Genomic DNA, 44340 nt, shown 5'->3' with positions numbered 1-44340 from the left:
AAATGGCTCTGGACTTACAACAACGAAAGACCAAACATGGGCATCGGCGGGATGACCCCGATACAGAAACTGACAGCAGCTTAAATTCTACTGATACGCCCCTCTAAAAATGGGGGGATTACCCCTGTTGTTAAAGTTATATGGCAAAACGATTCAAAATCGCAGCAGAAACTGCACGCGGACTGTGTACGAATTGTGTACGAAATGCAAATTACACGATTTAGTGTAGTTAGCTATCTTCGATACTATATTTTGTGGAAATTTGGAGGCGAGTACCGGAATCGAACCGGTGTACACGGATTTGCAATCCGCTGCGTCACCACTCCGCCAACTCGCCGCCGATGGTGTGTCGCGGGAATTATCGCAGTTTCTGATGGGCCGCAAGAGAGAACCTGCGCTTTTCATGCTGCGGTGCGTTGCCCCTTGGAATTTATTGTGGCAAACCCATATCAACGAAATCTGAACGAATGAGTTTAGTATGCCCGACTATACCTCCCTCCGTACGGCCATGGTGGATACGCAGGTCCGCCCATCCGATGTTACGAAATTCCCGATTATCGAGGCGATGCTGACTGTCCCGCGCGAGGCCTTTGTGCCGGCAGCGCAGCGCGATGCGGCCTATCGCGGTGAAAACCTGCCGCTCGAAAACGGGCGCGTTGTGCTGGAGCCGCGCACCCTGGCAAAAATGCTCGATGCTCTGAACGTCAGCAAGGATGAGCTGGTGCTCGATATCGGGGCGGCGCTGGGCTATTCCTCGGCGGTGGTCGCGCGCATGGCAGAGGCTGTGGTTGCGGTGGAAAGCGACGAAGATCTGGCCGAAGACGCGCAGGCGGCGCTGGCCGACCACAATATCGACAATGTGGTTGTGCACACGGGGCCTCTTGCAGAGGGCGCGGCGAGCCATGGGCCCTATGATGTGATCATTGTGCAAGGTGGCGTCGAAAATCTGCCTGAAGCGATCGCACAACAGTTGAAAGATGGCGGCCGGATTGCTTGTGTGTTCATGACGGGCGCGCTTGGCGACGTGCAGATCGGTCATAAGACGGGCAGCCGGATTCATTGGCGCTCAGAATTCAATGCCGGGGCACCGGTGCTACAAGGCTTCGAAAAAGAGGTCGCATTCGAACTCTAACGACGCGCCGTCATGGCGCGCATACATCGGGTAGTGAGGTCAAGGGTTATGGGTTTCAAACGGGTTTTGGTATCGGCGGTCCTGACCGCATCAATGAGCGTCGGCATGACAACGGCTGGTCTGGCCGAGTCACTGGCGGATGCGATGGCGAAAGCCTACGGCCATTCAGGGCTGCTGCAGCAGAACCGCGCTTTGCTGCGCGCGGCGGATGAAGATGTCGCGCAGGCTGTGGCGGCGCTGCGCCCGATTGTGAATTGGTCGGCGGATATCACGCGCAGCTTTTCTGATGGGTCGGTCAATTCGGCGACCACAGATGCAAGCGTCGGTGTTTCGCTTAACTGGTTGCTCTATGATTTTGGCCGCTCCGCTGCGGGGATCGAAGCGCAGAAACAATCTGTGCTGGCCACCCGCCAGTCTTTGGTGTCGGTAGAGCAACAGATCCTTCTTAATGCGGTGCAGGCCTATATGAGCGTGCGCCGTGACTCCCAGATTGTTGCGCTGCGGCAGAACAATCTGCGTCTGATCACCCGTGAGTTGCGCGCTGCGCGAGATCGTTTTGAAGTGGGCGAGGTGACGCGCACTGATGTGGCCCTGGCCGAGGCGCGCCTGGCTGGCGCACGGGCCGAGCTGGCTGTCGCGCAGGGCAATCTGATGGCATCGCGCGAATTTTACGCAGCCGTCGTGGGCCGGCAGCCCGGCACTTTGTCGGCACCCGCGCGCTTGCCCAGTACCGCGCGGACGTTGGATCAGGCCAAGGCGGTCGCGGTGCGCAGCCACCCAGATATGCGGGCGGCGCAATACCAGGTGGCCGCTGCTGAATTTGGCGTGCGCCAGGCGTCAGCTGCGATGAAGCCGCAGGTCAACATGTCTGCCGGGCTGAGCGCGACCGAACGGTTCAATTCATCCTACGAGGTGACTGGGGGCCGGATTGGCGTTGGGGCCAGCGGTCCGATTTATCAAGGTGGGCGGCTAAGCTCGCTTGCGCGGCAGGCGATGGCACGTCGCGACGCGGCCCGCGGGGCGCTGCACGCCACGCAATATCGCCTGCAACAGAATGTGGGCAGCGCCTGGGCGCAGCTTGCGGCGGCACGCGCCCAAAGCGAAGCGAGCGCACGGCAGATTCGCGCCGCCCGCATCGCCTTTGATGGGGTCCGCGAAGAGGCCAGCCTTGGCGCGCGCACCACATTGGATGTGCTGAATGCCGAGCAAGAGCTATTGAATGCGCAATCCAACCAAATTTCCGCGCGCACCTCAGAGTTTACGGCGGCTTATACCTTGCTGGCTGCGATGGGGCTTTTGACGGTGGATCACCTTAATCTGGCGGTCGAAAAATATGACCCGGAAGCCTATTACAAGGCCGTCGAATCCGCGCCTGCGCTAAAAAGCAAACAGGGTCAGCAACTTGACAAGGTGCTGCGCCGTCTCGGGAAAGAGTGATCTGCACGAGAAATGTTGTGCGAAGCCTGCTCTGCCGCTAGAGTTGTCGGCGAGAGAGAGTGGTAATTCATATGTCAAATCCGGTTAAAAACACGGAAATCGAAGATGTGTTGTCCTCGATTCGGCGATTGGTATCCGAAAACGGCGCTGGTCAGCGGGGCAGATCTGCAACAGAGACAGCCGCCGCAGAGAAACACGCGGCAGAGGTGACACGCAACGCGCGCAGCACGCAAGAGCAGGCAGAAGATCGTCTGGTCCTGACCGAAGCGCTGCGGGTGCCCGAGGCCCCCAGTGACCCAACAGGGGATGTCGCGGAGGCCGCACGCGCGCCGGAGGTCACATTGCCCGACAACCCGTTTGGGCGCGAAATGCGTGAGGATCTGGACAAGATCCGCAGTGATTTGCCTAGTTTTTTGCAGCGCCGTGCTGCCCAGCCTGAACCTGTCCAGCCTGAACCTGTCCAGTCTGAACCTGCGGAAACGACCGCAGCGGAATCGGTCGAAGAGGGGGGCACGGCAGAATCGCTTGGGCAGCTGCGCTTTGAAAGTGCCCGAGATGATGCTGCCATCGTGTTGAAAGACCCGGATGCCGAAGCCGCGCAAATGCCCGAAACGGCAGAAGAGCTTCCGTCGGCCTATGTCGCAGCGCAGAGCGCCGTGGACACTGAAGAGGCACCCGAGATAAATGAAGATGCCCGCCCTTGGGAAGCGGAGGGCGAATTGCTGTCTGAGTGGCATTCTGTGCGTATGGACACCCCTGACGTGCTGGAGCCGGATGAGCCCGGTGATGGGGACTATGCTGGCACTGTGGTTGAGGCGCTGCCGTGGGAGGACCACGTAGAGCCTGAGGTTGTCGACGCGCCCGCAGAGGAAGTCGCCGCTGAGGCGCAGGCGGCACCTGCCGATGACGATGACACCGCGCAAAGCGGGCCGTCACTTGAGGACAGCGCCGCTGAGGAGATCGGCCTAGCCGCTGCCCAAGAGGCGGTGCGCGACGCGGTGATTGAGGGCATTTCTGAGCAGCAGGAAGCCGAGGATGATGGCGAGCCCTATGAGGCGGTGCTGGACGAAGAGATGCTACGTGATCTGGTCGGGGAAATTGTCCGGCAAGAGCTGATGGGCCCGCTGGGGGAACGTATCACGCGCAATGTTCGCAAGCTGGTCCGCCGAGAGATCAATCGCGCTTTGTCCGCGCGAAATCTGAGCGGTGATTACTAATTCAATGCGCTTGCGGTGCGCCATGGCTGCACCGTGAACACGCCCGCACACCTATTGCTTGGCTGGGCGGCATTTGGCCGTCGCGGTGCCCCTCGGCATGAATGGGCTGCGCTGGCTGGGGCGCTTGCGCCTGATCTATCGCTTTATCTTCTCGCGGGCGGGTCCATTTTCGTCTTGGGTATTCCGCCGTCCGTGGTCTTTCGCGATCTCTACTACTCGGATCTTTGGCAAGGTATTTTTGCCGTTGATAACTCCTTTGTGGTCTGGGGGCTGCTGCTGCTGGTGGCCGTTTGGCGGCAGGCGCGGTGGGGCGTGGCCTTTGCCGGGGCAGGGCTGTTGCATCTGGCGCTGGACTTTCCGCTGCACCATGATGACGGGCGGGCGCATTTCTGGCCTTTGAGCGATTGGATTTTCGCCAGCCCGGTCAGCTATTGGGACCGGGCGCATCACGCTGCCATTGTGGGCCCGATCGAAGCGATGCTCTGCCTGCTCTGCGCCATTCTTTTATGGCGCGTCGGGCCCTCTGTCTGGCGCAAGCTTGGCATTGCCGCCTTGATGGTGATGGAGGGAGTCGCCGTGATGCCCGGGTTCTTTATCGACATTTGATCGTCGCCGCGCGGCACGCGCAAAAAAACACGCGCCCGATAGGGCGCGCGTTTTTGCAGGGCAGCAGTTTTTTGTCGCTTTAAGCGGCTTGGCTTTCTTGTGCAGCATGACGGCGCTCGCTTTCTTCGCGAGACAGGGCCACAGACGTACGCACGCCTTTGCCCACAAATTCCATCAGGCCAGAAACCACGCGCTCATTGGGGTCAATCCCCGCGCAGGACAGCACTTCGCGACCATCGCGCGAACGGGCCCAGCGAGCGATCTGCTCAGGACCATTGCCGTATTTCTTGTCATCGGCAATGGCGTCATCAAGCGCGGCAAGAACGACCGCGGCAAACAGTTTGCGCGCGCGGTTGCCCTGTTCGTTATTAAAAGCCGTGCCATCAACGAAATCTCTCATCTCGTCGTCCTTGTCTTATTGCTCTTGTGTTTTTGGCGTGAGGTGCCTTATGACCGATCTTTTACGATTCGGGTACCCTAAATTTGCATAGCTTTTATGCAGCTTGTGCATAACTGAAGCGTCTTTAGGCTGTCTTGTCACCCGTCATCGGGCGAGATATAGGTGCTTTCGAACTCCGATCAACCTTTTTTTCATGGTTTTGTCACATGCCCAAAATTAACGGTAACGAAATTCGCCCTGGCAACACGCTGGAGCACAACGGCGGCCTCTGGGCAGCTGTCAAAGTGGATCACGTGAAGCCTGGCAAGGGTGGTGCCTTTGCCCAGGTCGAGCTGCGCAACCTGCGCAATGGGTCCAAACTCAATGAACGCTTCCGCTCTGCCGACAAGGTTGAGCGCGTGCGCCTTGAGCAGAAAGACCAGCAGTTCCTCTATGAAACTGACGGCATGCTGGTTTTCATGGATACCGAAACCTACGAGCAAATCGAATTGCCATCCGAGCTGCTGGGGGATCGCCGTCCGTTCCTGCAAGACGGTATGACCATCCAGGTCGAGTTCTATGACAACGAAGCGCTGAACGCGGCGCTGCCACAGAAAGTCACCTGCCAGGTGGTGGAGACCGAGCCAGTGGTCAAAGGCCAGACAGCGGCGAATTCTTTCAAACCGGCCATTCTGGACAATGGCGTCAAGGTGATGGTGCCCCCGTTCATCGCGCAGGACGAGATGATCGTCGTGGACACGATTTCCATGGAATATTCCGAGCGCGCCTAAACCGCGCTGCGCAACAGAAAAGGCCGCGTCCGGTGATCCGGCGCGGCCTTTGTCGTGCGGGCCTCAGATTTCCTGGGTCAGGACTTCGGTATAGGTCACGGTGGCAGCGCCGGCGTGCATGGTGGGCATGGCGCGATCAAAGCGCAAATAAGCCAGCGCAAGCTCACCGGCGCAGCTGTGCAACGTGCCCACAACCTTGCCATTGGCGGTGATATCCGTGCCGGGCACAGCCTCGCCTGAGATCGCGACCTGCGCCAGACCTTTGCGCAGCTCGGTCTTGTGTTTCATGCGTGCGGTGACTTCCTGCCCGACATAACAGCCCTTGCGAAAATCCACGCCATTCAGGCGCTCAAACCCCATTTCCAGAATATAGCTGTCCGGCGTCAACTCGACGCCGGTTTGCGGGATTTGCGCCGCGACATAAAGCTCGTTCCAGTCGATCGGGTCATGTGCCTGCGGCTCTGCGCGATAGGCCCGCCAGCCGAGCGCGGGATTGCGCGGATCGGTATGGCCATCCTTGGGGGTGGGGCCAAGTCCGCGGTGGACGTGCAGCGCACTCTTTTCGATGCTGACATCGGCGCGCAATTTATACATGCTCAGCCGGGTTGCCAGCATATCGACCAGGGTGGCGTCGACGTCCAACAGCACCTTGTCGCCCTGCCGCGCGACGAAGAAATCCGCCATATATTTGCCTTGCGGGGTCAACAGGGCGGCATAAAGAATGCCGGCGTCCAATTTCTTGATGTCGTTGGTGATCAGCCCCTGAAGAAAGCTTTCTGCCTCCGGGCCGCTGATCTCTAAGATGGCGCGTTCGGTGGTCATGGTAAATTCCTGTATTTTTCCGCTCTCTTAATATAGATAGGCGCAAGCCGTGCAACAGGGGGCCTCTGGATGAGAGCACCGGTTTCTGTCGTAATACCGACGTTGAACTCAGAACTGACACTGGCGCCCACTCTTTTGGCGCTTATGGAAGGCTTGTCTGCGGGCCTCATCCGCGAAGTGGTGATCAGCGATGGCGGATCAAGTGACGCCACCCAGCGGATCGCAGAAGACGCCGGAGCAGTGTTCGTCACTGGCGCGCCCAGTCGCGGTGGGCAACTGCGGCGCGGGGCCAAGGCTGCAGAAGGCGACTGGCTGCTGTTCCTGCACAGCGACACCCTCCTGTCGCCCGGCTGGGCGGATGAAGTTGAAGCGCATTTACCAAGCGGGCAGGCGGCCTATGGGCGACTGGCCTTTGCGGGCGGCGGGCTGCGCGGGCGGATCGTCGCGGGGTGGGCCAACCTGCGCTCGCGGCTCTTTGACCTGCCTTATGGCGATCAGGGCCTGCTTGTCCCCACGTCGCTGTATGCGCAGCTCGGTGGCTATGCTGATATTCCCCTGATGGAAGATGTCGCTCTGGCGCGAAAGCTGCGGGGGCGTTTGCGCCCGCTCAACGTTGTCGCGCTGACAAGCGCAGAACGCTACCAGAAGTCCGGCTGGATGCGGCGGGGCAGCCGGAACCTTTGGGTTCTGGCGCGCTACTTTGCTGGTGTCTCCCCCGAAGAGCTGGCCGACAGCTACCGGCGCTAAGCCGGGCGCTTAGATACGCGGCAGGCGGCCCATCATCTTGGCCCAGATGCTCTTGCGCGGGCGGGTTTGTTTGACCTTGGGCACATTGCGACGCTTGGCGACCTCTTCGGCGGTCGGGCCGCTGGTGGTGAATTGCAGATTATAGAGATCCGCATAAGTCCCGTTCTGGGCCAGCAACTCCTCATGTCCGCCTTCTTCAATCACACGGCCCTTGTCCATGACGATAATCTTGTCGGCGTCGCGTACGGTAGACAGGCGGTGGGCGATGACCAGCGTGGTGTGCCGCTCTGACAGTTTATCAAGCGCCTGCTGCACCATGACCTCCGATTGGGCATCAAGCGCGCTGGTGGCTTCATCCAGCAAGAGGAACGGCGTGTTGCGCAGCAGCGCGCGCGCAATGACCACGCGCTGGCGCTGCCCGCCGGACAGGCCGCTGCCGCGCGGGCCGACGCGCGTATCCAGCCCATCGGGCATCTTCTTGACGAAATCACTGACATAGGCGGCATCCAGCACGCCCATCAGCTGTTTTTCTGTGATGCGCGGGCGGCCCAGCAGAATGTTTTCCCGCAGGCTTTCGTCAAACAGCATGGCGTCTTGGGACACCACCGAAAACTGATCGCGCAACTCTTCCAACTTGAGGTCCGCAATGTTGGTGTCCCCAATCAGCACGCGGCCCGATTGCGGATCCACCAGCCGTGTCAGAACATTAAAGAGCGTTGATTTCCCCGCGCCCGAGGCCCCGACGATCGCCGTGGTTTCGCCCGCCTTAGCGGTGAAGCTTGCCCCGTTCAGCACTTTGGTTTCGCCATAGGACAGATGCACATCGTCAAAGATGATATCGCTATGACCCACGGGCAGCGCCTTGGGCTGCGCGGGGGAGTGCAACTTTGGTTCGGTTTCCAGCAATTCCTTAAGCCGCTCAATGCTGGCCGCGGCCACCTGCCATTGTCCGCTGACCGCGCCCAGTCGGCGCAAGGGCTCAAACGCAAATCCAAGCGCGGTGAAAAACGTCATGAATTGCCCGACGGTTTTGTCGCCCGCGATAATCTCGCTGCCGCCAAACACCAGCACGCCGAGAAAGCCGACGCCCGCCATCATGTCGATCAACCCGGGAATGGCCGCAACCCCGGCGGCAGAGCGGACCTCGGTCTTGACCAGATCATCGGTCAGCTCGCGATACTGGCGGGATTGATAGTCCTCAAGGCGGTTCAGTTTGACAGCGATAATGCCGTGAAAAACCTCGTCCAGCCGGGTGGCGAGCCGCGCGCCCAGATCGCGCGCTTCGCGGGCACGGCGACGCACGAATTTTTGCACGATCAGCGAGGGCAGTACCAAAAACGGGATGCCAATGAAAGCCACAAGCGTCCACTTCCAATCGACGCTGACCGCCACAGACATCAGCACGATCAAGGCAATCACATCGCGCCCTGCGCCGGTGATCACCGTGCTCCAGACCGTGTTGATCTGGTTGACGTCATTCTGCACCCGCTGGATCAGATAGCCGGGCGGGTGTTCCTGATGAAAGGCATTGTCCAGCAACATCAGGCGGTCCAATAGCTGGGTGCGCAAGCGTGCCGCCACCTTCTGCGCGATCTGCGTCAGCAAGATTTTCTGCCCCATGGAGGCAATGGCGCGGGCAATGAAGATCCCCAGAATGGCCAGGCCGACCCACCAAAGCGCGCTGGTTTTGCCCTCAATGAACACCAGATCGAACATCGGTTGCATCATCCAGCTGAGCGCGCCCATCATGGAGCCTTCAACGGCCATGAAAACCACCGAGAGCGCCAGCAAGGCCACATGTTTGGACAGAAACTTGCGCCAGAGCCAGCCAATCAACTGGCGGGCGGTGTCCGTCTGGGTCAAACGCGCGGTGTCTTTGGAAGAATTCGTCACGTGGGGGATTTCCTGTCGTTGAAAGCCCGCAGGCGCTGCCTCATCCTAGGCGGCACCGCGGCAATCTTCAAACCTGTTATTACCAAAGTCTCGCATCTAATGCGCGTCGTCGCCGGGGGCAAGGCCCCGCCTAGGCGGCCACCGCCGCGAGCGCCTTGGGCAAGGCGTCTTGCAGGATGCGCAGATCTTCGGCGCGCCCGCAACTGATGCGGATACATTGGTTGTGCGGTGCGACAAAAGGCATCCGCGCAAAAACGCCTTGCTCTGCCAGCGCTGCCAGCAGCGCCTTAGCGAAATCCGCATCGCGATGACAATCAAGCGTCACGAAATTGGTGGCCGAGGGCAGGGCTGTCAGCCCGTTTTCAGCCCCGATGCGGGTAATTTCGGCGCGCGCTGCGCTGATATCGGCGCGCAATTTGCGCAGCCAGTCCTGATCGGCCAAAGCCGCCAAGGCCGCGGCTTGGCTCGCGCGGTTGACCCCGAAATGGTTGCGGATCTTGTCAAAATTCTGGATCAGCTCGGGCGCGCCCATGGCATATCCGATCCTTGCGCCTGCCAGCCCGTAGCCCTTGGAAAAGGTGCGCATGCGAATGACCTTGGGGTGCGCCACCGGATAGGCTGCCGCAGTGCCCTCCGGCGCAAGCTCCACATAGGCTTCATCCAGCACCAGCAGGCAGCCATCCGGCACGCTGTCGAGCAGCGCGGTGATCTCCGCACCCTTGCGCCAGCTGCCCATCGGATTGTCGGGATTGGCAAAATAGATCAGCTTGGCATCAACCTCTTTGGCGCGGGCAATCAGCGCAGGCAGGTCTTCGTGCATGCCCGCGTAGGGGACAGTTTCAATCTGCCCGCCAAAGCCCGCCACATGATAGTTGAACGTCGGGTAGGCCCCGGCCGAGGTGACAACACGGTCGCCCGGTTCAATCAGCATCCGCGCCAGATACCCCAGCAGGCCATCAATGCCTTCGCCGACCACGATATTTTCAGGCAAGACATCGTGAAACGCCGCCAGCGCATGCCGCAGATCGTGGTTTTCCGGATCGCCATACATCCATTGACCGGCGCTTGCGCTGCGCAGCGCGTCCAGCGCTTTGGGGCTGGCTCCAAAACCGTTTTCATTGGCCCCAAGGCGCGCCGTGAATTTGCGCCCGGTCGCCCGTTCCTGGGTTTCAGGGCCAACAAAGGGCACGGTGGCGGGCAGGGCATTTACGAGTGCGGTGTAACGTGGTCCGGTCATGGCGCAGAGTCTGACCTAATCGCATGGCAGGCGCAATATAGGAAAACGCCCGCCAAAGGCGGGCGTTCTGGGTGTCAGGCGATTTCGGCGATGCGGGCGAGAGCGGCCTTTAGCTTGCCCTCTTCCTCTTCGCGCGCCACCAGATTGGCCTTGGCCTCGGCGACGACCTCATCGGGGGCAGAGGCCACAAATTTGGGGTTGTTCAGGCGCCCACGCAGACCGCCCAGTTCTTTGGCGAGCTTGCCCAGCGATTTTTCCAGTCGCGCTTTTTCCGCCGCAGCGTCAATGATCCCGGCAAGCGGCAGACCAAAGGTCGCCCCATCCACCGCCACCGTGGCGCAGCCTTTGGGGAATTCAGCGACAGTCTCAAGGCTTTCCAGCCGCGCGAGTTTGAAAATCAGCGCTTCATTGGCAGCAAATGCAGCGGCGTTTTCATCGGTGATCTGCGAGACGACCATCGGGATTTTGGCCCCGGCCGGCACATTCATTTGCGCGCGAGTTGAGCGGGTCGCTTCGATGGTTTGGATCACCCAGTTCATTTCCCGGTCGGCTGCATCATTCACCAGATCCGCGCCATATTGCGGCCAGTCTTCATGCATCAAGAAGCCGTCGCGCTTGGCGGTCTGGCCCCAGAGCTCTTCGGTGATGAAGGGCATGATCGGGTGCAAGAGGATCATGCATTGATCCAACACCCAGCCCATTGTGGCGCGGGTTTCGGATTTGATCGCCTCATCCTCGCTGCTGAGGAGCGGCTTGGCAAACTCCACATACCAGTCGCAAACCTTGCCCCAGACAAAGGCGTAAAGCGCATTGGCCGCATCATTAAAGCGGAAGCTTTCCAGCGCCGCATCCACCGTCTCGCGGGTCTTGCCCACTTCGCCGATGATCCATTGGTTTACCGTGGCTGAGGCCTCGGGGATGCCGCGCGCGGGTGCGCCGCCGACATACACCTCGTTCATCTCGGCAAAGCGGACGGCGTTCCAGATTTTGGTGCCGAAGTTGCGATAGCCTTCGATGCGCTTCATGTCGAGTTTCAGCACCCCGCCAAGCGCTGCCATCGCAGCAGAGCTAAAGCGCAGCGCATCGGCCCCGTATTCGTCAATGATCTCAAGCGGGTCGATGACATTGCCTGTGGACTTGGACATCTTCTTGCCCTTGGCGTCGCGCACAAGCCCATGCAGGTAAACTGTGTCAAACGGCACCTGATCCACGACCGCCAGCTGCATCATCATCATCCGCGCCACCCAGAAAAACAGGATGTCTTGGCCGGTGATCAGCGTGGACGTCGGGAAATACTTTTGCATTTCCGGGGTGTCCGCAGGCCAGCCGAGCGTGCCGATGGGCCAGAGACCGGAAGAGAACCAAGTGTCCAGAACGTCTGGGTCGCGGGTGAGTTCTACGCCTTCACCAGCTTGCGCCTGTGCTTCGGCTTCGGTTGCTGCACAGAATTGATTGCCGTCGGCATCAAACCAAACGGGAATCTGGTGGCCCCACCACAGCTGACGTGAGATGCACCATGGCTCGATGTTTTCCAGCCAGTGGTAATAGGTCTTTTCGCCGCTTTCCGGCAGGATCTTGACCTCACCGGATTTCACGGCCTCCAGCGCCGGGCCGACGATCTTGGACGTGTCGACAAACCATTGGTCGGTCAGCATCGGCTCGATCACCACTTTGGAGCGGTCGCCAAACGGCTGCATGATCGGTTTGTTTTCCACCATCGGCACCGAAATGGTGATCTCGTTGCCATCCTCATCGGTGCTGGTGTCGGTGATCATCACCGCCAGACCTTCGTCGGTGATTTGTTTGACCACCAATTTACGGGCTTCAAAACGATCAAGGCCGCGCAGATCATCGGGGATCAGGTTAATGGCATCGACTTCGTTTTCGGTGAACGCCGCCCCCTTGGCATGGGCCTGCGCCTTGCGCGCGTCTTCCGCATAAGGCGCACCATCCGCGCGCATTGCGCCGCGCGTGTCCATCAGGCGATACATCGGGATGCCGCCGCGCTTGGCGACTTGGTAGTCGTTGAAATCATGCGCGCCGGTGATTTTTACGGCCCCGGAGCCAAAGTCTTTGTCCGGGTAATCATCAGTGATGATCGGGATCAGGCGGCGATGTTCTTTCGGGCCAACCGGAATTTCCACCAGCTTGCCGACGATGGGCGCATAGCGTTCATCGGACGGGTGCACCGCAACCGCGCCGTCGCCCAGCATGGTTTCTGGGCGGGTTGTCGCGATCGAAATGTAATCGCGCTCCTCGCGCAGGGTGACGTTACCCTCTTCATCTTTTTCCAAATACTCATATGTCTCGCCGCCGGCGAGCGGGTACTTAAAGTGCCACATGTGACCCGGGGTTTCGATATTCTCAACCTCAAGGTCGGAAATTGCCGTTTCAAAATGCGGGTCCCAGTTCACAAGACGTTTGCCGCGATAGATCAGACCCTTGTTGTACATCTCAACAAAGACCTTGATGACCGCATCATGGAAATTGCCGCCCGCCTCATCGGCAGGGGCACCGGGGGCCCCGGACATGGTGAATGCGGCGCGCTCATAATCTGCCGAGGCCCCAAGGCGTTTCAGCTGATTGATGATGGTGCCACCGCTTTGCGCTTTCCAGTCCCAGACTTTCTCAAGGAACTTTTCGCGGCCCAGCTCGCGGCGCGAAGGCTGCTGGGTTTCGGCCAGCTTGCGCTCGACCACCATCTGTGTGGCGATACCCGCGTGGTCGGTGCCCGGCTGCCAGAGCGTGTCAAACCCCTGCATGCGTTTCCAGCGGATCAGGATATCCTGCAGTGTATTGTTAAAAGCATGGCCAATGTGCAGCACGCCGGTGACATTGGGTGGCGGGATCATGATGCAATAGGCGCTGGCACCCGGCTTTGCGTTTGCGCCGGCTTTAAAGCAGCCCGCTTTTTCCCAAGCCTCCAGCAGGCGGCTTTCGGCCTCTGCTGCGTTAAATGTCTTTTCCATCGCCATGTGCGTCATTCCTGCGTGCGGGTCATGTCAAGTTTCAGCGAGGTTTAGCGAAAGGCGGGCTGAAGGGAAAGGTGGTCTTGTGCTATACTTGGCAAGATATCCGCGCAAGATATCCGCTATGACCGAGGAAACGATGCCCAAGCTTATCCGCCTTTATATCACCCACAGTTTGATCGGGTTTCTGTTATCTGCCGTATTTGTCGGGCTGTTGCTGGTCTTTGATGTCGCCGGTCTGCGCGGTTTGATCCTGCGCAGCGCTGCGGGGTGGCTCGCCCTGCTGATGCTTTGGGTCTTTAACGGGATTATCTTTGCGGGCGTACAGACCAGCATTCGCGTTATGCTGATGGCAGAGCGCAGCGCATCGCCGCCGGGCGGAAAGCGCCAGCGCACTCAGAGCAGCGGCAAGGGCGCAGTCGGCGTCGCCGTGCCCGCCAAGGGACGGGCGTCAGATCAGCGGCACCAGCGGCACGCCGCAGCCAGATAAAAGCGCGCTGCCAAGCAGGACAAGGTGATATAGCTTAAGTGTCATGACATGCCCCAATTGCAACCTTTTGGTGCATTAGGGCGCAACGTTGCAGCGCGGGCAAGGAAAATGTGGCGGGCCCGCAATCGCAGCCGTGGGGTTATCTCATTCCCGAGGACCTGTATATACAGGTGGGCGCCAGGTAAATGGACCAGGATCCAGACAGAGCCAGCTCCCTCGGAATTGCTTAAGGCCACCGGAATGCAACCGTATCACGAGAAGGGCAGCACCCGCCACAGACCCTATGTAGGGTGCGGCGCGGGGCAGGGCAAGAGGATGTAGGACTGCGCCAGAGTCGGGCAGCGGCGCGTATCAGCCGCGCGCTGGCGGCCAGCAGCGGGTTTTTGAGCCTCGCGATGCTTAATTCTTGGTCGAAGCGACTGAAATCGCTCAATATATTGGCAGGTTTCTGGGTTTGCGCCGCCGTTTTCACAGGCCACCCACTTTCCGCCTTACGCTTGGTTCCGCGCTGTACCAGCTTGCTCGCACGACGACGCGAGGGCAAAATTGGAACTTCGATTTTTTGAAATTTACCGCAATCCCGACTATTTGTGGCTTCTGGCCGAGGGGGCCGGTGCCAGCGCTTTGATCACGACTGCGTCAGGTTTGTTGGGCTTTGTCATGGCGCTTGTTCTGGCGGGTGTTCGGTTCGGCAAAGTGCCGGTTCTGGCGCAGATCTCTGCCTGCTATGTTGAATTCATCCGCAACACGCCCCTGATCGTGCAGCTGTTTTTCGTGGCATTCGGTCTGCCGATGCTGCTGGGATATCAATGGCCTTTCTGGGCGCATGCGGTCTTGGCGCTGACATTGAATTTCTCGGCCTATTTCTCGGAAATTCTTCGCGCGGGCTTCACCACGGTTGCCGTCGGGCAGCGTGAGGCCGCCAAGGCATTGGGCCTGCCGGGATGGTTGGCCTTTGTGAAGATTGTGCTGCCACAAGCGGTGGCGCGCATGTTCCCCTCGATCAATAGCCAGTTCATCTTTTTGTTTTTGACCACCGGCGTGATTTCAGAGATCGGCGTGCGGGATCTGACGCAGGCGGGCATGTTCATTGACAGCCGGACCTTCCGTTCATTCGAGGTGTTTTTCACCCTGACCGTGATCTACGTGCTGCTGTCTCTCAGCTTTAAGTTCGCGCTGACCCAAATGCAGCATCGTCTGTTCAAGTGGCAGGTGGCGCGATGAAGGATTTGTTTGTTGCCCTCTTGGGCAAACCCGAAGGCATCGTGCTGTTCCAACTGCTGGAAGCGACGCAATTCACCATTTATCTTTCGCTGATTGCCTTTTTAGGCGGCGGTCTTCTGGGGGCGGGCATCACGCTGCTGCGGATCATGCCCGGCCGTTTGGGCAAACGTTTGGCGCTGGGCTATATTTGGATTTTCCAATCCGTGCCGCTGTTGATGCTGCTGTTTCTCGCAGGGCTTGGCGCGCCCAAGCTTTTGGATGTGCACGTCAACCCCTGGACGGCGGCTTGCGTGTCGCTGACGCTTTACGCCAGCGCCTATCTGTCTGATGTTTGGCGCGGGGCGATCGAAAGCGTGCCGCAAGGCCAATGGGAGGGCGGTCACGCGCTGGGCCTGAGCTTTTTCAAAGCGCTGCGCCTGGTGATCTTGCCGCAGGCAGTGCGTGTCGCCCTTGCCCCCACCGTCGGCTTTATGGTGCAGATCATCAAAGGCACATCGCTGGCCTATATCATTGGGTTTCACGACCTCATGGCCATCGGCAAACGCTGGGCCAACGCCCCGTTGGATGGCACCGAACCCTTCATCATCTTCCCACTGATGGCGCTGATCTATTTCTGCCTCTGCTACCCCCTGTCGCTGACGGCGCGACGGCTGGAGGCCAAGCTGGGCAAAGTCGGCAGCCGCAGTGCCGAAGCCGCATAACACAACACAAAACCGACCCAATAAGGAGTGACATTATGAAAATTCTCAAAGGCCTGATCGCCGCCGCTACCGTGGCCCTTGCCAGCCCGGCTGTCGCCGATCTTTCGGACATCCTGTCTGCGGGCACCATCAAGGTGGGCGTTCCGGAAAACTTCCCGCCCTTTGGTTCCCTGGGGCTTGAAGGCGAATACGAAGGCTATGACATCGATGTGGCCAAGCTGATCGCCAAGGATCTGGGTGTTGAACTGGAGCTGGTGCCCGTCACCTCAAAACAACGGATCCCGTTCCTTGAAACCGACAAAGTCGATCTGGTGATCAGCTCGATGGGGGCGAACCCAGAGCGCGCGAAATCAATCTGGTTCTCTGCGGCCTACGCGCCCTTCTATTCAGGGGCCTTTGCCTCTTCTGAGGTGATGGTGAAAGAATTCGCGGATCTGGCCGCCTATAAAATCGGCCTGACCAGCGGAACGCTCGAAGACCTTGAGGTCACAAAGCGCGCGCCCGAAGGCACCGACATCATCCGCTTTGGCGATAATGCGGCGACTCTGGCGGCCTTTACCTCTGGTCAAGTGGACGTTCTTGTGACCGGCAATACGGTTGCTGCGAAACTGGGTGCGGATCAGCCAGACCTGGATCTGCAAAGCAAGCTGATCATCAAAGAATCCCCGGCCTTCATCGGCGTCAAAAAGGGTGACTTTGATCTGCTGCAGTGGGTGAACGTCTTTATCCTGCACAAGAAACTGGGTGGCGACCTGAACGAGATTTCCGAAACATGGCTCGGTCAACCGCTGCCGCCAATGCCGACCTTCTGATTGGATCAGGCTCAGTGACATGACTTGCAAAGGGGCCTCCGGGCCCCTTTCGCGTTGCGGGGCTTGCCTTTTGTTCATGTATTGTTCACCATATGCCTTATGGATATCGACCTTCAACCCGGACAGTTATTGGCGCGCGGCGTGTGTCGGCATTTGCGCAGTTATGGATTCGCCTCGATCGAAGAATTTGTGCCCGAGCGCGGTAAGCGCGTGGATGTGATCGCGCTGGGGCCAAAGGGTGAAATCTGGATTGTCGAATGCAAATCCAGCCGCGAGGATTTTCAGACCGACAGCAAATGGGAAGGCTATTTGGAATGGTGTGATCGGTATTTCTGGGCGGTGGATACCAACTTCCCGACCGATCTTTTGCCCGAGGGCACGGGGCTGATCATCGCAGACCCTTATGATGCGGAAATTATCCGCATGGCGCCGGAGGATAAGCTGGCCGCCGCGCGCCGCAAAAAGATCACACACAAGTTTGCCATGGATGCGGCGCGGCGGTTGCATCGCTTTCGCGATCCCAAGCTGGTGCCGTTGCCGGATGAGATGTGATTACTTCTTCATCTGCGCCGCGGTCTGAGCCGCCGCGCGAATTTCTTCGGCAATTTCTTCGGCTTCTTCCGGGGAGAAATCCATTGGAACTTCAAAGCCGCCAGCTTCGATGAAAATGCGCACAAAGCCTTGATCGGTTGGACCGATCTGCATATTCGCTTCCATATCACGTTCTGTATTGATGCCCATGTTTTCACTCCTTGCTTGATCCCCGCCTAGCGGTATAAGCTGGATTTAGCAAGACGTTGGCGGGACGCCCGGTCGCGGATATTATCCGCAAAAATCGTGATTTTCCCGCTTGCATTTGCCCACGCGGATCAGTAAACCGCCCCAGCGTGCCGCCTTAGCTCAGTAGGTTAGAGCGCCTGATTGTGGATCAGGAGGTCCCCCGTTCGAGCCGGGGAGGTGGTACCACTCTCTCCCCCTTTGATCGTGCGAATGATGCCTGCAAATGGCCCGGCTCTATGCCTGTTTCTCGCGCGATTTAATCGGTTGAAATTGTGATGGTTTGCTTCAGCTGGCCGGTCAACGCATCAAAGATCAGGATCTGCTGACCGTCGGTCACAACCGCATACCAGCCGTCGCCTTTGGTAAAGGCAGTGGCGCTTTGGCCATCTGGCAGGGTGATGCTTTCTGGAACATCCGGGCCTTGGCCGTAGAAACGGGTGACAAGCAGCCCAACCACAAGTAAAAGCCCGCCAATCATCACCACCGTCAGAACTGTGATCAGACGGCGCAGAAAACGCAGATTTACGGGTTCGTCCAGTTCAGGAGTGTCATCCATGGCCACAACTCACGTTACCTTTGAGATCGCGGAGAACCCGCCTGCGCGTCTTGATAAGGCTTTGGCACGTGATGTGCCAGCAGAAGCCGCACTGTCCCGGACGCGACTGGCCAAACTATTGGAAACGGGTGCCATCACGGTGGACGGTGTCGCGGTGACGGACCCAAAGGCCAAAGTTGCGGCCGGGGCGATGATTGCCGTGACGGTTCCCGTGGCTGACGAAAGCCATATCGGTCCCGAGGATATCCCGCTTGAGGTGGTGTTTGAGGATGATGATCTGATTGTCATCAACAAACCGGCTGGCATGGTGGTGCATCCGGCCCCCGGCACGCCAAACGGCACCTTGGTGAATGCGCTGCTGCATCATTGCGGTGATACGCTGTCCGGGGTGGGGGGCAGCAAGCGGCCCGGCATTGTGCACCGCATCGACAAAGAAACCTCTGGGCTTCTGGTGGTGGCCAAGACGGATCGCGCGCATCAGGGGCTGGCGACACAATTCGAAAAGCACACGGTTGAGCGCTATTACAACGCCGTGGTCTACGGCGTGCCAGATGCGCATGATCCGCGTTTGCGCGGGGTGCGCGGCGTTAGTTTTGAGGCCGGCAACATCATGCGGATCACCACGCAATTGGCGCGCCACAAGACAGACCGCCAGCGTCAGGCAGTGTTGTTTGAAGGCGGTCGGCATGCGGTGACGCGGGCACGTATTGTTGAAAGCTTTGGCACGCCCGAGGTTGCGGCGCTGGTGGAATGCTGGCTGGAAACGGGGCGGACGCACCAGATTCGTGTGCATATGACACACGCGGGCCACAGCCTGATTGGCGATCCGACCTATGGCGGTCGGCGCAAATTGTCTGAAAAGGCGCTAAGTCCGGCGGCGGTCGCCGCCGCGCGCGGATTTGCGCGTCAGGCCCTGCATGCGGCGGTGCTCGGCTTTGTGCATCCGGTCAGCGGTGAAAACCTGCGCTTCCAAGCGCCCATTCCCGAGGATATGGCCGCCTTGATCGCGGCACTGCGCGGCAAATCCACGGCCTCCTGACCGGATCTGGCGGCAGTAACTGTGTATTTATGCGTAGGTTATATGCGCATTTGCATGTTTATTTCAGTTTCGCACAGATGTGTTTTTTGACATATTTCGCAAACACCTGTGAGGACACGCCCGTGTGACTGGATATTTGGGCTGCCTCGCGCCAACTTAATAGACAAGATTTCTGAGCACGCGCGCTTGAAAGCCTGTTATCGCTCACCTATCTGAATGTTAATCCTTTATACATTGAAGGGACAGGACATGAGCAACTATAAAAACTTACCGGCGCCAACGCCCGAAGGCGGGCTGAATCGCTATATGCAAGAAATTCGCAAGTTCCCGCTGCTGGAACCCGAAGAAGAATACATGCTGGGCAAGGCCTGGGCCGAAAAGGGCGACACCGAAGCCGCCCATAAAATGGTCACAAGCCACCTGCGCTTGGCGGCCAAGATCGCGATGGGCTATCGCGGCTATGGCCTGCCACAGGCCGAGGTGATTTCCGAGGCCAATGTTGGCCTGATGCAGGCGGTGAAACGGTTTGATCCGGAAAAGGGGTTCCGTCTGGCCACCTATGCCATGTGGTGGATCCGCGCTTCTATTCAGGAATACATCCTGCGCAGCTGGTCGCTCGTAAAGTTGGGCACAACCTCGGCGCAGAAAAAACTGTTCTTCAATCTGCGCAAGGCCAAGGCCCGTATTGGCGCGCTGGAAGAGGGCGATCTGCACCCGGACAACGTGGCCCGGATCGCGCATGACCTCGGTGTGACAGAGGATGAAGTCATCAGCATGAACCGCAGGCTGTCTGGCGGCGATGCCTCGCTGAATGCCACTGTCGGCTCTGAAGGCGAAGGCACGATGCAATGGCAGGACTGGCTGGAAGACGAAAGCGCCGATCAGGCGGGTGACTACGAAGCCCGCGATGAGCTGGAAGCGCGCCGCGAGTTGCTGGCAGAAGCGATGGATGTGCTGAATGAGCGCGAAAAAGATATTCTGGTGCAGCGCCGGTTGCAGGACACAGTGGTGACGCTGGAAGAGTTGAGCGGCCAGTATGACGTCAGCCGCGAACGCATTCGCCAGATCGAAGTGCGCGCCTTTGAGAAACTGCAAATGCGCATGCGCGCTTTGGCGAGTGAAAAAGGCATGATGCCGACTGAGGACTGACTGAGGTCCCCTATATGGTTGCTCAAGGCCGCGCATTGCGCGGCCTTTCTTATTAGAGATGCCACCGATTGGCCTTGCGCGGGCGCAAAGCGCCGCTAGGCTTGCTGTGAATGGAGGGCGCGTATGGCATTGAATTGGGGGATCTTGGGGGCATCCAAGTTTGCGCGGGACCATATGGCACCGGCGTTGTTGACGGCCGAAAATACGGCGCTTATGGCGCTGGCCACAGGGTCAGCTGACAAAGCCGCGCCCTTTGTGGCCATGGCCCCCGGGCTGAAGGTGCACGCCACATATGAGGCGCTGCTGGCCGATCCGAATATCGATGCCGTCTATATTCCGCTGCCCAATCACATGCATGTTGAATGGGCGCATAAGGCCATTGCCGCCGGCAAACACGTGCTTTGCGAAAAACCGATGACGCTCCGGGCCGAGGAGTTTGACGGGCTGATCGCGGCCCGCGACACGTCGGGCCTGTTGGTGGCCGAAGCCTATATGATTGCGCATCACCCGCAATGGGCAGACGTGCGCGTGCTGTTGTCTGATGGCGCGATTGGGCAGCTCCTGCATGTCACGGGCGCGTTCACTTACAACAACGCCGACAAGCCGGGGAACATTCGCAATCAAGCCGCCGCCGGGGGCGGTGGGTTGCGCGATATCGGGGTGTACACCATGGGCTCTGTTCGGCTCGCAACCGGGCAGGAGCCGCAGCACATTTCGGCCCGGATGCGCCAAGAGGACGGCTATGATACCTTTACCGAGGTTCGCGCCGAGTTCGCGGGCTTTACCTATAGCGCCTATGTGTCCACCCGGATGTCCCTGCATCAAGAAATGGTGTTTCACGGCAGCACCGGGATGATCCGCTTGACCGCGCCCTTCAATCCGGGCGTTTTTCGCGAAGGGCAGGTGATCCTGCAGCGCGCCGGGCATGACGAACAGATCCGCCGCTACAATGATATCAACCAATACAAACTGCAGGCCGAGGCCTTTGCCCGTAGCGCCAAATCCGGCGCGCCCTATGCCTGCCCGCTGGAATTTTCGCGCGGCACGCAGGTGATGATGGACGCGGTTTTCACCTGCGCTACATCGCTGAAATAAGGTCGCAAGTGATTTTACCAAGGCCCGAGGGATGGCGGAAATGCCCAGAGCGATACGTGATAAAAAACACCTGATATTGGGTCTGGCGCTCGCGGTTTTGTCCGGCTGCGGCGCGGCGCGACCCGATTTGGATGTCGCCCCAGCCGTGCCAAGCGCGCAGGTGCAACCGATCTATGTGGCAACGGGCTACAAGCTGCTGGACAGCGGCCAGAACTTTGGCCGGGTGCGGTCAGGCGTCTTAAACTATGCGCGGGTCGATGTCTCTGTACCGCCGACGCATGTGCCTGGCAATATTGAATGGCCGCGCGGTGTGCCGGATGCGGCCACGGATTTCGTCGTGACAGAGGCGGCACCCTATGATGGCCTTGGCGCGTTTGCCCGCGACATTCGCGCCGACGCGGCGGGGGAAGAAACTTTTTTCTTCGTGCATGGCTATAACAACACCCTGCCCGAAGCCATGTATCGTCTGGCGCAAATCCAGACCGATTTTGAAAACGACATGCCCGGCGTGCTGTTCAGCTGGCCCTCCGCCGGGGACCCGCGTGGCTATGTCTATGACCGGGATAGTGTGCTGTTCGCGCGTGATGACATGGAGCGGACGCTAGAGGCGCTGACCACGCAGCGCGGTGACAAGGTGTTTATCGTGGCCCATTCCATGGGGGCGCATCTGACCATGGAAGTGCTGCGGCAGGCTGCGCTTCAGGGCAATCAACGTCTGTTATCGCGGATCAGCGGCGTTATTTTGATGTCGCCAGACATTGACCCGGATATTTTTCGTCGCCAGGCCGAAGCCATTGGCCGCCTGCCGCAACCTTTCTTGATTTTTGTGACGCAGGAGGATCGGGCGCTGAACTTGCTGGGATGGCTCACCGGACGCAAGCAGCGGCTTGGGGTGATCAACAGCCCGGACAGCGTGGCAGGGCTTGAGGTTTCGGTTGTGGATTTCACCGGGCTTGGCGATGGCGAGGGTCTGAATCACTTTGTCCCTGTCACATCACCCGAAGCCTTGCAGGCGCTGCGCGGGCTGACTGCGCGATCGGGCCGCACCGGCGGCCCGCGCTATAGCAATTTTCTGGTTTTGAAACCGCCGGCTTAGTCTTCCATCTGCTCCAGCTCGTCGATCATGTCAGAGATCATCGACAGGCCTTTGTCCCAGAACTTCGGATCAGAGGCATCCAGACCAAAGGGGGCCAGCAGCTCTTTGTGATGTTTGGAGCCGCCCGCCTTCAGCATGTCAAAATACTTGTCTTCAAAGCCTTCGCCGCCTTCGGCATAGACCGCGTAAAGCGCGTTCACCAGACCGTCGCCAAACGCATAGGCATAGACATAAAACGGCGAGTGGACGAAATGCGGAATATACGCCCAGAAGACGTCGTAATCATCCATGAACTCAAATGATGGCCCGAGGCTCTCGGCCTGCACCGACATCCAGAGGGCGTTGATGCCCTCGGGCGTCAGCTCGCCATCGCGGCGCGCCTCGTGCAGCTTGCATTCAAAATCATAGAACGCGATCTGGCGCACAACGGTGTTGATCATATCCTCAACCTTCCCGGCCAGCATCACCTTGCGCTGCGCTTTGGAGGTCGCGTTGTCCAGCATGCGCCGGAAGGTCAGCATCTCGCCAAAGACCGAGGCGGTTTCCGCCAGCGTCAGCGGGGTCGAGGACAGCATCTCACCCTGTTCGGCAGCCAGAACCTGATGCACGCCATGCCCAAGTTCATGCGCCAAAGTCATTACATCGCGTGGTTTGCCAAGGTAATTCAGCATCACATAGGGGTGCACGTCCGTAACGGTCGGATGCGCAAAGGCACCGGGCGCTTTGCCCGGTTTCACGGCGGCATCAATCCAGCCCTTGCTAAAGAACGGCGCGGCAATTTCGGCCATGCGCGGATCAAACGCTTCGTAGGCATCCATCACGGTTTTCTGCGCCAGGTCCCATTCAATGACGCGCGTATCTTCCATCGGCAGGGGGGCGTTGCGATCCCAGACCTGCATCTTGTCCAGACCCAACCACTTGCGCTTAAGCTCGTAGTAGCGATGGCTGAGCTTGGGATAGGCGGCGACAACCGCATTGCGCAGCGCCTCGACCACTTCGGGTTCAACATGGTTAGACAGGTGCCGGCCATGCTGGGCGCTTGGCATCTTGCGCCAGCGGTCCAGCACCTCTTTTTCTTTGGCTTGGGTGTTGTGCACCCGTGCGAAGGTTTTGATATTCGCCTTAAGCACCCGCGCCACTTCGAGTGCCGCAGCTTCGCGTTTGCCGCGATCCTGTTCGGTCAGGTAATTCAGCGTCGCCTCGATGTTGAGCTTTTCGCCCTCCATCTCAAATTCCAGCCCGGCGATGGTTTCGTCAAACAGACGCTCCCAGGCGTCGCCAACCACCCCAAGATCGTGCAGGAATTTTTCCAGCTCATCGGACAGCTGGTGGGGTTTCATTGCGCGAATGCGGTCAAACACCGGCTTGTAACGTGCCAACTCGGCGTTTTCGGCAAACATCGCCGTCAGTTTGTCATCCTCAATGCGGTTCAGCTCCAGCGAGAAGAACACCAGCGGCGTAGAGAAATCGGTCAGCGCTTCTTGCATGTTGGACATGAATTGCGCGCGTTCGGCATCGACCGTCATCTGGTAATAGCGCAGGCCGGCATAAGACATGATGCGGCCGGAAATCTGACTGATCTTTTCATTGCGCTGTACACAGGTCAGCAACTCGGCGGCAGTCAAGCTTTCCAATTTGCCTTCGTAATCCGCCGCAAAAGCTGCGCATTCCTGCTCAAGCCACTCCAGATCGCGCTCCAGTTCCGGCGCGTCGGGGCTGGCATAAAGGTCACTCAGGTCCCATTCTGGCAGGTCGCCAAGCCCATCCGCCCCATGAGAAGAATTTGCGTCGCGTACGGGGAAGGGCAGATTGAACATGGGGGGCCTCATCAAACTTTGAATTGCGTTGACTAGAGATATGCAGGTGCGGCCACTGGGTTCAAGGGGGCGCAGACGCTTTCGCGGCGCAGGGCGCGGAAATCAGACCGCGCGGTCAAAGCATTCCAGAATAGCGCGCATGGCCGATCCGCGTTTTTCCGGGCCTTCCATCAGGATTTCGTGCTGGCCATCCTGTGCCCAGACGAGGCTGCCATTGGGCCAGTTGGCCATTCGGGTTTCGATGGCGCTCTTGCTGACGATTTGTTCGTCCGTGCCCAAAATGGTCACGGTGGGGACCGTTGGGGAAGGACGTTTGGCCAGCGCCCTGCATTCCGCCAGCGCGGTTTGCAGCCACAGCAGGCTGGGTCCGCCGAGGGTCAATTCCGGATGGGCACGGGCTTGATCACGCAGCCGGTCATACATGGCGCGATCGCAGGTCAACTGGTTGTCTTCAAACGGCTGATCCAGCACATAGGTGTCGTTTTTCGTGCCCGGCGCGAGGTGATGCGCCAGCCCAATGCGCCGCGCGCCAGTGCCGATCACATGGGCGATGGGTTTCAGGATCGCTGCAATACCGATATCCCACATCGGGCCGGTGAAGGCCGCGGCACTGACTGGCAAATCTTCCATCAGCGCCCGAAGGCCGATGCAGCCGCCCATGGAATGCGCCAGCAAAAGATAGGGCTGCGGCAGGCTTAATTCTTCGGCGGCCCCCAGTAGGGCGGCGACATCCGCCTGATAATCCGGGAAGGAAAGTACATGCCCCGCCATCGGATTGTCGCACAGCCGGTCTGACAGGCCTTGGCCGCGCCAGTCAATTGACGCGGTCGCATAGCCAGCGGCCGCAAGCTCCCCGGCGGTGATGGCGTATTTTTCGATATATTCCGTACGCCCCGGAAACAGCAGCACGGTCCCCTTTGGGGCACCCTCCGCTGCCCAATGCGCCACCCGCAACCGCAGCCCGTCGGATGTGGAGGTCCGATAGGCCTTGGCCACAGGCTCCCCTGCGGGTGTCGCGTGGTAGGGTGCAGGGCTGAGCAGCATTAGGCCAGCACTTGTCCCAGTTTCATCGCCATGCCCATATCGCCATCCACCTTCAGTTTGCCGCCCATAAAGGCCGCGGTGGCATTGGTGTCGCCTTCAAGGATCGACTGGAAGGTATCTGCATCCGCCGTCAGCGTCACATCGGCGTCGTCATCACCGGCGCGCACGCCGTTTTCGTCAATGATCAAAGCGCCTTCGTCCTCGATGACAAATTTCGCGGTGCCGTCAAACCCCTGGTCGCCCAATTTGGCGCTCAGCGCCTCTACTGCGGCGGAGACAATATCGCTCATTTGGTAAACTTCCTTTGAACTGTGCGCGTCGGGCTAGTAAATCCCGATGCGCAGGTTACATTCAAGACTGATATGGGCCTGTTTTTGAATAAACTCAAACCTGTCCTTGCGGCAGCTAGCCTGATTGTGATGGGCAGCGGTGCTATGGCACCGGCGGATGAGGCGCGTGTTGCGGATTTGCTCAGCGAATTGCAAAGCGCCCCGGCAAGCCGTGCGGCGCAGATCGCGGATGAGCTGCAGTTGGAATGGGCAAAAAGCGGCTCTGCCAGCGCCGATTTTCTGCTGTCCCGTGGTCGCAAAGCGCTTGAGGCGCAGGACCCGGAAGCGGCCATTGACCACTTCAGCGCGCTTGTAGATCACGCGCCCGGCTTTGCCACCGGCTATGTGGAACGGGCGCGCGCCTATCTTGAGACCGGGCTCTTTGGTCCCGCGTTGCAGGATCTTGAAGCCGCGCTGGGCCTGAACCCGCAACATTTTGAGGCGCTGAGTGGTGTGGCGCTGATCCTTGAGATGATCGACCGGCCAGAGGCTGCCTATGACGCCTACCTGATGGTGCGCTCTATACATCCCCATCATCCCGCCGTAACAGAGGCGCTGGAACGACTCGAGCCGGTTGTGAAAGGCCGCAGGCTCTAAGGCAAAAGGCGCGCGTATGTCTCATCTGGGCCGGATCACAGCGATTTTGGGGCCGACCAATACCGGCAAAACCCATCTCGCGATCGAGCGGATGCTGGGCCATCGCACAGGGGTGATTGGCCTGCCGCTGCGACTTTTGGCGCGCGAGGTCTATGACAAGATCGTGGCTGCGCGCGGCCCATCTGTGGTGGCGCTCGTCACGGGCGAAGAACGGATTGTCCCGCCGCGCGCCCAATATTGGGTATGCACCGTCGAAGCCATGCCAGAGGGCATGGGCTGCGATTTTCTGGCGGTGGATGAAATCCAGCTTTGCGCCGACCCTGAGCGCGGCCATGTCTTTACCGACCGTTTGCTGCGCGCGCGGGGCCTGCATGAAACCATGTTCATGGGGGCCGATACCATGCGCGGCACCATTGCTGCCCTGGTGCCCGGGGTGCAGTTTGAACGGCGCGAGCGGATGTCGACGCTCAGCTATTCGGGCAGTCGCAAAATCAGCCGGATGCAGCCCCGGTCTGCCATCGTCGGCTTTTCGGTGGACAATGTTTATGCCATCGCCGAACTGCTGCGCCGCCAAAAGGGCGGGGCGGCTGTGGTGATGGGGGCGCTCAGCCCGCGCACCCGCAACGCGCAGGTTGATCTTTATCAGAACGGTGATGTTGACTTTCTGGTGGCGACTGATGCCATTGGTATGGGGCTGAATCTTGATATTGACCACGTCGCCTTTGCCAGCACCAGCAAATTTGACGGCCGCCGCATGCGCGATTTGATGCCCAATGAACTGGCGCAGATTGCGGGGCGCGCCGGGCGCGGGATGAGCCATGGCACCTTTGGTGTCACCGGGGAAGCCCGCCCGCTTGACGAAGATGTCGCCGAAGCGATCATGGACCACCGCTTTGCGCCGCTGAAAAAGATCAACTGGCGCAATCCCAATCTTAGCTTTGGCTCTGTTGCCGCGCTGATTCACACGCTGGAAGAGCCGCCACAAGATGAACGGTTGCTCAAGGCGCGAGAGGCCGATGACCTGTTGGCGCTGAAATCCCTGTCCCGCGATGCCGAGATCATGGCCCGCGCCAGTGACCCGAAATCCGTGCGTCTTTTGTGGGATGTCTGCCGCATTCCGGACTTTCGCGGCATCAGCCACAGTGAACATACCAGCCTGCTGGAAGGCATTTTCAACCACCTACATGAACGGGGCCGGGTGCCCAATGACTGGTTCGCGCGGCAGGTCAAGCGAATCGACCGCAGCGACGGAAACATTGATACCCTGTCAAAAAGACTGTCATATATCCGTACCTGGACCTATGTGGCGCAGCGAAATGGTTGGATTGACGAGGAAAACCATTGGCGCGAGGAGACTCGCGCTGTAGAAGATCGCCTGTCAGACGCGCTTCATGCGAAATTGACAGAAAAATTTGTGGATCGCCGTACCAGTGTATTGTTGCGGCGGCTCAAACAGAAGGAGGCCCTTTTGGCCGAAGTGAATGATAAGGGTGAAGTGACCATCGAAGGTGAATTCGTTGGTCGTTTGGATGGGTTCCGTTTTCAAGCCGACAAAAGCGCTGATGGCGCTGAGGCGAAGACGCTGCGTCAGGCAAGCCTTGCCGCGCTGGCACCGCAATTTCATCTGCGTGCGGACCGGTTCTATAACGCACCCGATACCGAAATTGATTTTACCGAACAGGGCGGCCTGATGTGGGGCGAACATGCGGTTGGCAAATTGGTGGCCGGCGCAGATCCGTTTAAGCCTACAGTCAGCGTTTTTGTCGATGACGAAGCTGGCCCGGAAGTGGCGCAAAAAGTAGAGCGCCGCTTGCAGCATTTCATCGACCGCAAGATTGCCGCGCTGTTTGAACCGCTGCTGAACCTGTCGCGTGACGAAGAACTGACAGGGCTTGCGCGTGGCTTTGCCTTCCGCATGGTTGAGGCGCTGGGCGTGATTCCGCGCGGTGATGTCGCCGCCGAGGTAAAAGACCTTGATCAGGACGCCCGTGGTGCGCTGCGCAAACATGGCATCCGCTTTGGTCAGTTTACCATTTTCATGCCGCTCCTGCTGAAGCCTGCGCCGACGCGCCTGCGTCTGGTGCTTTGGGCGCTGTACAATAAACTGGACGTCTTTCCCGAGGCACCGCCTGCCGGTCTGGTCACAGTGCCTGCTGTCGAAAAAGCCCCGGGGTATTATGCGATGGCGGGCTACCGCGCCGCCGGTGAACGCGCCATTCGCATCGACATGCTGGAACGTCTCGCGGACATGCTGCGCACTGAAGATAGCCGCGGCGGCTTTGAGGCCAACCCAGACATGCTGTCGATCACCGGGATGACGCTGGAGCAATTCGCGGACCTGATGCAGGGCCTTGGCTACAAAGCCGAGAAGGGCGAGCGCGAAAAGGTCAAAGTGGCCCCAGCGGAAACCGCAGACGCGGCCGCAAGCGCTTCTGAGGCGTCAACGGATGACAGCGAGGCGGCACCAGCCGACACTGAAGCTGCCGCAACTGACACTGGCGCGACAGAGCCTGAGGCCGCTGCGCCAGCAGAGGCTGCAGAGAGCGCCGCAGATGAGACCGCGCCAGAAGCAGATGAGACCGCGCCGGAAGTGGAAGTTTTCTATACCTTCACATGGGGTGGCCGCGCCAATCGCCAGAACAATCGCCGCGCCCCGCAAGGTGGCCGCCGCGATGGCGCACCGGGTCAGGGCAAGCCGGGTGGCAAACCACGCGGCAAACCTGGGGCCAAAGGCAAGGGCAAGCCGCGTCAGGACGGCGCGAAAAAGTTCTCTGCCCGGCCGCCGAAGAAGGAAAAGGCGATTGATCCGGACAACCCATTTGCCGCAGCGCTCATGGGTCTGAAAACCAAGTAATCGCAGCGCGGTTCCGGTCTGAAGAAATCGAAAGGGCGTGCGTCATAAGCTGCACGCCCTTTGTCTTTTCCCGCTAATATGATTGCAGCGATGACTGATAGCACCAGCAAATTGCGCATCGACAAATGGCTTTGGTATGCGCGCTTTTTCAAAACCCGCAGCCTTGCGGCTAAGGTTGTGAGTGGTGGCCATGTGCGCGTGAACGGCCAAAAGATTGCCAAATCCAGCTTTTCGATAAGTCCAGGTGATGTGCTGACCTTCCCACAGGCCAAGCAAATCCGGGTTGTGCGCATCGAAATGCTTGGCACGCGCCGTGGCCCGGCCCCGGAAGCGCAACAAATGTACTTTGATATGACCGAAGTGCGCGAAAACGTTCCGCGTGCCCCGCGCTTTGAAGGAAAAGGGCGCCCCAGCAAGAAAGATCGCCGCAATCTCGACCTTATGAAAAACAGCCCGCTTGAAGATTAGCGCGCAACGCTTTAGCTAGACCCTCAACAATTCTGTAGATCGAGACGTCCCATGACCTATGTCGTCACTGACAACTGCATTGCCTGCAAATACACCGACTGTGTCGAAGTATGCCCCGTAGATTGTTTCTATGAGGGGGAGAACACGCTGGTGATCCACCCGGACGAATGCATCGACTGTGGTGTTTGCGAACCGGAATGCCCGGCAGATGCCATCCGCCCGGATACCGAGCCGGATATGGAGCAATGGGTTGAATTCAATCGCAAATACGCTGAGATTTGGCCGGTCATCATCTCAAAGAAAGATCCGATGCCGGAAGCCGAAAAGCGCGATGGCGAAGAGGGCAAGCTTGAGAAGTATTTCTCCGAAGCGCCCGGCGAAGGCGGCTGATTCGGCGATTCGTTTGCGCCCGACGGTCATGTTGCAGCGCAGAAATAGCATAACTCTCTGATATTCCGGGGCTTTTCACTGAAATGCCTCCGGTGCGCTTCTATATGGGGCGTTTTTATGCTATAGTTACATGACAATAGAATATGACCACATGTGCCATCCCGATGCTGACGGCTGATGCCCGATCCGAAGGATGGTTTTTTGCGCCAAACGGTTTGTGCTTTGATCACCGGATCACCCGCCTGTGTTTGGTTGCGCTCTGTTAGGAAGGACTGCATGAGCAAATCTAAGAAGAACGAATTCCGTCCGAACGAATATGTTGTTTACCCGGCTCATGGTGTGGGCCAGATCGTGAATATCGAACAGCAAGAAATCGCAGGGATTGAGCTGGAACTTTTCGTGATCTCTTTTGAGAAAGACAAAATGACCCTGCGGGTGCCGACGCATAAAGCCACAGAAATTGGCATGCGCAGCCTCAGTTCTCCTGATGTGATCAATCAGGCGATGAAAACCCTGAAAGGCAAGGCCAAGGTCAAACGTGCCATGTGGTCCCGCCGCGCGCAGGAATACGAACAAAAGATCAATTCTGGCGACCTGATCGCCATCGCCGAAGTGGTGCGCGATTTGCACCGCACCGATGATCAGCGCGAGCAAAGCTATTCTGAGCGTCAGCTCTATGAAGCAGCGCTTGAGCGTCTGACTCGCGAAGTGGCCGCCGTGGCGGGCGGGGATGAAATCCTTGCTGCCAAACAGGTGGATGAGGTGCTGACCGCGCGCGCCGCATAAGGTCGCAAAGCAGATTAATAGGGGCCGCACCTGGCGACGGGCGCGGCCTTTTTTGTGGCTTTCTGATCCCTATTCCAAGCTTTCCATGATGCAGACAATCTGCGCCTCCGCGCATTCCGCCACATATTGGTGCGCGACATCAGCCGGGTAGCGGTAATAATCGCCGGTGTTCAAAGTGGCGGGTTTATCAACTGGCCCAACCGTCACCGTGCCGGATATCACGATCACATGTTCCACGGTGCCCGCCGGATGTGGGTTGGCGCGGCGGTCTTCGCCACGCAGCACCTTGGCGCGATAAATATCGCGTCGCCGCGCGGCGGGGCATTTGTCCAGCAGCGTTGTTGAAAAATCGGCATGGTCTGATGAAACGCCGACGCCTTCGGTGGCGCGGATCAATTTGACCTCGGGCTCCGGCATTTCAAACAGATGGCTGAAAGGCACGCCAAGCGCAGCGGCAATCGACCACAGCGTTTCCACACTCGGATTACCTTTGCCCGCCTCCAGCTGCGATAGCGTGGATTTGGCCAGCCCGGCCTGCTGCGCCAGTGCCGTGAGGCTGATGTCGGCCCGCTGGCGTTCGCGTTGAATGGCGCGGGCGATCAGTTCGGAAGGGGTCATGGTCGGCCTTTTGTTCGTTTTGTCGAACGTAGTTCGAATTGACAGTCGGCGCAACGTCGTTCATTTTGACGAACAGTGTTCATTATGAATGAGGGTACCGGTGTGAGCGAGGACTTGGAGTGGCGCAGGCAGGCCAGAGATGGGGTGCGAGATGCAGTGCCGATTGTTGTGGCGATCTTCCCCTATTCCGCCGTGTTTGGTGCCGTAGCGATTGAGCGTGGGCTGAGCCTGGCAGAGCTGCTGGTGACATCCGCCAGCATCTATGCGGTGGCCAGCCAATATGTGATGCTGGACCTATGGGGCAAGGACGTGCCGGTTTGGGCCATTCTTTTGGCTGTCTTTGCGGTGAATTTTCGTCACGTGCTCTATTCCGCCAGCAGCAGCGCCTGGCTTGCCGGGTTTTCCCGCACCCAGCGCGCGCTCGCGTTTTTCTTTTTGATTGATCCGCAATACGCCAGTTGCGCCAAACGCGCGGCCCAGAGGCAGATCCGGCCCGCATATTATTTCTCTTATGCGGTGCTGGTCTATTCCAGCTGGATGCTGGCCAATTTTCTGGGCGGACTCTTTGGCAATTTGATCGAGGATCAGGCGCGCTTTGGTCTGGATATGATCTTGCCGATGTTCTTTGCCAGTCTGGTTTTCGGCTTTCGCGGCAAGTCGCGGTTTGCATTGGTGCTGGCGACAAGTGTCAGCTGCGCCCTGCTGGCATATCTGACCGTCGGGACCCCGTGGCATATTTTGCTGGGCGGCGGCGCGGGCATGTTGGTTGCAGCGATGACCAGCCGCGCCCCTGGCACCGGACAGGGGGCCCAGCATGGATAACGTTTATGTCCTGATCCTGCTCTGCGGCGGTGTCACCTATCTGACCCGCTCGGGCGGATATCTCATCATGGCGATGTTTGGCACCGTACATCACCGCGTCCAAGCGGCGCTGGATGTGGTGCCGATTGCCGTTTTGTCCGCGCTTGTGTCGCCCTGGATGGTCTCCGGGTCGGTGGTTGACGCTGTGGTAATTGCCTTGGTGTGCCTGCTCAGCCTGCGCTTGCCGCTTTTGCCCAGTGTCATTCTTGGCACAATTGCCGTCGCATTCATGCGGCAGCTCTTGGGATAGCCGGGTCTCTATGTGGCGGCAATCAGCATGAGGATCAGCGCGACCTGTTGCGCCGCCCCAAGCACATCGCCGGTCTGCCCGTCGATCTTGCGTTGCGCCAGGAAACCCACTGCGCTGGCTGCCAAAATAGCTAGCAAAGCCCAGCCCAAGCCGCCCCAGCCGCAGAGCAAAAACGCCAAGAGCGATGGCCAGACAACCGCCAGCGCCGCGCTGCTGAGGGGCGGGCGACCTTGCGCATGGCTGAGGCCGCTGTTTCGCGCATGGGGAAGCGCGTGCATTAACGCGGGCAGGACCGCGCGGGACAGCGCTTCGATCGCAAGTAGCGTCCAGATCCAGCCGCCACTTTGCACAAGTTCCGTCACCGCAAGCCAGCGCAGGCCGACGCCGAGGATCAAGGCCAAAACGCCGTAGCTGCCGATCTGGCTGTCTTTCATGATCTCAAGCCGCCGATCGCGGTCCCAGCCGCCCCAAAACCCATCGGCGCAATCTGCGAGCCCATCTTCGTGCAGCGCGCCCGTCACAAGCAGCCCAGCACCGATATAGGCGGCGGCAGCCATCGCGGGCGCAAGCCCCAGCCAAAGGGCGACGCAGGCGGCGAGACCGGCGAGCGCCGCAACTGCAAGCCCCGCACAGGGATAAGCCCAGCTCGCGCATGCGCTGCGGTGAAACTTTGCTTTGAGGGGCAGCCGCGTCAATAGCGCCAATGCGGTTGCCACATCAGCGAACTGCACAAGCGACGTTTCGTCCTTTTCGGCCATAGAACGGTTTCCAGACTTGTTCCCAAAGTTGCATCAGGTAAACACGCTGCGACGTCAAGAAACAACAGGAGCCCGCCATGAGCCAAGAGTTTTCCAACCTCGCAGAGTTTCGGGCGTGTCTGGCGGCGGCTCCTACACCGGATGCGGCGGCAATCAGCGCTGCCGAAGAGCGCAATGGCCAGCTGACCAAACCCCCGGGCGCGCTGGGGCGGCTTGAGGATCTGGCCATCTGGTATGCGGGCTGGCGCGGGACCGCGCGCCCCCAAATTACCGCACCGCAGGTCATCGTCTTTGCCGGAAACCACGGGGTGACGGCGCAGGGGGTCTCGGCCTTTCCTGCGGAAGTGACCGCGCAAATGGTGCTGAATTTTGAGCACGGCGGCGCAGCCATCAACCAGCTGTGCAAGGCGGCCGGGGCCAAGCTGGCCGTGCATGCGCTTGATCTTGATAGACCGACGGCCGATTTCACCGAAGGCCCGGCGATGGACGAGGCCGATGTGATCGCTGCGCTTAAGGCAGGCTGGGACGCGGTGGATGCGTCCAGCGACCTGCTGGTGGTCGGCGAAATGGGCATCGGCAATACCACGGCGGGCGCAGCCATTCTGAATGCGCTTTTTGACGGCGCGGCCGAAGATTGGGTCGGGCGCGGCACTGGCGTGGATGATGCCGGACTTGCCAATAAGGCGCGCGTTGTGCGCGAGGGGCTAGCGGCCAATACGGCACGCGAAGGGCTCGAGGTGCTGCGGTGTTTGGGTGGGCGTGAATTGGCGGCGATGGCCGGGGCAATTGCGCGCGCCCGGCAGCTGCGTATTCCGGTCATTCTGGATGGCTTCATCGCCACCGCCGCTGCCGCGACGCTGGCCGCTGAAGAGACCGGCGCGCTTGATCATGTTGTGGCGGGCCATGTTTCTGCCGAAGCGGCACATGTGAATGTGCTGAAAAAACTGGGCAAGGAACCACTGCTTGCGATGAACATGCGCCTTGGCGAAGCCTCGGGCGGCGCGTTGGCCATCAATATCCTGAAAAGCGCAGTGGCCTGCCATTCGGGCATGGCCACATTTGCCGAAGCAGGCGTAGCGGACGGCTAACCGCGGTGCCCTAGCCGCCGCTATTCTGCGGCGGTTTTCTTTTCAAGCGCTGCCATCAGGGATGTCTCAAGGTCCTGCTCAAGTTCCTTGGCGCGGTCGATATAGGCTTTGTTTTGCGCGGATGGGATGTCAGGATCCCAAAGTTCCGCCAGTTCCCGCACCGCTTGCCGGTCGTGCTGAAAGAAAGTCTGCTCGCTGATCGCGGCCTCATATTCACTCAGCCCCATGTTTTCGAGCACATATCGCCCCGCGCGTAGAGAGCTGTCAAACATCTCGCGGACAATGTCATTTGCCCCGGCTTTGTAGAGCTGAAAGACATGCACCCGGTCACGCGCCCGCGCGATGATATGCAGATCGGGCCGCTCGCGGCGTGCATGTTTGATCAGCTTGATGGTCGAATTCGGATCGTCCAGCGCCACAACGAGAATTTTGGCTTCCATCAGCCCGGCCGCATGCAGCAGGTCAGGGCGCGTTGGGTCGCCGAAAAAGCCCTTAATGCCAAATTGGCGCATCAGCTCAATTGCTTTCAGGTCATGGTCCAGCACCACGGTTTTGAATCCGTGCGCCCGCACCAGTCGGTTGACGATCTGCCCAAATCGGCCAATGCCCGCAATGATAATCGGACCGGTTTCGTCAATCTCATCCGCGTCTTGTTTGTTTTCGCTATCTTTGCTGCGCCGCGCCAGCACCTCATAGAGGATGAACAAAAGCGGCGTGATCAACATCGACAGGGCGACCACAAGCAGCAGCGCTTCGCCAAAATCGCCGGGCAGGACATTCTGCTGGGTGGCAAAGGAAATCAGCACAAATCCGAATTCACCCGCCTGCGCCAGCCCAAGCGAAAAGAGCCAGAGGTTGCGGCCCCGCAGGCCAAACACCCGGCCGAGACCAAAAAGGATGACGCCTTTGATGCCAATGACCGCCAGCGTCAGTGCAAGCACGTTCAAAGGATCGTTGAAAAGCGTGCCGAAATCGATCTGCGCCCCAACGGTGATAAAGAAAAGACCAAGCAGCAGGCCTTTGAAGGGTTGGATATCGCTTTCAAGCTCGTGCCGAAATTCCGAGTTGGCCAGCACGACGCCTGCCAGAAAGGTCCCCAGCGCTGGGGACAGGCCCACAAGGCTCATCAGGAAGCCGATTCCGATGACGATCAGCAGCGCTGCAGCTGTATACATCTCGCGCAGGTTCGCGTGATGAATAAAGCGAAAGAGTGGGCGGATCAGGTAAATTCCGGCGAGAATGACCGCCACCACCGCGCCGATTGTGACCAGCGTCACGCCCCAGCCGGGCAACCCTTCGACGAGCGACATACTGCCATGGCCCGCGCCATGGGCCGCCTCTTCGCCCACCGCGATAGATCCGTCCTCGCGAAAACTGGCCGTGCCGCCAAGCGCCAGAAGCGGCAATAGCGCCAGCATCGGAATGACGGCAATGTCTTGTGTCAGCAGCACCGCAAAGGTCGATCGCCCACCTGCCGTGCGCATCAGCCCTTTCTCTGAGAGCGTCTGCAGCACAATCGCCGTCGAGGACAGCGCAAAGATCATGCCCACCGCCAGCGCAATGTTCCAAGCATAGCCGAATTGCATCATCAGAAGCATGATCGTCAAAAGCGTCAGGCTGATCTGCAATCCCCCAAGGCCGATCAATCGATGTCGCATCGCCCAAAGCGCGCGGGGGTCCATCTCTAGCCCGATGAGAAACAACATCATCACAACGCCAAATTCGGCAAAATGCTGCAGATCGGCGGTTTCAGAATGGGCGATCAGACCCAGAATGGGGCCAATAATGATCCCCGCCATAAGGTAGCCCAGCACCGAGCCGAGCCCAAGGCGCGCGGCAATCGGCACGGCAAGCACGGCGGCCAGCAGGAAAATCGAGGCTTGGAAAAGGAAACTGTCCATTCTTGGTCCTTAAGTGGGCAGGGGGGCGTCGCGTTTGAATTGGTCCATCACGATCTGGCTTTGTATCCTGCTGACAGCAGCATGCGGCAAAAGGATCTCGTGGATCAAGGTGTTGAGCGCGCCAAGATCGGCACAATAGACCCGCAGCATGTAATCCGCGTCGCCCGTCAGCGTCCAGGCGCTGATGATTTCGGGACGTGCGGCGACCAGCCGGGCAAAGCTTTTGGCTTGGTCCGGTCCATGGGTGCCCAATTGGACCTGCACAAAGCCTTGCACCGTCAGACCCAAACGCATCGGGTCAAGCTTTGCGGCGTAGGATTGAATAAAGCCGTCTGCTTCCAACCGCTGCCGGCGGCGGCCCGCCTGACTGGGCGACAGGTTGAGCATCTCGCCCAGTTCCTGTGCTGTGAGATGGGCGTTATTTTGCAGTGCGCTGAGCAGCTTTTTGTCAGTTTCATCCAGTTTCATGCGTCATTTCCGCGCCATATTGGAGTATTGCGACAATCATACGCGCAAATTTCGAAAAACGCACGAAACTTCGCGGAGTTTCCGCACGGATAATGCGCTATTCTGAATGGGATTTAGAACACTTAAAGGAGGGGGCAATGGGTCCGTTTCCACACGATGCGCCACGCGCAGAAATTTCAGAGTATAATCCAGCGGGAACCGATGGGTTTGAATTCGTAGAATTCGCCCACCCAGAGCCGGAAGAGCTGCGGGCGCTGTTCACGCGCATGGGCTATGCACATGTCGCCAACCACAAATCCAAGGCGATTGAGCTGTGGCAGCAGGGCGATATCACCTATATCCTGAACAACGAGCCGGGCAGCTTTGCCCTGCGCTTTGTCGAAGAGCATGGCCCCTGCGCCCCCTCGATGGGCTGGCGTGTGGTTGACGCGCAGAAAGCGTATGAACACGCGATTTCAAAAGGCGCAGAGCCCTATGATGACGCGGACAAAACCTTGGCGTGGCCTGCGATCAAAGGGATCGGCGGTTCGCTGATCTATTTCACCGATCAGTATTATGACACCTCGCCGTTTAACGAAGAATTCGACTGGCTGACCCAATCCAAGCCAGAGGGCGAAGGGTTCTTCTACCTCGATCACCTGACCCATAACGTCTTTAAGGGCAACATGGACAAGTGGTTCAAGTTTTACGGCGATCTGTTCAACTTCCGCGAAATCCGCTTTTTTGACATTGAAGGCAAATTCACGGGCCTCTTTTCGCGTGCGCTGACCAGCCCCTGTGGCAAAATCCGTATTCCGATCAACGAAGATCGCGGCGAGACCGGGCAGATTGTGAATTATCTGAAAAAGTATAACGGTGAGGGGATCCAGCACATCGCCGTTGGCACGGATGATATCTATGCCTCGGTTGATGCGATCGCCGACAAAGGCGTCAAATTCATGCCTGGCCCGCCAGAGACCTATTATGCCCTGTCCAAAGATCGGGTGGTCGGCCATGAAGAACCTCTGGATCGCCTGATGAAGCACGGCATTCTGATTGACGGCGAAGGCGTGATTGATGGCGGCGAAACCAAGATCCTGCTGCAAATCTTCTCAAAGACCGTGATTGGACCGATCTTCTTTGAATTTATCCAGCGCAAGGGCGATGACGGCTTTGGCGAAGGCAACTTCAAAGCGCTGTTTGAAAGCATCGAGCAAGAGCAGATCGACAAAGGCGAACTCAACGCCGCCGAATAAGGTAGTGCAGCGATGAAACGACACAGGGCCGGGAAAACCCCGGCCCTTTTTTTGATCTTACTTCGTGATCATTCTGGGGGCCGTCAGCCCTTTGGCATCTTCAGGACAATATCGCGGCTGCCTTTGACATAGCGCAGCTCGCTGCTGCTGATGGCCGAGACGCGGCCGCCGTCGATGCGATCCCCCACTTTGACTTTCTTATAGCGTCCGCTGGACAGGCGCACGAGAGCGCGGCGATCTGCGGCAGAGCCATAGACGCCGATGAGATTGATTTTTCTAAGGTTAAGCACGTTCTTTTCCGTCGCACTGCGCGCCACTGAGGCGGTGGTTGGGAGCGTTGGGGCCAGCACCTCTGTTTGCGGGACTGCAACCGAGGCGAGTTGCTGGCGCGCAGCCGTCACTTTGCTGGCAAAATTTTGGGGCCGGGCACGCGGTTTCAGACTGGCCGAAATCGCAAGATCGGAGGCGGAGTCAATTGCGTTCTCAAGGGCGTCGTTGATCGCACCTGTATTGACCGAGGCGATTTCCACCGCCTGTTCAGGCCGGGCACGCGGGCGAAACTGCGCCAGTTCCGAACGGGTGCTGCCGCCCAATGTCGCGCGTTCATTGCCTTCGACCAGACCCTCGGGGCGCAGGGTAGGGCGCAAATTGGCGATGGCCGCGCGGCCCACTTCGGCTGCGTCGCTTTCCAGTTGCGTCACTTCCAGGCTGCGGTCGGGCCATTTCTCGGGCAAGGCGGCCGGACGGCCTGCGAACACCAAAATCCCTTCGGGCGAGAGCGCCCCCTCAGGGGTCGCCACCACCAGACCGCGGGCGTCCAGCTCAATCTCAATTCCATGCGGGACAGGGTTGCTTTGCGCGCCCAGGCTTGCATCTTCACCAAAACTGGCCGCTGTTGGCAGGGCCACGGCATCATGGGTGATTTGCCAGGGTTCAAAAGAGGCCAGGTAGATGCTTTCTGATATTTCTTCCGCGGGCGACAAAGGTTGTTCCGGGGCGATGGCCCAGATGCCGGTGGCGGCGTAAAACGTATCACCGCTGACGATGGGCAAGGCGGCGTCAATCACCGGGTCCAACGCGACAAATGCGGTGTCATTGGCGGCAGGCGCTTCGATGACCCCTTCGTTGCCATCCAGCGCCTCGACTTCCGCGCTGTCTGTTATGGTGTCCGGTGCCGTCGGCTCCAGCACCGTCAGGCCTAGGTCGGCGTCGGGATCGGGCAAAAAGGCGATCTGCTCAACATCCTCACCGGATGAAAACCAGCCTGCCAGTCCGTCCTCGGTAAAAATGGACGCCCAGACGGCGACACCGGCCAAAAACACGATCAGGATCGCGACAAGTATGGCCCCGAGATACCGCGGCCTGCCGCGCTGCGTTGGCTCTGCCGCAAGGGGGCTTGGCTTTTCCGGGGCGGCACGCGCCGGGGCGGTGCCTGCGGGCTTGTTGGCGACCGCAGGTTTTGCAACCGGGCGGGGCGGCGGGGCCGGCTGTTCTGCCGGGGCGACAACCGGGGCAGGTTTGAGGCTCGCCAGCAACGAGGCCGGATCAAATCTTGTATCCTGTTGCGCCAGCGCGCTTGCGTCCTCGGTCGGCTTTTGGGGCGCTGCGGCAGCCGCGTCTTTGATCCCGCGATCGACACCGGGCAATTTGGCGTTTGACGCGCCGGCGGTGCGCTCGGCGACCAAGCTGCGCGAGGTTGCAAAGGCTGGTGCTGCCGCACTGTCATCGCCTTGGGTGTTGGGGGTGTCCGGCGTGTCCGGCTGATTTTCCGCCACAGGCAGATCGGGTGCATCAAGCGGCAAGGCGGGCTGAATAGGGTCTGCGGGGGTGTCTATTTCCGCCTCAGCCTGAGCCTCAACCTCAGCCTCCATTTCGGGTTCAGGCAACGCGCCTTCGGAGGTTTGTATGACCGGCAGGTCGTCTGGTTCAATTTCCGCAGTGTCCCCGATCAGCGCCGGGGCGGCTTTGGTCGGGCCGAAAAACGGCTCTGCCTGAAACTCCGCCGCCTCGGGGGCGGCCACAAAGCTGACCGCATCAAACCCGTGCCGCGCGGCAAATTCTTCGGCTTCCCCCAATGTATCACGGGCCACCGCAGCAATTTGCACGCTGTCGTTGGTTTCGACAAAATCATAGGCCAAGTCGTCGAGGTCATAGGGGGTCGCGCCCACAAGCGCCCGACGCACAGCCGCTTCCAGGTCATCGGTGCCCGTGGTGATGGACAGATATTTGATCTGATCCCCCGGTAGGATCAATTTGCAGAGCGCCGGACCACCGGCCTGTGTTTCGCCGCGCTGCCGCAGATCCTTCAGCGCGGCGTCCAGATCCGCGTGATCCAGCGGCACATCCCCAAGCAGGTGCCAACCGTCAGGGACGCGACACAGCAGGCGAATGCCGTCAAGCGACAGGGACAGCGCAAAATCAGGTTTCATAAGCTGGCTCTAACATTCGGTGTGGATGGCAAAAAGCCCATCAGGTTGCGGGCCATTTTTATAGCAGGAATCTGCCGAGGGGAAGAAAAAGCAAAACATCCCCGCGCAATCCGCGGGTTTCTGCCCTAGCTATAAAGGTATGCGTAGAAGAGTGAGGAGCAACTATGCGGAAATTCGGCACTTTTTTGGCGGCCTGCGCGCTGGCCGCACCGATGATGGCCTCAGCCGGTGAAATTGTGGTTCAGGGGCGCGGCACCGTCGATCAAGCCCCAGATATGGCCGTGATTTCCGTCGGGGCGCGGTTTCAGGCCCATACGGCGAGAGAGGCGCTGAATGAGGTGAACAACCGCACGCAAGCGGCATTTGATGTCGCCGCTGAATTTGGCGTTGAGCCGCGCGATATGCAGACCGGCAACCTCTATCTCAATCCACTCTGGAGTCGCGGTGCCAACCATAATGAAGTGGCGCGGATCACCGGCTATGAGGCGGGCAATCAGGTGACAATCCGCATTCGCGATCTGTCGGTTCTGGGGCGGGCACTCGATGAAATGGTGAGCGACGGGGCAAATGTGTTCAACGGGCTGAGTTTTGCGCTGCAGGACCCCAGCCAGGCCGAGGCCGAAGCTCGCCGCCGCGCGGTTGAAAACGCACGCGCCAAGGCAGAGCTTTATGCTGATGCGGCGGGCGTGGAACTTGGCGCTCTGTTGTCGATCAGTGAAAACGGCTCGGTGCGGCCACAGCCGATGTTCCGCGCTGCGGCCGATATGGCCATGAGCGAAAGCGTCCCGGTCGCCCCGGGCGAATTGACCACCATGGCCAACGTGACGCTGGTTTATGACATCAAAGACCCTGCCGGTGCACAGGACTAGGCGCAAAAAAGAAGGCCGCCCGTTGAGCGGCCTTCTGGTGAATTGCAGGGGGTTCGATCAGGCAGTGGCTTTGCTCAGGGCCTGATCAAGATCTGCGATCAGATCATCGGCATCCTCGATCCCGATCGATACGCGCACCACATTGGGGCTGGCCCCGGCGGCCTCTTGCTGCTCGGGGGACAGTTGCCGGTGGGTGGTGGATGCGGAGTGGATGATCAGAGAGCGCGTGTCCCCCAGATTGGCCACATGGCTGAACAGCTCCAGACTATCGACCAGTTTCACGCAGGCGTCATAGCCGCCCTTGACCGCAAAGGTGAAGAGCGCGCCCGCCCCCTTGGGGCAGACTTTCTCGATACGCTCATAATAGGGGGACGACGGCAGCCCGGCATAGGTCACGTAATCCACCCGGTCGTCGTTTTCGAGCCAATCGGCGATTTTGCGGGCATTCTCCACATGTTTCTGCATCCGCAGGGACAGGGTTTCGATCCCCATCAAGGTGTAATGCGCGCCCTGCGGGTTCATTGTCATACCCAGATCACGCAGCCCAACCGCAATGCTATGGAAGGTGAAGGCCATCGGCCCCAGCGCTTCGCCAAAGACCAGCCCATGATACGCCGGTTCAGGCTGGCTGAGCGATGGGAACTTGTCGTTCTGCATCCAGTCAAACTTACCGCTGTCCACAACGCAGCCGCCGGTGACGGTGCCATTGCCAGTGAGGTATTTGGTGGTCGAATGCACAACCAGCGTTGCGCCATGCTGGATCGGGTTGCAGAGGTAGGGCGTCGCGGATGTATTGTCGACGATCAGCGGAATGCCGGCCGCATCGGAGATGGCAGCGATGGCGGCGAGGTCGGTGATATAGCCCCCGGGGTTGGCGATGGATTCACAGAAGACCGCGCGGGTGTCGTCATCAATCGCCGCCTTCACCGCGTCTTCATCGTCAAAATCCACAAATTTCGCGGACCAGCCAAAGCGTTTGATCGTCTGGCTGAACTGGGTGACAGTACCGCCATAAAGCCGGGTGGAAGCCACGACGTTGCAGCCCGGTTGCATCAACGGAAAGAGCGCCATGATTTGCGCCGCATGGCCCGAAGAACAGCACACGGCACCCGCGCCGCCTTCGAGGGTGGCGATACGTTCTTGCAGCACCGCAACCGTTGGGTTGGTGAGCCGCGAGTAGATAAAGCCCACTTCGGCCAGGTTGAACAGCGCCGCCGCATGATCGGCATCGCGGAACGCATAGGCGGTGGTCTGATAAATCGGGGTCTGCCGCGCGCCGGTGGCCGGGTCAGGGTGGGCACCCGCATGAATTTGCAGTGTATCAAAGCCCAGGGGTTTTGCGTCGGTCATTCTGTCCTCCAAGAATTCGTTCGCCCCTAGGTGTAGGCGGCGACAGGCGGCACTGCAATGAAAACGCGCAGTTGCCTTTCAACGCATCCAATACCCTTCACGGCGGATCTTGTTGCGGATCGCCTGTTCCTTGCGGGGTAGGTTGGCCCGATCAAACAAGGCGCGCACTTTCTGACCGCGCCCATGGTAGATCATGAATTTGAAGGGGTCATATTGCTTGAGCACCCTCTTGATCGATTGCTCTGCCGCGACCGTTTCCAGCACGTCGACCACATGATCCGCTTCGCGCGCGTAAAGCAGGGGCAGCAGCCGGTAGTGGCAGGTGATTTCGCCGTCCATCAGCCCGGCGGGCAGTTTATCCCGTCCGCCCCCCAGCGCATGGATCACCAGCGGCAGGGCCACCTGATCCAGCCAGGGGTCCAGCGATTGGCACGCAAGGGTCCTTGGTGGATCATCCCGGATGCTGCGCGCATAGTCGAGAAACAGCCGCCCAAAGACGTGCGGGCAGCGATAGTAAAAGAACCCCGCATTGAAATAGAGATAGCGCCGCCAGTATTCGTCGGGCTGGCTCAGATCCAGCGAGATTTCAAATGGCAGGTCAAATTTGTCATAGAGCGATTGCCAGATGCCCGTATAGCCCGGACCGTAGAGTTCCGGCTTTGGCCAGGTGCCGGTGACTTTCTGCGACGCGCTGGGCACATCAAAATCAAATGGCACGCGGGCAAGATCGCCGGTAAAAAGCGTGTCGGTGTCTAAAAACAGAAACGGCTCCGCTTCTGGCAGGGCCAACAGGGCCTCGATCTTGTTGCCATGGGGGTAGCTTTGGCCAAAGACCTCGTTGCGCAGTGGGATGATTTTGGCCCCAAGCTCCTGCAAGAGCGCCCGTGCGGCATCATTTCTAATGCTGGGGTCTTTCTGCCACATGGGGCCCGGCTGCGGCTCGGCGATAAAAACGGTCCCGTCAAATCCTGGGCTCATCCTGCGCAGGGAGGCCAGCAGCAGCACCGCCTCAAACGTCAGCCGCCCCGCTTGGGCAATCAGCAGAATGTTGAATTTTTGCGGCTTTGCGGTGAAGGTCATAAAAGGGCGGGCTCGAATTTTGTTTTTGCCACCATACTGAGAAGACCGCCGCCGGGCCAAGGGGAAAGGGAGAAGAGGACATGAGAAAGCAGAATGCCAGGGCAGGGCGGAATATGTCGTTGCAGGCGGCGGTGATGGCTTGCGCCTTCGGAATGGCTGGGCAGACCGGTGCCGAAGAGGGCGCGCGCCAGGCCGAAGATCAGACACCGACCGGAAAGTTTCTCACCGCGAGTGAGGTCAAACCGATCCTGACCGCCACCAAAGGCAATTGGATTGCGGTGCGCGCATGGGAAGGTCAGGATCTGCTTTATTTCACCCAGCTGCTCTCATGGCGCTGCGGACTTTATGAAATCCGCTATCAGATCAATGCGGGTGAGATGCAGAGCTGGCCGGTGCCGGACTGCGACGCGGCCAGCTACACGCCCGCCAGCATCCCGGAGGATGCCGACATATATGCCAGCTTTCCGCTGAATGCGATTGAGGCCGTCACCATTGAGCTGCTGTATGACGATCTCAGCACTGACAGCGTCCGCTATGAGCGTGCTGCGGTGATGATTCCCTGAAACGGGCGGCGCAAAGGCGGATTTTTCGGCCTGGTGCCTGGAATTTGCGACTCGTGCCAGAGAGTGGGCGCGGGATTTTCCGGCGAGTCACCTGCTTTATGCGGTGCCAGACCGCCGAGTCTCCGTGCTGGGCGGGGGGCTCTTGTGGATAACCCTGTGGAGCAGTCCGGATTTGGCGCACCGCAGGCCAGGCGCTAGCGGCGGCGGCGAATTTCTGCGACGTAATTTCCTGATTAACCAATTGAATTTATTGATTATTTATTCTTTTGTTAAAAAAGTTGGATTTTCTGTGAAAAAGCGCTTGCGGGTTTTGCGGGGAAACCTTAGAACCCCCTTCACCGGCGGCGCTGAGGCGCACAACGGCGGGTCAGACGGGAAACGGAGCGGTGCTCTGGGGGTCGTTTGAAGGATAC

The 44340-nt window shown here is 59.2% G+C and carries 43 protein-coding genes and 2 tRNA genes; 27 read left to right on the top strand and 18 right to left on the bottom strand.

The window, feature by feature from the left end:
* Positions 1 to 263 precede the first annotated feature (263 nt).
* A tRNA-Cys gene (locus N6L24_RS15385) sits at positions 264 to 337 on the bottom strand.
* 141 nt (positions 338 to 478) lie between these two features.
* Between N6L24_RS15385 and N6L24_RS15380 the strand changes: the two genes are divergently transcribed.
* From N6L24_RS15380 to N6L24_RS15365, 4 genes are all read left to right on the top strand, one after another.
* On the top strand, positions 479 to 1132 hold the full coding sequence (locus N6L24_RS15380) for a protein-L-isoaspartate O-methyltransferase family protein (protein ID WP_271845596.1): 654 nt from the start codon (positions 479 to 481) through the stop codon (positions 1130 to 1132).
* Positions 1133 to 1237: 105 nt separating this feature from the next.
* Complete coding sequence (locus N6L24_RS15375) at positions 1238 to 2569, top strand: TolC family outer membrane protein (RefSeq protein WP_271845595.1); 1332 nt, start codon at positions 1238 to 1240, stop codon at positions 2567 to 2569.
* Between the two features lie 71 nt (positions 2570 to 2640).
* Complete coding sequence (locus N6L24_RS15370; RefSeq protein ID WP_271845594.1) at positions 2641 to 3786, top strand: hypothetical protein; 1146 nt, start codon at positions 2641 to 2643, stop codon at positions 3784 to 3786.
* 33 nt (positions 3787 to 3819) lie between these two features.
* Positions 3820 to 4392 carry a cobalamin biosynthesis protein CobQ gene (locus N6L24_RS15365; protein WP_271845593.1) on the top strand — a complete coding sequence of 191 codons (573 nt, stop codon included), beginning with the start codon at positions 3820 to 3822 and terminating at the stop codon, positions 4390 to 4392.
* A 79-nt stretch (positions 4393 to 4471) separates the two neighbouring features.
* Here the strand turns inward: N6L24_RS15365 and N6L24_RS15360 are convergent, their stop codons facing one another.
* The gene (locus N6L24_RS15360) at positions 4472 to 4792 is read right to left on the bottom strand and encodes a DUF6280 family protein (protein WP_271845592.1); all 321 of its coding nucleotides are present in this window, start codon (positions 4790 to 4792) and stop codon (positions 4472 to 4474) included.
* Between the two features lie 206 nt (positions 4793 to 4998).
* Here N6L24_RS15360 and efp point away from each other — a divergent pair, with 206 nt between their 5' ends.
* Positions 4999 to 5562 (top strand): elongation factor P, encoded by a 564-nt coding sequence (efp, locus tag N6L24_RS15355; RefSeq protein WP_271845591.1) that lies wholly within the window; start codon positions 4999 to 5001, stop codon positions 5560 to 5562.
* A 63-nt stretch (positions 5563 to 5625) separates the two neighbouring features.
* Here efp and ygfZ read toward each other — a convergent pair whose 3' ends face one another.
* The gene (ygfZ, locus tag N6L24_RS15350; protein ID WP_271845590.1) at positions 5626 to 6384 is read right to left on the bottom strand and encodes a CAF17-like 4Fe-4S cluster assembly/insertion protein YgfZ; all 759 of its coding nucleotides are present in this window, start codon (positions 6382 to 6384) and stop codon (positions 5626 to 5628) included.
* Positions 6385 to 6453: 69 nt separating this feature from the next.
* Between ygfZ and N6L24_RS15345 the strand changes: the two genes are divergently transcribed.
* Positions 6454 to 7131, top strand: a complete 678-nt coding sequence (locus tag N6L24_RS15345; protein ID WP_271845589.1) for a TIGR04283 family arsenosugar biosynthesis glycosyltransferase — start codon at positions 6454 to 6456, stop codon at positions 7129 to 7131.
* A 9-nt stretch (positions 7132 to 7140) separates the two neighbouring features.
* Here the strand turns inward: N6L24_RS15345 and N6L24_RS15340 are convergent, their stop codons facing one another.
* From N6L24_RS15340 to N6L24_RS15330, 3 genes are all read right to left on the bottom strand, one after another.
* Positions 7141 to 9024 carry an ABC transporter ATP-binding protein gene (locus N6L24_RS15340; RefSeq protein ID WP_271845588.1) on the bottom strand — a complete coding sequence of 628 codons (1884 nt, stop codon included), beginning with the start codon at positions 9022 to 9024 and terminating at the stop codon, positions 7141 to 7143.
* A 130-nt stretch (positions 9025 to 9154) separates the two neighbouring features.
* Complete coding sequence (locus tag N6L24_RS15335; RefSeq protein ID WP_271845587.1) at positions 9155 to 10261, bottom strand: pyridoxal phosphate-dependent aminotransferase; 1107 nt, start codon at positions 10259 to 10261, stop codon at positions 9155 to 9157.
* Between the two features lie 74 nt (positions 10262 to 10335).
* Positions 10336 to 13236: a valine--tRNA ligase gene (locus tag N6L24_RS15330; protein WP_271845586.1), complete on the bottom strand. Its 2901-nt coding sequence runs from the start codon at positions 13234 to 13236 to the stop codon at positions 10336 to 10338.
* 118 nt (positions 13237 to 13354) lie between these two features.
* Between N6L24_RS15330 and N6L24_RS15325 the strand changes: the two genes are divergently transcribed.
* From N6L24_RS15325 to N6L24_RS15305, 5 genes are all read left to right on the top strand, one after another.
* On the top strand, positions 13355 to 13720 hold the full coding sequence (locus N6L24_RS15325; protein ID WP_271845585.1) for a hypothetical protein: 366 nt from the start codon (positions 13355 to 13357) through the stop codon (positions 13718 to 13720).
* A 546-nt stretch (positions 13721 to 14266) separates the two neighbouring features.
* A complete protein-coding gene (locus tag N6L24_RS15320) occupies positions 14267 to 14944 on the top strand; it encodes an amino acid ABC transporter permease (RefSeq protein ID WP_271845584.1) in 678 nt (225 codons plus the stop codon).
* Entirely contained in the window at positions 14941 to 15645 is a 705-nt protein-coding gene (locus N6L24_RS15315) for an amino acid ABC transporter permease (protein ID WP_271845583.1), read from the top strand. The genes N6L24_RS15320 and N6L24_RS15315 overlap by 4 nt, the downstream gene beginning before the upstream one ends.
* A 35-nt stretch (positions 15646 to 15680) precedes the next feature.
* Entirely contained in the window at positions 15681 to 16457 is a 777-nt protein-coding gene (locus N6L24_RS15310) for a transporter substrate-binding domain-containing protein (protein ID WP_271845582.1), read from the top strand.
* A 99-nt stretch (positions 16458 to 16556) separates the two neighbouring features.
* A complete protein-coding gene (locus tag N6L24_RS15305) occupies positions 16557 to 17009 on the top strand; it encodes an MmcB family DNA repair protein (RefSeq protein WP_271845581.1) in 453 nt (150 codons plus the stop codon).
* Here the strand turns inward: N6L24_RS15305 and N6L24_RS15300 are convergent, their stop codons facing one another.
* Positions 17010 to 17198, bottom strand: a complete 189-nt coding sequence (locus tag N6L24_RS15300; RefSeq protein ID WP_271845580.1) for a DUF6324 family protein — start codon at positions 17196 to 17198, stop codon at positions 17010 to 17012.
* 148 nt (positions 17199 to 17346) lie between these two features.
* Here N6L24_RS15300 and N6L24_RS15295 point away from each other — a divergent pair.
* Positions 17347 to 17423, top strand: a tRNA-His gene (locus N6L24_RS15295).
* Positions 17424 to 17493: 70 nt separating this feature from the next.
* Here N6L24_RS15295 and N6L24_RS15290 read toward each other — a convergent pair.
* Positions 17494 to 17793 (bottom strand): DUF6476 family protein, encoded by a 300-nt coding sequence (locus N6L24_RS15290; protein WP_271845579.1) that lies wholly within the window; start codon positions 17791 to 17793, stop codon positions 17494 to 17496.
* Here N6L24_RS15290 and N6L24_RS15285 point away from each other — a divergent pair.
* The 4 genes from N6L24_RS15285 to N6L24_RS15270 all read left to right on the top strand — a co-directional run bounded on the left by N6L24_RS15285 (position 17792) and on the right by N6L24_RS15270 (position 22172).
* Positions 17792 to 18832 carry an RluA family pseudouridine synthase gene (locus N6L24_RS15285; protein WP_271845578.1) on the top strand — a complete coding sequence of 347 codons (1041 nt, stop codon included), beginning with the start codon at positions 17792 to 17794 and terminating at the stop codon, positions 18830 to 18832. The genes N6L24_RS15290 and N6L24_RS15285 overlap by 2 nt on opposite strands.
* 249 nt (positions 18833 to 19081) lie before the next feature.
* Positions 19082 to 19981, top strand: a complete 900-nt coding sequence (rpoH, locus tag N6L24_RS15280) for an RNA polymerase sigma factor RpoH (RefSeq protein WP_271845577.1) — start codon at positions 19082 to 19084, stop codon at positions 19979 to 19981.
* A 123-nt stretch (positions 19982 to 20104) separates the two neighbouring features.
* Positions 20105 to 21076 carry a Gfo/Idh/MocA family protein gene (locus N6L24_RS15275; protein WP_271845576.1) on the top strand — a complete coding sequence of 324 codons (972 nt, stop codon included), beginning with the start codon at positions 20105 to 20107 and terminating at the stop codon, positions 21074 to 21076.
* Positions 21077 to 21116: 40 nt separating this feature from the next.
* Positions 21117 to 22172 carry an alpha/beta hydrolase gene (locus N6L24_RS15270; protein ID WP_271845575.1) on the top strand — a complete coding sequence of 352 codons (1056 nt, stop codon included), beginning with the start codon at positions 21117 to 21119 and terminating at the stop codon, positions 22170 to 22172.
* On the opposite strand, the gene N6L24_RS15265 is transcribed toward N6L24_RS15270, so the two are convergent.
* The 3 genes from N6L24_RS15265 to N6L24_RS15255 form a co-directional block, all read right to left on the bottom strand.
* Positions 22169 to 23989, bottom strand: a complete 1821-nt coding sequence (locus N6L24_RS15265; RefSeq protein WP_271845574.1) for a M3 family oligoendopeptidase — start codon at positions 23987 to 23989, stop codon at positions 22169 to 22171. The genes N6L24_RS15270 and N6L24_RS15265 overlap by 4 nt on opposite strands.
* Before the next feature lie 102 nt (positions 23990 to 24091).
* Positions 24092 to 25033, bottom strand: coding sequence for an alpha/beta hydrolase (locus N6L24_RS15260; RefSeq protein WP_271845573.1), 942 nt, complete (start codon positions 25031 to 25033; stop codon positions 24092 to 24094).
* Positions 25033 to 25323 (bottom strand): SCP2 sterol-binding domain-containing protein, encoded by a 291-nt coding sequence (locus tag N6L24_RS15255; protein WP_271845572.1) that lies wholly within the window; start codon positions 25321 to 25323, stop codon positions 25033 to 25035. Before N6L24_RS15255 ends, N6L24_RS15260 begins: the two co-directional genes overlap by 1 nt.
* A gap of 84 nt (positions 25324 to 25407) precedes the next feature.
* Here N6L24_RS15255 and N6L24_RS15250 point away from each other — a divergent pair, with 84 nt between their 5' ends.
* From N6L24_RS15250 to N6L24_RS15230, 5 genes are all read left to right on the top strand, one after another.
* Complete coding sequence (locus N6L24_RS15250) at positions 25408 to 25959, top strand: tetratricopeptide repeat protein (protein ID WP_271845571.1); 552 nt, start codon at positions 25408 to 25410, stop codon at positions 25957 to 25959.
* Between the two features lie 16 nt (positions 25960 to 25975).
* Positions 25976 to 28813 (top strand): helicase-related protein, encoded by a 2838-nt coding sequence (locus N6L24_RS15245; protein WP_271845570.1) that lies wholly within the window; start codon positions 25976 to 25978, stop codon positions 28811 to 28813.
* A gap of 90 nt (positions 28814 to 28903) precedes the next feature.
* Positions 28904 to 29281, top strand: coding sequence for an RNA-binding S4 domain-containing protein (locus N6L24_RS15240; RefSeq protein ID WP_271845569.1), 378 nt, complete (start codon positions 28904 to 28906; stop codon positions 29279 to 29281).
* Between the two features lie 51 nt (positions 29282 to 29332).
* Positions 29333 to 29671, top strand: a complete 339-nt coding sequence (fdxA, locus tag N6L24_RS15235; RefSeq protein ID WP_271845568.1) for a ferredoxin FdxA — start codon at positions 29333 to 29335, stop codon at positions 29669 to 29671.
* 276 nt (positions 29672 to 29947) lie between these two features.
* Positions 29948 to 30457, top strand: coding sequence for a CarD family transcriptional regulator (locus N6L24_RS15230; RefSeq protein ID WP_271845567.1), 510 nt, complete (start codon positions 29948 to 29950; stop codon positions 30455 to 30457).
* A 69-nt stretch (positions 30458 to 30526) separates the two neighbouring features.
* Here the strand turns inward: N6L24_RS15230 and N6L24_RS15225 are convergent, their stop codons facing one another.
* Positions 30527 to 31075 (bottom strand): helix-turn-helix domain-containing protein, encoded by a 549-nt coding sequence (locus N6L24_RS15225; RefSeq protein ID WP_271845566.1) that lies wholly within the window; start codon positions 31073 to 31075, stop codon positions 30527 to 30529.
* Positions 31076 to 31177: 102 nt separating this feature from the next.
* Between N6L24_RS15225 and N6L24_RS15220 the strand changes: the two genes are divergently transcribed.
* Together N6L24_RS15220 and N6L24_RS15215 are read left to right on the top strand one after the other, a co-directional pair.
* Positions 31178 to 31897 carry an AzlC family ABC transporter permease gene (locus tag N6L24_RS15220; protein ID WP_271845565.1) on the top strand — a complete coding sequence of 240 codons (720 nt, stop codon included), beginning with the start codon at positions 31178 to 31180 and terminating at the stop codon, positions 31895 to 31897.
* A complete protein-coding gene (locus N6L24_RS15215; protein ID WP_271845564.1) occupies positions 31890 to 32186 on the top strand; it encodes an AzlD family protein in 297 nt (98 codons plus the stop codon). Before N6L24_RS15220 ends, N6L24_RS15215 begins: the two co-directional genes overlap by 8 nt.
* A gap of 8 nt (positions 32187 to 32194) precedes the next feature.
* On the opposite strand, the gene N6L24_RS15210 is transcribed toward N6L24_RS15215, so the two are convergent.
* Entirely contained in the window at positions 32195 to 32944 is a 750-nt protein-coding gene (locus N6L24_RS15210) for an adenosylcobinamide-GDP ribazoletransferase (protein WP_271845563.1), read from the bottom strand.
* Positions 32945 to 33021: 77 nt separating this feature from the next.
* On the opposite strand from N6L24_RS15210, the gene cobT reads away from it, so the two are divergent.
* Positions 33022 to 34032 carry a nicotinate-nucleotide--dimethylbenzimidazole phosphoribosyltransferase gene (cobT, locus tag N6L24_RS15205; RefSeq protein ID WP_271845562.1) on the top strand — a complete coding sequence of 337 codons (1011 nt, stop codon included), beginning with the start codon at positions 33022 to 33024 and terminating at the stop codon, positions 34030 to 34032.
* 20 nt (positions 34033 to 34052) lie between these two features.
* On the opposite strand, the gene N6L24_RS15200 is transcribed toward cobT, so the two are convergent.
* Positions 34053 to 35933 (bottom strand): monovalent cation:proton antiporter-2 (CPA2) family protein, encoded by a 1881-nt coding sequence (locus N6L24_RS15200; RefSeq protein WP_271845561.1) that lies wholly within the window; start codon positions 35931 to 35933, stop codon positions 34053 to 34055.
* A gap of 9 nt (positions 35934 to 35942) precedes the next feature.
* Complete coding sequence (locus N6L24_RS15195) at positions 35943 to 36401, bottom strand: Lrp/AsnC family transcriptional regulator (protein WP_271845560.1); 459 nt, start codon at positions 36399 to 36401, stop codon at positions 35943 to 35945.
* A gap of 137 nt (positions 36402 to 36538) precedes the next feature.
* On the opposite strand from N6L24_RS15195, the gene hppD reads away from it, so the two are divergent.
* Positions 36539 to 37636: a 4-hydroxyphenylpyruvate dioxygenase gene (hppD, locus tag N6L24_RS15190; protein WP_271845559.1), complete on the top strand. Its 1098-nt coding sequence runs from the start codon at positions 36539 to 36541 to the stop codon at positions 37634 to 37636.
* Between the two features lie 83 nt (positions 37637 to 37719).
* Here the strand turns inward: hppD and N6L24_RS15185 are convergent, their stop codons facing one another.
* The gene (locus N6L24_RS15185) at positions 37720 to 40065 is read right to left on the bottom strand and encodes a hypothetical protein (protein WP_271845558.1); all 2346 of its coding nucleotides are present in this window, start codon (positions 40063 to 40065) and stop codon (positions 37720 to 37722) included.
* 164 nt (positions 40066 to 40229) lie between these two features.
* On the opposite strand from N6L24_RS15185, the gene N6L24_RS15180 reads away from it, so the two are divergent.
* Positions 40230 to 40934 carry an SIMPL domain-containing protein gene (locus tag N6L24_RS15180; protein WP_271845557.1) on the top strand — a complete coding sequence of 235 codons (705 nt, stop codon included), beginning with the start codon at positions 40230 to 40232 and terminating at the stop codon, positions 40932 to 40934.
* A gap of 57 nt (positions 40935 to 40991) precedes the next feature.
* On the opposite strand, the gene N6L24_RS15175 is transcribed toward N6L24_RS15180, so the two are convergent.
* Together N6L24_RS15175 and N6L24_RS15170 are read right to left on the bottom strand one after the other, a co-directional pair.
* Positions 40992 to 42284: an O-acetylhomoserine aminocarboxypropyltransferase/cysteine synthase family protein gene (locus N6L24_RS15175; RefSeq protein ID WP_271845556.1), complete on the bottom strand. Its 1293-nt coding sequence runs from the start codon at positions 42282 to 42284 to the stop codon at positions 40992 to 40994.
* 78 nt (positions 42285 to 42362) lie between these two features.
* Positions 42363 to 43364, bottom strand: coding sequence for a hypothetical protein (locus N6L24_RS15170; RefSeq protein WP_271845555.1), 1002 nt, complete (start codon positions 43362 to 43364; stop codon positions 42363 to 42365).
* Positions 43365 to 43444: 80 nt separating this feature from the next.
* Between N6L24_RS15170 and N6L24_RS15165 the strand changes: the two genes are divergently transcribed.
* Positions 43445 to 43927, top strand: coding sequence for a hypothetical protein (locus N6L24_RS15165; protein ID WP_271845554.1), 483 nt, complete (start codon positions 43445 to 43447; stop codon positions 43925 to 43927).
* Positions 43928 to 44340: the final 413 nt, after the last annotated feature.

Origin of the sequence: Cognatishimia sp. SS12 (assembly GCF_028369055.1) — a bacterium.
In the GTDB taxonomy this organism is placed as follows: domain Bacteria; phylum Pseudomonadota; class Alphaproteobacteria; order Rhodobacterales; family Rhodobacteraceae; genus Cognatishimia.
The sequence above is the reverse complement of the archived record's forward strand: the minus strand, read 5'-3'. Positions and strand labels throughout refer to the sequence as shown.

Coding starts and splice junctions, on each gene's coding strand:
- N6L24_RS15380 (WP_271845596.1), top strand. CDS start 479: ATGCCCGACTATACCTCCCTCCGTACGGCCATGGTGGATACGCAGGTC.
- N6L24_RS15375 (WP_271845595.1), top strand. CDS start 1,238: ATGACAACGGCTGGTCTGGCCGAGTCACTGGCGGATGCGATGGCGAAA.
- N6L24_RS15370 (WP_271845594.1), top strand. CDS start 2,641: ATGTCAAATCCGGTTAAAAACACGGAAATCGAAGATGTGTTGTCCTCG.
- N6L24_RS15360 (WP_271845592.1), bottom strand. CDS start 4,792: ATGAGAGATTTCGTTGATGGCACGGCTTTTAATAACGAACAGGGCAAC.
- efp (WP_271845591.1), top strand. CDS start 4,999: ATGCCCAAAATTAACGGTAACGAAATTCGCCCTGGCAACACGCTGGAG.
- ygfZ (WP_271845590.1), bottom strand. CDS start 6,384: ATGACCACCGAACGCGCCATCTTAGAGATCAGCGGCCCGGAGGCAGAA.
- N6L24_RS15345 (WP_271845589.1), top strand. CDS start 6,454: ATGAGAGCACCGGTTTCTGTCGTAATACCGACGTTGAACTCAGAACTG.
- N6L24_RS15335 (WP_271845587.1), bottom strand. CDS start 10,261: ATGACCGGACCACGTTACACCGCACTCGTAAATGCCCTGCCCGCCACC.
- N6L24_RS15330 (WP_271845586.1), bottom strand. CDS start 13,236: ATGGCGATGGAAAAGACATTTAACGCAGCAGAGGCCGAAAGCCGCCTG.
- N6L24_RS15325 (WP_271845585.1), top strand. CDS start 13,355: ATGACCGAGGAAACGATGCCCAAGCTTATCCGCCTTTATATCACCCAC.
- N6L24_RS15315 (WP_271845583.1), top strand. CDS start 14,941: ATGAAGGATTTGTTTGTTGCCCTCTTGGGCAAACCCGAAGGCATCGTG.
- N6L24_RS15310 (WP_271845582.1), top strand. CDS start 15,681: ATGAAAATTCTCAAAGGCCTGATCGCCGCCGCTACCGTGGCCCTTGCC.
- N6L24_RS15305 (WP_271845581.1), top strand. CDS start 16,557: ATGGATATCGACCTTCAACCCGGACAGTTATTGGCGCGCGGCGTGTGT.
- N6L24_RS15300 (WP_271845580.1), bottom strand. CDS start 17,198: ATGGGCATCAATACAGAACGTGATATGGAAGCGAATATGCAGATCGGT.
- N6L24_RS15285 (WP_271845578.1), top strand. CDS start 17,792: ATGGCCACAACTCACGTTACCTTTGAGATCGCGGAGAACCCGCCTGCG.
- N6L24_RS15290 (WP_271845579.1), bottom strand. CDS start 17,793: ATGGATGACACTCCTGAACTGGACGAACCCGTAAATCTGCGTTTTCTG.
- rpoH (WP_271845577.1), top strand. CDS start 19,082: ATGAGCAACTATAAAAACTTACCGGCGCCAACGCCCGAAGGCGGGCTG.
- N6L24_RS15275 (WP_271845576.1), top strand. CDS start 20,105: ATGGCATTGAATTGGGGGATCTTGGGGGCATCCAAGTTTGCGCGGGAC.
- N6L24_RS15270 (WP_271845575.1), top strand. CDS start 21,117: ATGCCCAGAGCGATACGTGATAAAAAACACCTGATATTGGGTCTGGCG.
- N6L24_RS15265 (WP_271845574.1), bottom strand. CDS start 23,989: ATGTTCAATCTGCCCTTCCCCGTACGCGACGCAAATTCTTCTCATGGG.
- N6L24_RS15260 (WP_271845573.1), bottom strand. CDS start 25,033: ATGCTGCTCAGCCCTGCACCCTACCACGCGACACCCGCAGGGGAGCCT.
- N6L24_RS15255 (WP_271845572.1), bottom strand. CDS start 25,323: ATGAGCGATATTGTCTCCGCCGCAGTAGAGGCGCTGAGCGCCAAATTG.
- N6L24_RS15245 (WP_271845570.1), top strand. CDS start 25,976: ATGTCTCATCTGGGCCGGATCACAGCGATTTTGGGGCCGACCAATACC.
- N6L24_RS15240 (WP_271845569.1), top strand. CDS start 28,904: ATGACTGATAGCACCAGCAAATTGCGCATCGACAAATGGCTTTGGTAT.
- fdxA (WP_271845568.1), top strand. CDS start 29,333: ATGACCTATGTCGTCACTGACAACTGCATTGCCTGCAAATACACCGAC.
- N6L24_RS15230 (WP_271845567.1), top strand. CDS start 29,948: ATGAGCAAATCTAAGAAGAACGAATTCCGTCCGAACGAATATGTTGTT.
- N6L24_RS15225 (WP_271845566.1), bottom strand. CDS start 31,075: ATGACCCCTTCCGAACTGATCGCCCGCGCCATTCAACGCGAACGCCAG.
- N6L24_RS15215 (WP_271845564.1), top strand. CDS start 31,890: ATGGATAACGTTTATGTCCTGATCCTGCTCTGCGGCGGTGTCACCTAT.
- N6L24_RS15210 (WP_271845563.1), bottom strand. CDS start 32,944: ATGGCCGAAAAGGACGAAACGTCGCTTGTGCAGTTCGCTGATGTGGCA.
- cobT (WP_271845562.1), top strand. CDS start 33,022: ATGAGCCAAGAGTTTTCCAACCTCGCAGAGTTTCGGGCGTGTCTGGCG.
- N6L24_RS15200 (WP_271845561.1), bottom strand. CDS start 35,933: ATGGACAGTTTCCTTTTCCAAGCCTCGATTTTCCTGCTGGCCGCCGTG.
- N6L24_RS15195 (WP_271845560.1), bottom strand. CDS start 36,401: ATGAAACTGGATGAAACTGACAAAAAGCTGCTCAGCGCACTGCAAAAT.
- hppD (WP_271845559.1), top strand. CDS start 36,539: ATGGGTCCGTTTCCACACGATGCGCCACGCGCAGAAATTTCAGAGTAT.
- N6L24_RS15185 (WP_271845558.1), bottom strand. CDS start 40,065: ATGAAACCTGATTTTGCGCTGTCCCTGTCGCTTGACGGCATTCGCCTG.
- N6L24_RS15180 (WP_271845557.1), top strand. CDS start 40,230: ATGCGGAAATTCGGCACTTTTTTGGCGGCCTGCGCGCTGGCCGCACCG.
- N6L24_RS15175 (WP_271845556.1), bottom strand. CDS start 42,284: ATGACCGACGCAAAACCCCTGGGCTTTGATACACTGCAAATTCATGCG.
- N6L24_RS15170 (WP_271845555.1), bottom strand. CDS start 43,364: ATGACCTTCACCGCAAAGCCGCAAAAATTCAACATTCTGCTGATTGCC.
- N6L24_RS15165 (WP_271845554.1), top strand. CDS start 43,445: ATGAGAAAGCAGAATGCCAGGGCAGGGCGGAATATGTCGTTGCAGGCG.